The organism is Planctobacterium sp. R6 (genome assembly GCF_055755215.1).
Map to the genome: position 1 here is coordinate 1 of NZ_JBVTQY010000030.1, position 57,671 is coordinate 57,671.

Annotated in this window: 56 protein-coding genes; 15 read left to right on the plus strand and 41 right to left on the minus strand. The window is 45.0% G+C overall.

Features of this window, described 5'->3' with window-relative positions; translation table 11 throughout:
- Positions 1-193 precede the first annotated feature (193 nt).
- Positions 194-805: a hypothetical protein gene (locus AC0J20_RS16800; RefSeq protein ID WP_473022615.1), complete on the minus strand. Its 612-nt coding sequence runs from the start codon at positions 803-805 to the stop codon at positions 194-196.
- Positions 806-1,137: 332 nt separating this feature from the next.
- Between AC0J20_RS16800 and AC0J20_RS16805 the strand changes: the two genes are divergently transcribed.
- Genes AC0J20_RS16805 through AC0J20_RS16815 form a run of 3 tightly spaced genes read left to right on the plus strand, consistent with a single transcriptional unit; the run spans position 1,138 to position 3,395 of the window.
- A complete protein-coding gene (locus AC0J20_RS16805) occupies positions 1,138-1,947 on the plus strand; it encodes a DUF2189 domain-containing protein (RefSeq protein WP_473022616.1) in 810 nt (269 codons plus the stop codon).
- On the plus strand, positions 1,940-2,767 hold the full coding sequence (locus tag AC0J20_RS16810; RefSeq protein ID WP_229527230.1) for a glucosaminidase domain-containing protein: 828 nt from the start codon (positions 1,940-1,942) through the stop codon (positions 2,765-2,767). Before AC0J20_RS16805 ends, AC0J20_RS16810 begins: the two co-directional genes overlap by 8 nt.
- Positions 2,754-3,395, plus strand: a complete 642-nt coding sequence (locus AC0J20_RS16815) for a DUF2987 domain-containing protein (protein WP_473022617.1) — start codon at positions 2,754-2,756, stop codon at positions 3,393-3,395. Before AC0J20_RS16810 ends, AC0J20_RS16815 begins: the two co-directional genes overlap by 14 nt.
- A gap of 165 nt (positions 3,396-3,560) precedes the next feature.
- Here the strand turns inward: AC0J20_RS16815 and ttcA are convergent, their stop codons facing one another.
- The 13 genes from ttcA to bfr (AC0J20_RS16880) form a co-directional block, all read right to left on the minus strand.
- Positions 3,561-4,493 (minus strand): tRNA 2-thiocytidine(32) synthetase TtcA, encoded by a 933-nt coding sequence (gene ttcA / locus AC0J20_RS16820; RefSeq protein ID WP_473022618.1) that lies wholly within the window; start codon positions 4,491-4,493, stop codon positions 3,561-3,563.
- A 112-nt stretch (positions 4,494-4,605) separates the two neighbouring features.
- Entirely contained in the window at positions 4,606-5,538 is a 933-nt protein-coding gene (uspE, locus tag AC0J20_RS16825; protein WP_473022619.1) for a universal stress protein UspE, read from the minus strand.
- A gap of 110 nt (positions 5,539-5,648) precedes the next feature.
- Positions 5,649-6,377 (minus strand): fumarate/nitrate reduction transcriptional regulator Fnr, encoded by a 729-nt coding sequence (gene fnr / locus AC0J20_RS16830; RefSeq protein WP_229527244.1) that lies wholly within the window; start codon positions 6,375-6,377, stop codon positions 5,649-5,651.
- A gap of 35 nt (positions 6,378-6,412) precedes the next feature.
- The gene (locus AC0J20_RS16835; RefSeq protein WP_473022620.1) at positions 6,413-7,075 is read right to left on the minus strand and encodes a sulfite exporter TauE/SafE family protein; all 663 of its coding nucleotides are present in this window, start codon (positions 7,073-7,075) and stop codon (positions 6,413-6,415) included.
- A gap of 7 nt (positions 7,076-7,082) precedes the next feature.
- Positions 7,083-7,268 carry a cbb3-type cytochrome oxidase assembly protein CcoS gene (gene ccoS / locus AC0J20_RS16840; protein WP_473022621.1) on the minus strand — a complete coding sequence of 62 codons (186 nt, stop codon included), beginning with the start codon at positions 7,266-7,268 and terminating at the stop codon, positions 7,083-7,085.
- 1 nt (position 7,269) lies between these two features.
- Positions 7,270-9,672, minus strand: a complete 2,403-nt coding sequence (locus AC0J20_RS16845; protein ID WP_473022622.1) for a heavy metal translocating P-type ATPase — start codon at positions 9,670-9,672, stop codon at positions 7,270-7,272.
- On the minus strand, positions 9,672-10,151 hold the full coding sequence (locus AC0J20_RS16850; protein WP_473022623.1) for a FixH family protein: 480 nt from the start codon (positions 10,149-10,151) through the stop codon (positions 9,672-9,674). The genes AC0J20_RS16845 and AC0J20_RS16850 overlap by 1 nt, the downstream gene beginning before the upstream one ends.
- Before the next feature lie 84 nt (positions 10,152-10,235).
- Entirely contained in the window at positions 10,236-11,189 is a 954-nt protein-coding gene (gene ccoP, locus AC0J20_RS16855; RefSeq protein WP_229527249.1) for a cytochrome-c oxidase, cbb3-type subunit III, read from the minus strand.
- Positions 11,182-11,367, minus strand: coding sequence for a cbb3-type cytochrome oxidase subunit 3 (locus AC0J20_RS16860; RefSeq protein ID WP_229527250.1), 186 nt, complete (start codon positions 11,365-11,367; stop codon positions 11,182-11,184). The genes ccoP and AC0J20_RS16860 overlap by 8 nt, the downstream gene beginning before the upstream one ends.
- Before the next feature lie 8 nt (positions 11,368-11,375).
- Positions 11,376-11,981: a cytochrome-c oxidase, cbb3-type subunit II gene (ccoO, locus tag AC0J20_RS16865; RefSeq protein WP_229527251.1), complete on the minus strand. Its 606-nt coding sequence runs from the start codon at positions 11,979-11,981 to the stop codon at positions 11,376-11,378.
- 9 nt (positions 11,982-11,990) lie between these two features.
- Complete coding sequence (gene ccoN, locus AC0J20_RS16870; protein ID WP_229527252.1) at positions 11,991-13,433, minus strand: cytochrome-c oxidase, cbb3-type subunit I; 1,443 nt, start codon at positions 13,431-13,433, stop codon at positions 11,991-11,993.
- Between the two features lie 643 nt (positions 13,434-14,076).
- Positions 14,077-14,544, minus strand: a complete 468-nt coding sequence (gene bfr / locus AC0J20_RS16875; protein ID WP_229527253.1) for a bacterioferritin — start codon at positions 14,542-14,544, stop codon at positions 14,077-14,079.
- Positions 14,544-15,017, minus strand: coding sequence for a bacterioferritin (gene bfr, locus AC0J20_RS16880; protein WP_229527254.1), 474 nt, complete (start codon positions 15,015-15,017; stop codon positions 14,544-14,546). Before bfr (AC0J20_RS16880) ends, bfr (AC0J20_RS16875) begins: the two co-directional genes overlap by 1 nt.
- 251 nt (positions 15,018-15,268) lie before the next feature.
- On the opposite strand from bfr (AC0J20_RS16880), the gene AC0J20_RS16885 reads away from it, so the two are divergent.
- Entirely contained in the window at positions 15,269-15,850 is a 582-nt protein-coding gene (locus AC0J20_RS16885) for a hypothetical protein (protein WP_229527255.1), read from the plus strand.
- A 14-nt stretch (positions 15,851-15,864) separates the two neighbouring features.
- Here AC0J20_RS16885 and AC0J20_RS16890 read toward each other — a convergent pair whose 3' ends face one another.
- Positions 15,865-16,140 carry a 7(1) septoil knot domain-containing protein gene (locus tag AC0J20_RS16890; protein ID WP_229527256.1) on the minus strand — a complete coding sequence of 92 codons (276 nt, stop codon included), beginning with the start codon at positions 16,138-16,140 and terminating at the stop codon, positions 15,865-15,867.
- Between the two features lie 287 nt (positions 16,141-16,427).
- On the opposite strand from AC0J20_RS16890, the gene AC0J20_RS16895 reads away from it, so the two are divergent.
- Complete coding sequence (locus tag AC0J20_RS16895) at positions 16,428-16,862, plus strand: hypothetical protein (RefSeq protein WP_229527257.1); 435 nt, start codon at positions 16,428-16,430, stop codon at positions 16,860-16,862.
- Positions 16,863-16,891: 29 nt separating this feature from the next.
- Here the strand turns inward: AC0J20_RS16895 and AC0J20_RS16900 are convergent, their stop codons facing one another.
- The 22 genes from AC0J20_RS16900 to AC0J20_RS17005 all read right to left on the minus strand — a co-directional run bounded on the left by AC0J20_RS16900 (position 16,892) and on the right by AC0J20_RS17005 (position 44,397).
- Complete coding sequence (locus tag AC0J20_RS16900) at positions 16,892-17,395, minus strand: GNAT family N-acetyltransferase (RefSeq protein ID WP_229527258.1); 504 nt, start codon at positions 17,393-17,395, stop codon at positions 16,892-16,894.
- Positions 17,392-18,252 carry an esterase/lipase family protein gene (locus AC0J20_RS16905; RefSeq protein WP_229527259.1) on the minus strand — a complete coding sequence of 287 codons (861 nt, stop codon included), beginning with the start codon at positions 18,250-18,252 and terminating at the stop codon, positions 17,392-17,394. The genes AC0J20_RS16900 and AC0J20_RS16905 overlap by 4 nt, the downstream gene beginning before the upstream one ends.
- A gap of 15 nt (positions 18,253-18,267) precedes the next feature.
- The gene (gene tssA, locus AC0J20_RS16910; protein WP_229527260.1) at positions 18,268-19,383 is read right to left on the minus strand and encodes a type VI secretion system protein TssA; all 1,116 of its coding nucleotides are present in this window, start codon (positions 19,381-19,383) and stop codon (positions 18,268-18,270) included.
- Positions 19,383-23,357 carry a type VI secretion system protein gene (locus tag AC0J20_RS16915; RefSeq protein ID WP_473022625.1) on the minus strand — a complete coding sequence of 1,325 codons (3,975 nt, stop codon included), beginning with the start codon at positions 23,355-23,357 and terminating at the stop codon, positions 19,383-19,385. The genes tssA and AC0J20_RS16915 overlap by 1 nt, the downstream gene beginning before the upstream one ends.
- Before the next feature lies 1 nt (position 23,358).
- Entirely contained in the window at positions 23,359-24,147 is a 789-nt protein-coding gene (locus tag AC0J20_RS16920) for a DotU family type IV/VI secretion system protein (protein ID WP_473022626.1), read from the minus strand.
- 11 nt (positions 24,148-24,158) lie between these two features.
- Positions 24,159-25,547: a type VI secretion system baseplate subunit TssK gene (gene tssK, locus AC0J20_RS16925; protein ID WP_473022627.1), complete on the minus strand. Its 1,389-nt coding sequence runs from the start codon at positions 25,545-25,547 to the stop codon at positions 24,159-24,161.
- 2 nt (positions 25,548-25,549) lie between these two features.
- Complete coding sequence (locus AC0J20_RS16930; protein ID WP_473022628.1) at positions 25,550-26,044, minus strand: hypothetical protein; 495 nt, start codon at positions 26,042-26,044, stop codon at positions 25,550-25,552.
- Positions 26,041-26,442, minus strand: coding sequence for a DUF4150 domain-containing protein (locus AC0J20_RS16935; RefSeq protein ID WP_229527265.1), 402 nt, complete (start codon positions 26,440-26,442; stop codon positions 26,041-26,043). The genes AC0J20_RS16930 and AC0J20_RS16935 overlap by 4 nt, the downstream gene beginning before the upstream one ends.
- 3 nt (positions 26,443-26,445) lie before the next feature.
- Positions 26,446-27,003, minus strand: coding sequence for a DUF3540 domain-containing protein (locus tag AC0J20_RS16940; RefSeq protein ID WP_229527266.1), 558 nt, complete (start codon positions 27,001-27,003; stop codon positions 26,446-26,448).
- Between the two features lies 1 nt (position 27,004).
- On the minus strand, positions 27,005-28,051 hold the full coding sequence (locus AC0J20_RS16945) for a pentapeptide repeat-containing protein (RefSeq protein ID WP_473022629.1): 1,047 nt from the start codon (positions 28,049-28,051) through the stop codon (positions 27,005-27,007).
- Complete coding sequence (locus tag AC0J20_RS16950; RefSeq protein ID WP_473022630.1) at positions 28,029-30,647, minus strand: DUF2169 domain-containing protein; 2,619 nt, start codon at positions 30,645-30,647, stop codon at positions 28,029-28,031. Before AC0J20_RS16950 ends, AC0J20_RS16945 begins: the two co-directional genes overlap by 23 nt.
- Positions 30,648-30,652: 5 nt before the next feature.
- A complete protein-coding gene (locus tag AC0J20_RS16955; protein WP_229527269.1) occupies positions 30,653-33,451 on the minus strand; it encodes a contractile injection system protein, VgrG/Pvc8 family in 2,799 nt (932 codons plus the stop codon).
- Positions 33,448-34,464 carry a type VI secretion system baseplate subunit TssG gene (tssG, locus tag AC0J20_RS16960; RefSeq protein ID WP_473022631.1) on the minus strand — a complete coding sequence of 339 codons (1,017 nt, stop codon included), beginning with the start codon at positions 34,462-34,464 and terminating at the stop codon, positions 33,448-33,450. The genes AC0J20_RS16955 and tssG overlap by 4 nt, the downstream gene beginning before the upstream one ends.
- Positions 34,428-36,257 carry a type VI secretion system baseplate subunit TssF gene (gene tssF / locus AC0J20_RS16965; protein ID WP_229527271.1) on the minus strand — a complete coding sequence of 610 codons (1,830 nt, stop codon included), beginning with the start codon at positions 36,255-36,257 and terminating at the stop codon, positions 34,428-34,430. The genes tssG and tssF overlap by 37 nt, the downstream gene beginning before the upstream one ends.
- Positions 36,257-36,673: a GPW/gp25 family protein gene (locus AC0J20_RS16970; RefSeq protein ID WP_229527272.1), complete on the minus strand. Its 417-nt coding sequence runs from the start codon at positions 36,671-36,673 to the stop codon at positions 36,257-36,259. The genes tssF and AC0J20_RS16970 overlap by 1 nt, the downstream gene beginning before the upstream one ends.
- Positions 36,673-37,218: an Hcp family type VI secretion system effector gene (locus AC0J20_RS16975; RefSeq protein WP_229527273.1), complete on the minus strand. Its 546-nt coding sequence runs from the start codon at positions 37,216-37,218 to the stop codon at positions 36,673-36,675. Before AC0J20_RS16975 ends, AC0J20_RS16970 begins: the two co-directional genes overlap by 1 nt.
- Positions 37,219-37,241: 23 nt before the next feature.
- Positions 37,242-39,335, minus strand: a complete 2,094-nt coding sequence (gene tssC / locus AC0J20_RS16980) for a type VI secretion system contractile sheath large subunit (RefSeq protein ID WP_473022632.1) — start codon at positions 39,333-39,335, stop codon at positions 37,242-37,244.
- A gap of 46 nt (positions 39,336-39,381) precedes the next feature.
- Complete coding sequence (locus AC0J20_RS16985; RefSeq protein WP_229527275.1) at positions 39,382-39,621, minus strand: hypothetical protein; 240 nt, start codon at positions 39,619-39,621, stop codon at positions 39,382-39,384.
- Positions 39,622-40,297: 676 nt separating this feature from the next.
- Positions 40,298-41,620, minus strand: a complete 1,323-nt coding sequence (locus tag AC0J20_RS16990; protein WP_473022633.1) for a sigma 54-interacting transcriptional regulator — start codon at positions 41,618-41,620, stop codon at positions 40,298-40,300.
- Between the two features lie 255 nt (positions 41,621-41,875).
- Positions 41,876-42,538: a peroxiredoxin-like family protein gene (locus tag AC0J20_RS16995; protein WP_229527277.1), complete on the minus strand. Its 663-nt coding sequence runs from the start codon at positions 42,536-42,538 to the stop codon at positions 41,876-41,878.
- A gap of 77 nt (positions 42,539-42,615) precedes the next feature.
- On the minus strand, positions 42,616-43,026 hold the full coding sequence (locus AC0J20_RS17000) for a hypothetical protein (protein ID WP_229527278.1): 411 nt from the start codon (positions 43,024-43,026) through the stop codon (positions 42,616-42,618).
- Between the two features lie 237 nt (positions 43,027-43,263).
- On the minus strand, positions 43,264-44,397 hold the full coding sequence (locus tag AC0J20_RS17005) for an endonuclease/exonuclease/phosphatase family protein (RefSeq protein ID WP_473022634.1): 1,134 nt from the start codon (positions 44,395-44,397) through the stop codon (positions 43,264-43,266).
- A 166-nt stretch (positions 44,398-44,563) separates the two neighbouring features.
- Here AC0J20_RS17005 and AC0J20_RS17010 point away from each other — a divergent pair, with 166 nt between their 5' ends.
- The 5 genes from AC0J20_RS17010 (at position 44,564) to AC0J20_RS17030 (ending at position 48,550) form a co-directional block, all read left to right on the plus strand.
- Entirely contained in the window at positions 44,564-45,433 is an 870-nt protein-coding gene (locus AC0J20_RS17010) for a putative RNA methyltransferase (protein ID WP_473022635.1), read from the plus strand.
- A 140-nt stretch (positions 45,434-45,573) separates the two neighbouring features.
- Positions 45,574-46,224, plus strand: a complete 651-nt coding sequence (locus AC0J20_RS17015; RefSeq protein ID WP_229527282.1) for a YceH family protein — start codon at positions 45,574-45,576, stop codon at positions 46,222-46,224.
- 17 nt (positions 46,225-46,241) lie between these two features.
- Positions 46,242-46,658: a hypothetical protein gene (locus AC0J20_RS17020; RefSeq protein ID WP_473022636.1), complete on the plus strand. Its 417-nt coding sequence runs from the start codon at positions 46,242-46,244 to the stop codon at positions 46,656-46,658.
- A gap of 232 nt (positions 46,659-46,890) precedes the next feature.
- Complete coding sequence (locus AC0J20_RS17025; RefSeq protein ID WP_229527284.1) at positions 46,891-47,151, plus strand: helix-turn-helix domain-containing protein; 261 nt, start codon at positions 46,891-46,893, stop codon at positions 47,149-47,151.
- A gap of 502 nt (positions 47,152-47,653) precedes the next feature.
- Positions 47,654-48,550: an AraC family transcriptional regulator gene (locus tag AC0J20_RS17030; RefSeq protein ID WP_473022638.1), complete on the plus strand. Its 897-nt coding sequence runs from the start codon at positions 47,654-47,656 to the stop codon at positions 48,548-48,550.
- Here the strand turns inward: AC0J20_RS17030 and AC0J20_RS17035 are convergent.
- Positions 48,547-48,939, minus strand: a complete 393-nt coding sequence (locus AC0J20_RS17035; RefSeq protein WP_473022639.1) for a hypothetical protein — start codon at positions 48,937-48,939, stop codon at positions 48,547-48,549. The genes AC0J20_RS17030 and AC0J20_RS17035 overlap by 4 nt on opposite strands.
- A gap of 131 nt (positions 48,940-49,070) precedes the next feature.
- Here AC0J20_RS17035 and AC0J20_RS17040 point away from each other — a divergent pair, with 131 nt between their 5' ends.
- Both AC0J20_RS17040 and AC0J20_RS17045 read left to right on the plus strand, forming a co-directional pair.
- Complete coding sequence (locus tag AC0J20_RS17040; RefSeq protein WP_229527287.1) at positions 49,071-49,445, plus strand: hypothetical protein; 375 nt, start codon at positions 49,071-49,073, stop codon at positions 49,443-49,445.
- 129 nt (positions 49,446-49,574) lie between these two features.
- A complete protein-coding gene (locus tag AC0J20_RS17045; protein ID WP_229527288.1) occupies positions 49,575-50,546 on the plus strand; it encodes a hypothetical protein in 972 nt (323 codons plus the stop codon).
- Positions 50,547-50,634: 88 nt separating this feature from the next.
- Here the strand turns inward: AC0J20_RS17045 and AC0J20_RS17050 are convergent, their stop codons facing one another.
- Positions 50,635-51,567: an aldose epimerase family protein gene (locus tag AC0J20_RS17050; protein ID WP_473022640.1), complete on the minus strand. Its 933-nt coding sequence runs from the start codon at positions 51,565-51,567 to the stop codon at positions 50,635-50,637.
- Between the two features lie 168 nt (positions 51,568-51,735).
- Entirely contained in the window at positions 51,736-53,577 is a 1,842-nt protein-coding gene (locus AC0J20_RS17055; RefSeq protein ID WP_473022641.1) for an FAD-dependent oxidoreductase, read from the minus strand.
- Between the two features lie 107 nt (positions 53,578-53,684).
- Between AC0J20_RS17055 and AC0J20_RS17060 the strand changes: the two genes are divergently transcribed.
- Entirely contained in the window at positions 53,685-54,290 is a 606-nt protein-coding gene (locus tag AC0J20_RS17060; RefSeq protein WP_473022642.1) for a hypothetical protein, read from the plus strand.
- A gap of 2 nt (positions 54,291-54,292) precedes the next feature.
- On the opposite strand, the gene AC0J20_RS17065 is transcribed toward AC0J20_RS17060, so the two are convergent.
- Positions 54,293-54,901: a MarC family protein gene (locus tag AC0J20_RS17065; protein ID WP_229527292.1), complete on the minus strand. Its 609-nt coding sequence runs from the start codon at positions 54,899-54,901 to the stop codon at positions 54,293-54,295.
- A 232-nt stretch (positions 54,902-55,133) separates the two neighbouring features.
- On the opposite strand from AC0J20_RS17065, the gene AC0J20_RS17070 reads away from it, so the two are divergent.
- A complete protein-coding gene (locus tag AC0J20_RS17070; protein WP_473022643.1) occupies positions 55,134-55,511 on the plus strand; it encodes a hypothetical protein in 378 nt (125 codons plus the stop codon).
- A gap of 187 nt (positions 55,512-55,698) precedes the next feature.
- Positions 55,699-57,546: a methyl-accepting chemotaxis protein gene (locus AC0J20_RS17075; RefSeq protein ID WP_473022644.1), complete on the plus strand. Its 1,848-nt coding sequence runs from the start codon at positions 55,699-55,701 to the stop codon at positions 57,544-57,546.
- The last annotated feature ends 125 nt before the right edge of the window (positions 57,547-57,671 follow it).

The window sequence follows — 57,671 nt, forward strand, 5'->3', positions numbered from 1 at the left end:
ATTGCTGCTGCGCCCAAAAGAAATGTTCGTTCATTACCATCTACTCCAAATCGTGTTTGAAGTTCTGATCGAAGGCCTGGAATTTAGTTCAAAAAAATCCCCACTAATTACTTAGCAGGGATTTGTGTATAAGAGACAGCCTAAGAGGGGGCGAACTACGCTAAATCAGCGTATAACGGGAGAGAAATTACTATTATTCCTGAACGTTGATTTCACCCACACCCACTTCAATTTCAAGATCATATTCGCCTTTCCCGCGCCAGCGAATCGATTCGTTTACCAGATTCCGTTCCCGGTCAATATTGTTAAACCCCCGCAAATCAACGTCACCCACCCCGGTTTCCAAATCAATCAGGCGGTAGTTGTCATTTTCTAAATCAATATCAACTTCACCAACTCCAACATCGATGGTTGCAGTTCTTTCAAAATCGTCAATTTCAACTTCACCAACGCCGAGGTCGATATCAAGGTGTATATTTTTTGGGATGCGTACTGACCATTTTTGTACAACATCTTCCATGTCAATCTCTAACAAAACGGCGTTGTCCCGTTGATCAATGGTTAGTTCCACATCTTCCAAATCTGCAGAGCTAAACCAGTCGCTATCGGCTTCTTTTACTTCTATGTCTAATTCCAGGGTGTCACCATTGTAGGTTTCGATGTCCAGGCTACCTACCGGGACTTCAAAATGGACTGTGCTCTCCGCCGTGAGTTTTATGCTTTGTTGCAAATTCACTTTGTCTTTTGCAAAGCTTGTTTGTGTGACCAATGTTGCGGCGATAATCAGGGCGATTTTAGTTTTCATTTATTTCTCCGATGTGGCGGTTCTGCTAGTACATTTCCAATGGCATAGCAGATTTGTTATTGCTCTATGAGTAACAGCGTTATTTGCGATAATCATTTTTTTAATAATGGCAATTACAGTGCCACGTTAAAAATCCCGTAAAAACAATGGTTTATATTTATCTTTAGTTGGTAGCTAGTTTTCATGGCCTATAAAATGGCGAATTTGACTAATTCTCTGTAAAAATTACCAATGCAAAAACTTGCGTTAAACCTTGTTACTTCAAACCTTCAATGCATTCCAAATACATGCTGGTATACTAGTCGCGTTTTAATTACTCAAGGTTTAAATCGTTGTCTGAAAATCAGTTTAAAAAGCCACAGGGAAAGTTGCAGTCAGCTCTTAATGGGGATTATCACTTTGATCTAAAACAAGTTTTGCGCAGTGGTTGGGAGTTGACGCAAATTGATAAAGCCTCCATGGTGCAGGGAGTAATTATCATGATTGTGGTGGCCTTAATGGTTATGAGTGCCGGGCGGTATATTTCCGATTTAAAGGGCATCGATCCGAACGACCCTGGCTTCAGATTGGGATTGGATTTGCTTATGGTGATACTGATAACACCGTTAGCAGCAGGGTTAATGATGATGGGTATTAACGCCAGTGTTGGCGGAAAGAACAAACTATCAAATCTGTTTGAGTTTGTTAACCGCAGCCTGACTATTACGGTCACTGCTGTTATGACGGCAGCATTGGTTCAAATTGGTTTATTGCTGCTAATAGTGCCAGGATTGTATTTGATGGTGGCAACCGGATTTGCAATTCCGCTTGTACTGGAAAAAAAGCTGCTACCTGCAAGGGCCATTTTTACTTCCATCAAGGTCGTTAATCACCAATGGCTGACCTTTGTTAAATTGTATGGCATTTTTGCGCTATTGTTTGCATTAGTGATCCTGACTTTTGGGGTGGCGATAATATGGGTTTCACCTTTTTACTATAATGTGAAAGGGATACTGTACAGAGATATCTTTGGTGTGGAAAACCAGCAAGCGGGAGAAACAGTGAAAGAATTCGAGGTAACTTCTAGTCCGGCTAATATAGCAGCCCAGCGTGAAGTCAGATCGGACAGCCGCACCGGCCGGGACGAGCATTTCGATGCATAAATCGCTTCGAACCCGTTTGTGGACAGGTGGTGTGACCTTAATCGGCGTGGTGTCCTTTTTGTATCCTTTTTTTATCCCACCCAAAGTGCCGGTAGTAGAAACCAACCCTTTGCCGGTTGTCGCCGTTACCGTGCCAGATTTTAGCAAATTTAAAAATGTTACCGAAAAGAAAAGGGCATTTTTTGAATACCTGAGTCCGGAAGTTGACCGACAAAATGAAATCATCCTGTCACAACGCACATTAATCCTGGCCTTGTATAGCCAATGGCAAAGCCAGGGGCGCGTGACTCAGGCGCTCAGTGAAGCACAGCTTGACAGGTTAACTGCGCTGGCAAAAACCTACGGTGTGCAATTCAAAAAGTTAGATGACACTTTTTTTGAAAAATTATTGATTAAAGTGGATGTCATTCCCAAAGAACTGGTTCTGGTCCAGGCGGCGAATGAATCTGCCTGGGGAACATCGCGTTTTGCCCGCCAGGGCTTCAACTTTTTTGGTATGTGGTGCTACCGCAAAGGCTGCGGTTTTGTGCCGCGTCGCAGAGATGATGACATGAATCACGAAGTGGCCAAATATACTAACCTGGCGCAAGGGGTCGCTAAATATTTAAACACCCTGAACCGTCATTTTGCGTACCGTGATTTGCGCTACATTCGGGCGATATTACGGCAAACACAGCAACCTATTACCGCTGAGATGTTGGCCGAAGGACTTTTGCATTATTCCGAGCGAGGCCAGGCTTACGTCGAGGAACTACAGGCAATGATCAGAGTTAATCGCAAACATATTCATTCACAGGAAAGAAAAATTGAAAATAGTTAAATGGCTTACAGCAGTATGTGTGGCTTTTCCATTGTTAGCCGCACAGGCCGGAGAGTTGCATCTGGATTACAGTGATTTTTACAGCCATTTAAGAAAACTGGATGATGAAGAGTTACAACCGCTGCATTTTGCCTTTGGTTTTGTGAATGTGCAAAGTAAGGATCTGTGCCAGGTTCAGAGCGTTATGATCAATACTGACAAAATGGACATTCCGGTGGATGTGATGGCCAATAATCGTTTTGTGCTGCCCACTGAAAAAGCGTTAAAGTTGGCTAAAGCCAGGTTGTTTATCAAATTATCGGAACCCGAAAACCGCTGTGATTTATCGGTATTACTGGAAGCCAAACCAGCACTATTTCAGGACGGGGTGGATGCTGCGGAACTGGGCATGTTGATGGCCGCGTTTCAACGCTTTTTCGACAAAATGGGGAGTTTTTTGTCTTTTATGATGCCCTCAGCGACGGGGCTACAAATTACCGTTACTGACGATAGCCTTGTCCCCGAAGCCTTTAAAGCACTGAGTACCATTAATAGTGGCCACTGGCATGTGGAGGCCGCGAATCTGCCTAAGCTACCTAACGAATTTCGTTTAGAGGGTGTACAACGTATTACTGCATTGACTGATTAAATTCGGTTTATCTGTTATAGGGCACTCTTCAGGCCAATCACAGGCCTGAAAGCTGAGCCGAGATTTACTGCTTTACCAGACTTGCTCATTTCTGTAATGACTACCTGAAGCGCTATTTCACGCGAAAATATTTTATTGTTCTTTAGTCTGTATTTTTTTGAGTTGTCACTCAACCAGCTGAATATTAACCGCGTTGTCGCTGTCCTCAGTTTCGCTGAAGCTGTCTTTAAACTCAGGAGTGTCGAAGGCAATATCGCCTTCTTCCGGGGCCTGGTCTGAGGTGGTGATACTCTGAAAGTCGTACAGGTTTGGATCGGCAAGATGTGATGGCGTGACATTTTGTAATGCCCGAAACATATTTTCGATGCGGCCTGGATATTGTCTGGACCAGTCTTGTAACATACCTTTGATCATCTTGCGCTGTAGGTTTTCCTGAGAACCACAGAGGTTGCAGGGAATGATTGGGAATTCCATTTTTTCAGCGTATCTGGCAATGTCTTTTTCGCAGGCATAGGCCAGTGGTCTGATTACAATATTTTTGCCGTCATCACTGACCAGTTTGGGCGGCATGGACTTCATTCGACCGCCATGGAACATGTTTAGCAACAAGGTTTCCAGCATGTCGTCTCTGTGATGACCTAAGGCTATTTTGGTTGCGCCTAACTCTTGTGCCGTGCGATACAAAATACCGCGGCGTAAGCGGCTGCACAGCGAGCAGGTGGTTTTGCCTTCCGGAATTTTTTCCTTCACGATGGAGTAGGTGTCTTCATTGACTATTTTATAATCCACACCCAACTGGTCCAGATACGCAGGTAACACATGTTCGGGAAAGCCCGGTTGCTTTTGGTCCAGGTTAACTGCCACAATGTCAAAGTGGATTGGCGCAATATTTTTCAGAAAAAGCAGGATATCCAGTAAGGTATAGCTGTCTTTACCCCCTGACAGACACACCATCACCTTGTCACCGTCTTCAATCATATTGAAGTCGGCGATGGCTTTACCAACACATCGACGCAAGCGCTTTTGTAATTTGTTAAAGCTGTATTGTTGTTTACTTTTGGTTAAGTGATTAACCGCGGTTGCTGCTTCTGCTGACATCTGTATTACTCTGAACCCGTTTGACTCAATAAAGCATCCAATATCGGTTTGCCCGGATATTAAATGGCGGCAGAGTATACATTAATTTTCTGTTTGTCGCATATTATTGCTATCAGACTTTAACCGGTGATTCAAATCCCTCTGGCTTTAGAGCCAGTACATCACAATCCAGCATATCTATAACATGTTCTGCGGTATTGCCAATGAGTGCAGCAGATATTCCTTGTCGCCCTACAGTGCCAATGACAACCAGCTCCGCGTCCAGTTGTTTGGCAATGGCCGGGATCACATCTTCCGGTAATCCTTCCTTAACATGACAAAATTCAGCCCCAATTCCGGACTTTTCAGCGTGTTGCCGCATGTTGTCTTCATGGTGATTTTTAACCGATTGATTGTAGGTTTGCGGATCGAATTCAGGAATTTCGATGGCGATGTTTACCGGAGTGCCTGGATAGGAGTTGACCAGATGCACGTGTCCTTTGAGCAATCCTCCCATCTCAAGACAGGTGGCTGATATCCGATTGTTCAGGGAAATGTGTGCTTCGTCCTCGCTACCGACATTTACCGCGCCAATAATGGCCCCATTTTCAGGCCAGGCGTGATCCTTAACCAGTAATACCGATTTGGGTGATTTACGAAGCAGGTGCCAGTCAGTGGGGGTAAATATAACGGATTTTAGGGTATCGTGTTGTTGTGTGCCTTTGACAATCAGGTCGTAATTTTCTGCAATGGCTTCTACGATAATGCTTTCGTAGGGACGATTGTGCCAAACGACTTTGACATCCACGTGGATATCATGGGCATTGGGTTGTTGTTCAATTAATTGCACCAACCATTCAGTACGGTCATCTACCACTGCCTGGCGCATGATCTCGCGCTCTTCGACAGATAACATGGTGGTCATATCATAGGAAAAGTCGTAAATAGACAGAAAGGCAGTCACCTTACCATTACATTTATTGGCCAGTTCCAGTGCCCGGGCCAGTGATTTTTGCTGCTCTTCGGTTGGATCAACCACTGCTAAAATTTTATTAAAGCCACTCATAGCATTGTCCCAATTGGTGAAAAGAACATTATAAGTGTAAGAACAGCATCAAAGTTTTGCCAGTTTATCTATTGTTATAGATCAAAGAACCTGCAAAAAGAATTTGCCGGTTAGCGGCATTCGGGGGCAAAGGTTTTGCTCTTTTCTTCCAGAATTGCCGGGTTATTGATGTTGATTAGTTTGCCATCCACCGTTAAAACTCCTTCCTTGTTGAATTTTGACAATAGTCGCGAGATGGTTTCAACCGTTAACCCTAACAAATTGCCAATTTCACTGCGGGTCATGGTGAGCCGAAACTGATTGGCGGAAAACCCCCGTTGATTAAAGCGCAGCGACAGCGAATGTAAAAAGTAAGCTAAGCGCTCTTCAGCCGTGCGCTGATTGAGCAGCATAAACATCTGTTGATCTTGCTTAATTTCAGCGCTCATGAGCCGCATAAGTTGCTTTCTTAACGCGGGTAACTCATCAGACAGTTTATCCAGTGTGGCAAATGGGATCTCACAAACCATCGAGGTTTCCAACGCCTGAGTAACGGTTTGGTGGGCCTCTTCAGACATACTGTCGAAGCCAATAACTTCGCCGGGTAAATGAAATGCCGTAATCTGCTCTTCGCCGTTTTGGCTGATGGCATATGATTTAAAGGAGCCGGAACGAACCGCGTAAAGCGCCTTCAGTTTGTCACCAGTTTCAAAAAGTCTTTCACCTTTTTGGATGGGTTTCTTGCGCTGGATGATGTCGTCCAGTTTATCCATTTCGTTGTTGCTTAAATTAAAGGGCAGGCACAACTGACTGAAGCTACAGTTTTGACAGTGAAGAGGATAACGAGCTTGACTTACCATTGAATAATACAATCCCTTTTCGCGCTGAATCGTTACTATAAATGATGGGACAGGGCTTGTGCAATGGTAAACGCCCCATAGCAAAGTAATGCGATAGCGATGATTTGCCGTACTCTGGGGGATTTGGTGAAGTTAAGCAGTTCATTACTGGAAAAGGCCAGTAATAAGGTTGCCGGTAGCGTGCCTAAGCCGAAGGCTGCCATCTGTAGCGCACTGGCAGTGGCACTACCGCTGGCGATACTCCAGGCCAACGTTGAATAAACCAGGCCACACGGTAACCAACCCCAGATTAACCCATAGGGCAGGGCGGATATCGGGTGTTTAAACGGCACAAATCGCCTGGCGAATGGCGATATCCTGCGCCAGAACAGGGCTCCGAATGATTCCAACCGGGTCAGCAGGCGCCACCAGTTGCCGATATAAGCCCCCAGCAACAATAAAAATACACCACTGATTAACTTCAATACCACCACACCACTGGCTATCTGGTGACTGAATATCTGGCCCAGTGCCCCGGCAATAAACCCCGCCAGGCTGTAACTGAATATCCTGCCCAGATTGTAGCTTAACGCATAGGGTAACAGCGGTTTTTCAGGCGGAATGGCGTAACTCAAGCCAGCAATAACCCCACCACACATTGCTCCGCAATGCACGCTCCCGGCAATCCCGATTAAAAACGCGGCAAATAGATCGTTCACGAGCAGACTATTTTTCTTTGGGTGGCTTAGGTTTAGCTTTGGAAGCGTCTTTTACGTCATCATCAAACAAGATACTGTGTCCATGACGCTCAAGGTCTTTGAACTGTTCGCTGCGTACCGCCCAAAAAAAGATTGCGATTGCGACAAGTACCAGAATGATAGCTAAAGGAATCAATACGTAAATAATGCTCATGTTACTTGTCTTTTTGTGTATTAATACGAAGCGAGTTAAAGGTCACAATTAGCGAACTTAGCGACATGCCGATGACCGCACCCCAGGGGGGAAGTAATCCACTGACTGCAAAAGGCAGTACCAGCAAATTGTAACCCAAAGCCCAGGCAAAGTTTTGCTTAATAATGCGTTGTGTTTTTAACGATACTTCCAGCAAGGTGTTAATCGCTAAAAAATTGTCTTTCAGCATGATAATGTCAGCGGCATTTTGGGCGAAATCACTGGCGCCATTCACCGCTACTGAGATATCTGCACCGGCCAGAACCGGTGCGTCATTGACCCCGTCACCCACCATTAAAATGACTTCGCCTTTGGCTTGCAGGGTTTGCAGGTACGCCAGTTTCTGCACGGGCTTAACGCCATACTGATATTCCGGGATAGACAATTTATTCGCCAGAATAGCGACTTTTTGCTGGTTGTCTCCGCTTAGTAAAACAGATCTGCCGCGATTTAATTGTCTGAAAAAGGGCTCGACTTGTTCTCTTAACACGTCTTCCAGGTAAAACTCAGCTATCGGGATTTGTTCTCCGGTTAGTGTTACTTCGCACAGATAAACGTCGGCCTGCTGTACCTTAAAATTTGCTCCCGCAAAGTGACAATTACCGATGCGGTATCGCTTTTCGTGTAGCTCCCCTGCAATCCCTTCTCCCGGGAAAACCACGACCTCTTGACAGGGAAGGTTAGTGGCGCTGTCAAAGGCTTTAGCGATGGGGTGTTCTGAATAGGCTTCTATTGACGCGGCGACAGAGAGTACCTGTTCATCAGAGAGGTTACTGTGATTTTCCCAGCGCTGAACTTTGGGCTGGCCACGGGTTAACGTACCGGTTTTATCAAAGGCAAATACGGTTACCTTGTTTAAGGTCTCTAACAGGTCGGTACGCTTGATCACCAGGCCGCTTTCATTGAGTTTGCTCATGGCTGCGGTGAAGGCGGTTGGGGTAGCCAGTCCAAGCGCACAGGGGCAGGTAGCAACTAATACCGAAACCGTAATCCACAGTGCGTCGGCCGGTACTTTTTGATGCCAGTACAGGAAGGTAAGGGTGGCAATCAGGAGTACCAGGGAAACAAAACTTCCGGCGAGTTTGTCTGCCGCGATAGCAAATTTAGGTTTTTGTGAAAAAGCCAGTTCCTGTGCGCGACTGATCTGGTTAATGGCTGAATCTTTTAATGCTGTACTAACCGTGGCGATAATAGGCGCCGATAAATTTATCGTGCCGCCAAAAACGGGGGCATTAATGGTTTTACACACCGGTGCAGCTTCCCCTGTGAGAATCGCTTCGTCCAGTTCTGTGGTGCCCTGAGTAATGATGCCATCGACGGGCACAGTATCGCCAACTTTGATCTGAATTTGCTGTCCGGGCCTGATGGTTTTTGCCGGCACGTCCTGAATCTGGCCATCATCAGCGACGAGTCTGGCAAATTGAGGTAACTGACGACTGAGGTTATTGCCGGTAATTACCGCTTTTTGGCGGCCTTTGTGTTCGAAGTAGCGACCAATAAGCAATAAAAAGATAAACATGCAAATTGATTCGAAAAACACTTCTCCCTGGTTATTGAAGGTTGCCCAGGCGCTGCTGGCCCAGGTTACTACAATGGCGATACTCACCGGCATGTCCATATTTAAGGTTTTTGCGCTCAGTCCATTTAACGCGCTGATGATAAAAACTGAGCCGGAGTAAAAAACCACAGGGGTACTTAAGATCAGACTTACCCAATGCAAAAACTGACGCGTCTCTGCATCCAGGTTCCCAAATACCCCAAAATACAGTCCAAATGCCAACATCATTACCTGCATGGTAAGCAGGCCGGCTAGTCCAAGTTTTTTAAGGAAGTTTTTGTTTTCAGTCTGGAAAATCGTTTCATGCTGGTCGGGTTGAAAGGGCCTGGCCCGATAGCCGACTTCAAAAAACAGGTTGAGTAGCTGGGACAATGTCAGACTGTCTTTGTCCCAGCGCACTGAGGCGCGCCTGGCACTGACATCAACCCCTACCATTCGCACTGCCGGGTTGCTATTTAGGCGCTTTTCAATAAGCCAGGCGCATGCCGGGCAATTTAACCCTTCGACGGTAAGTTGAACTTCTGCAAATTGATTGTTTTGGCTGATGTATTCGTCAGTGAGTTCTGGCAGGTCGTAAATTTGAATATCTTTGCGCAAACTATCCGGGAGAGCATCGGCCCTGGCCGCAGGTTCCGTGCGAAATTTATAATAGTCTTCCAACCCGGTAGCGACAACGGAGCGTGCAACTTCGAGACAACCAGGACAACAAAATTGTCGCTGCTCATGCAAAACTTCAGTGCAAAACTGACTGTTGTCCGGGATTGTTTCGTTACAATGAAAACAATGGCCTGTTGCCACGTTGTACATTAAGGCTCCAGAATAATGTCAGAGGCAATCGGTAAAGACACGGTTTTTCTGATTTTCCACGACTCATCAAAAGGGGTCAGGGTAAGACGCCATTTGCCTTTTGTTTCATTGCGCAGTTCCCCTGAATAAACGCCTTCAGCGTTGCGGGTTAACATGACAAAAAAGTCCTTGTCTTGCAACGTGGCATGAAAAAAGTCCAGTTTTAATGCTGTAGCGTCCGGTGGCAATGCCTGTTGGAAAGTCACATAGATCCGGTTTTCTTGTAGTGTTAGCGCTGCAACGAGGTTGAGCTGTTTAGCCATACGCTTTTTACTGATGGATTGGTTTATCGCTTTCCCTTCTTTGTAGTAATCATCCGAGACCATGGAGTTTTCACTGGTGACAGCCAGATAGACGATGGTAAAACCAAGTACCATTGATATTGCCGGAATGGTGATTAAAAACCAGGGCCAGAATTGTTTGTACCACTTTTCAGCCATTTTTGTTTGCCTTGTAAATCGTCAATTGCGGTCATAAAAAAGCCCCGGGCTAAAAGCCGGGGCCTTGTTTATTATACCGTGCCTTTAAGGTTGATAAGACAGGCTGTAAACATAAGCTGCAACAACGTGAATCTTATCTTCACCTAAGCGTTCGTTGAACGCCGGCATAACGCCATTTCTGCCATAGGTTAAGGTTTCAGTTACTGCCCTATGACTACCGCCATACAACCATATGTTGTCCGTCAGGTTAGGGGCACCTAATGCCTGATTACCGGTGCCGTCCATGCCGTGACAGGCGGCACACACCGCAAAGCGAGCTTTACCTTTGTCTGCCAGGTCCTGATCGACACTTCTGCCACTCAGGCTTAGCGCATAAGCAACTACTTCTTCTATGCCTTTCTCGCCCATGGAATCAATCCAACCAGGCATGGCACCTTGACGTCCGTGGCGCAAGGTTTCTTTAATTTTTTCCGGAGTACCACCATACAACCAATCGTTGTCTGTCAGGTTAGGGAAGCCGGTTGATCCTCTGGCATCGGAACCGTGACACATGGCGCAATTCTGTAAAAACAGACGTTGTCCCACTTTTAACGCTTCCGGATCGTTAACCAGTTCTTCTATAGGACGGTCAGCAATCGCTTTAAAGACAGGATCAAATTTCTGAGCAGCGAATTCCAGTTCACGGTCGTACTGTACAATTTCACCCGCTTCTTTTGCGGCAATCACGGCGGCTCTGGATTCTTCTAAAGAGCGAATATCCTGGTGAGAGCTCTTCCAGCCAAGTAAACCCTGAAAGTTACCCAGACCCGGATAGAGTGCAAAATACACTAAAGCCCAGACGATAACTGCGTAGAACATGTAGGTCCACCAAACAGGTAACCCATTGTTGATTTCAAGGATGCCATCAAATTCATGATGCATATCATCGCCTTCTTCAACGCCGGTTTTGTTTTTTAAACACCAGCGTAATAACAGAAAACAACCCAGTATTGTGCCAAGTGAAATTACACTTACAAAAATACTCCAAAAGCTACTCATTGTCAGAAGACTCCCGATTTGTGCTTGATGATTTTTGTTTTGGCTCGTCGTCGAAAACTAAATTGGCCGCTTCATCAAACCCTGCTTTAGACTTTTTACTGTAAGCCCAAAGCACAATACCTATAAAAAATACAAATACCGCAACAGTGAATATACTGCCTATCGTACCGTAATCCATAATGTCACCTACTTAAGTGCTGTACCCAGTGACTGAAGATAAGCAATCAATGCTTGCATTTCAGTCTTGCCTTCGACCGCCTCCTGCGCACCGGCGATATCTTCGTCGGTATAAGGAACACCAAAGCCTTTGAAGATTTCCATCTTTCTGGCGGTGTGTTTACCATCAAGCAGGTTTTCATCTAACCACGGAAAAGCAGGCATATTGGATTCAGGTACGACGGCACGAGGGTCCATCAGGTGAGCATAGTGCCAGTCATCACTGTATCGTCCGCCAACGCGAGCGAGATCAGGCCCAGTACGTTTGGAACCCCACAGGAAAGGGTGTTCCCAGACAGATTCACCAGCAACTGAGTAGTGGCCGTAACGTTCTGTTTCAGAGCGAAACGGACGAATCATCTGACTATGACAGCCCACACAGCCTTCGCGAATATAGATGTCTCTGCCTTCCAGTTGCAATGCCGTGTAAGGCTTTAAACCATCTACGGGTTTCATAGTTTGTTGCTGAAACATCAAGGGAGTGATTTCAACCAGGGCACCAAAGGAAATGGCGACCAAAATAAATACGGCTAACAGCCCTGCATTTTTTTCTACGAGTTCATGTACGTTTTTCATCGGCACTCCTTACGCTGGCTGAGCTTCACTGGCAGCAGCATCTTGCGCTTCTGCTTTGTCTTCACTGGTGATGGTTTTATAGCAGTTGTATGCCATTAACAGCATACCTGTCACTACGAAACAGCCACCCAGGAAGCGAATGAAGTAGAAGGGCATTGAGGCTTCAAGACTTTCTACAAAACTATAGGTCAGAGTACCGTCAGCGTTAACTGCGCGCCACATCAGGCCTTGCATTACACCAGAAATCCACATGGCAACGATGTAAAGTACCACGCCTACCGTTGCTAACCAGAAATGTACGTTAACCAAACGGATGCTGTACATACCAGGTTTATTAAACAGGATAGGGATCAAGTGGTACAAAGAACCGATAGATACCATGGCAACCCAGCCAAGCGCACCCGAGTGCACGTGACCGATTGTCCAGTCTGTGTAGTGAGAAAGAGCGTTAACCGTTTTAATGGCCATCATAGGTCCTTCGAAGGTAGACATACCGTAGAAAGACAAGGAAACAATCAGGAAGCGCAATACCGGATCAGAGCGAAGTTTATGCCACGCGCCTGACAGGGTCATAATACCGTTGATCATGCCACCCCAGGATGGAACGAACAGTACAACCGACATAACCATGCCCACTGACTGAGTCCAGTCAGGCAGTGCCGTGTAGTGCAGGTGGTGAGGACCAGCCCAGATATAAAGTGAGACCAGTGCCCAAAAGTGAATGACGGATAAACGGTAAGAATAAACCGGGCGTCCGGCTTGCTTTGGAACAAAGTAGTACATCATGCCCAGGAATCCGGCCGTCAGGAAGAATCCGACCGCATTGTGGCCGTACCACCATTGCATCATAGCATCTACGGCACCGCCATAGATGGAATAAGACTTGGTTAATGAAACCGGAACCGCCAGGCTGTTGCCGATGTGCAGTACCGCAACCGTAATAATAAATGCACCGAAGAACCAGTTGGCAACATAAATATGAGACACTTTACGAATAATAACGGTGCCAAAAAAGTTAATAAGATAGGCAACCCATACCAGCGTAATGAGTATGTCGATGGGCCACTCCAGCTCGGCGTACTCTTTGGAAGACGTTAAACCCATCGGCAAGGTGATCACGGCTGACAAAATAATGGCTTGCCAACCCCAAAACGTAAAGTTAGCTAACTTATCGCTAAATAGTCTAACTTGAGAGGTGCGCTGTACCACGTAATAAGACGTTGCGAACAGAGCACAACCACCGAAAGCGAAAATTACTGCATTAGTATGCAGAGGTCTTAATCGCGAAAAGGTCAGCCAGGGCGTGTCAAAATTCAATGCTGGCCAGATGAGCTGCGCGGCAATTAAAACGCCAACGCCCATACCAACGATACCCCAAATAATCGCCATAACAGCGAATTTGCGGACTACGTCGTAGTTATATTCAGAATGATCTCGGGTCATTTCACTCATTATTTACCATCTTCCACATGTGTTGAGTGTTAATTTCTACGCCTGCAACACCGGTTAAAACCAGTGTCCTCGATAACCATAGATAACTAATGTCAATTGTACAAATTATGCACATATTTGCCGAGTTTAAATGGTAGAGGATTTTCAGGCGGCCAAATGATAAGGGTTTTGGGCCCAAAAAGATAGTTTCATGGCCACTAACTTGATCTTGATCAATGAATCACTAATCTTACCTAACCTATTGATTACCTTTGTTAACTTTCTATTTACATTTGGCTGAATTTAGCCTCATTTTGATCCCGGCGGGGTTAATATTGACAGCAATTGATATTACTACGATGGCTATTTCAAATATTGATGTATATCAAATTTTACTGCCGCAGTTGGCACTGCATTTTGTTCCGGGCACAGTTACGGCAATAGATGATAGGAATCATCTGTGAAGGAGTGAATAAAAGCTTTATTGGAAACTGGCCGGGGGGTTGTAACTGCACTCTGCCAGTTTGCGGATCGGTTTTCTGATGGCTGTTATTGGTCAGGTTGACTGATTTAGATTTAATGAAATAGTTTTTTAGAAGCTTTGTCGGCAGGAACCAGAGAAAAACTGCAATTCGACCTGCAGTTTTTCTCTCGCAAATTCGTATTAAAGCTGACTCTGTAAATAATTCTGCAACCCAACTTTGTCGATCAGGCCAATCTGCTGTTCAAGCCAACGGGCGTGATCCATTTCAGTATCATCAATCAGTGTCTGCAACATATTGCGTGTCACAAAGTCTTGTTCCTGTTCGCATAAGGCCATAGTTTCTTTCAGCAATGCGTCAACCTGATATTCGATTTTCAAGTCGTTTTTTAACATCGAAGGAACGTCGGTGCCTACCAAAATAGGATCGCGCTTGGACATATCCGGTACACCTTCGAGGAACAGAATACGTTCGATCAACAGAGACGCATGTTGCTTTTCATCGTCAAACTCGTGATCAATTCGCTCATACAATTTGTTGAACCCCCAATCCTGATACATGCGGGAATGTATAAAGTATTGATCCATAGCGGTAAGTTCATTGGCTAACAGCCTGTTCAGGGCGTCGATTACATTTTGTTTGCCTTGCATTACGCTTCTCCTATTTGCGCCTGAAGATAGTTTTCCAGACCCATTTGACTAATTTGATATTGCTGAGCTTCGATCCAATCAATGTGTTCTTCTTCATATTCAAGGATTTCAGAAAGCAAATCACGAGATACAAAATCTTTGGCGGTTTCACACTCGGCTATGGCTTTTTTCAATAGCGGAATTTGTTGTGACTGAAAGCTAAGGTCACAGGACAGCATTTCTTCGCAATGCTCACCTATGAACAATTTGCCTAAATTTTGCAGGTTCGGCAGCCCTTCCAGAAACAGGATCCGCTCCATGAGTTTGTCTGCCTGTTTCATGTCTTTGATAGACTTCTTGTAGCAAACACCGTTTAGTTGCTCGAATCCCCAGTTTTTGTACATTCTGGCGTGCAGAAAATACTGATTGATAGACGTCAATTCTGCGGTAAGCACTTCATTTAACAGTGCTAAAATGTGTTTATCACCTTGCATCGTGGAATCACCTAAGCTTAAGTTGTTATCTAGTATAGTAGATATTGACTCAAAAACAAGTAAAAAACCTTATAAAACAAAGAGATAGTAATGTTAATGGTTCTTGTTTAGGTCTTTTTTCCTATTTGAATTATGGTCGTAATATTTGCATAAATTGGGCAATTTTCGCTGGATACGGGATTTTGTTTGCGCCTGTTCACACCTCAGGAGTACACTGCGATTCGAGTAAATAAATTAGCCACGTCTCAATCATGATTAAAAACATTATAATTGCCGCTTTGTTAATTGGCTTCGGTTATACCTTATCGGTGTTTTGGCCAATGGACCCGTCGTGGCAAGAGGAAGTAAAAGCCCCTTTTAAAGCTGATGGTTTAATTGGCGGTTCAATCGTAGGTGAATGGGTAGGGGTCGTGGATGAACCTGTCTCAACAGAGGCAACTGCGGCTGAAGAAGATAAGACGCAATATGCTACTCAACGCGACTTGTTGGTGAGCCCGATGGATGTGGATGTTACGTACACAGTGTTGTTAGGCGAATATCCCAATGAAGATGATGGTAACCGCCACCTGGCGTTAATCGGTATTACCGATGTTGCACCAACCTATATCCCATACAAAACTCCGTTGGGTAATAAAGCGTTATTACTTTTGCTGGGTAATTACAAAGATGAACACACCGCCCAGATTCAGGAAAAACAATGGGAGGCCGTGTATGATGTCAATCTTCAGGTTGTCAAAATGCCTGTGTTACCTGATCCCGAAGCCGAGGCAAAACAAAAACAAGCCGAAGAAACCGCTGAGGCGTTATCAAAAATCTTAAACCCGGATGCCTGAGTTACCCGGTTGTTTTAAATTTTACCCTTCAGTTTGTGATTAGTTTGCCAGCCCGCATCTGCCGGATTTTTCACAAAGCACACTTTCAGGGCAGAGCGGCCACTTTGCCCAAAATAAATGGTACTAGACGCGTCCGCTTCGTTGTCGGTGAGATACCAGCGTTCGTCAGACCAGGCCATACCAGGTGAACTGACAATAAACACACACAAATCGGCCTTGCCTTTTTCCTGAGTGATAGTCGCGATGATATTTGCTTCGCTTATATTAAATGTTTGTAATACTTTCGCCATGCACTGCTCACTATTTTGTGGTGAACATTCTATGGATTTGAGAACAAAAATCTATCTTTGATATCTGGAAATTTATTGCGCTAAAAACGGAATAAGTGTTTGCAAAACCGGCTGTTTATGCCTATGGTGAAACCTGAAGTGCAAGGAAACGCGATGGAACAGGCGAATTGCATGACATTCAAACGAATACGGATGGATTATTTGCATAAAGGATTGTGTTGTTCCCTTTTTCAATCAAATGCACATTAAAAAACGTTGCCAGAAACAGTTAGCTGTCAGAAAAATATATGAGATTCGGTGAACAAAGACTCGGAAGAAACCCGGTAAGATTGATAGGTGTTAACGCACCATTTCAACCTGCACTGCAGTTCGGTCGCGAATACGCAGCAAACGATGATCCCAGATTGCGTGCCAGTCAGTCTTGGGGAGGATCTGACATGGAAGGACGGAATGCGGCTGGTAATAGTATTAAAGAGCCACTGCCTACCCGGCAGCAAACGGCGCTGGCTCATCAATTGACGCCTCAGATGCAAAGTATGTTGCGCGGCGGCATGAGACCCATTCAGAATCGTGGCAGAAGCGCGCAAATTAAGCCTTCTGAGCTTCAATCTGTGCACCTGGGTGAGGCAATAGGGCAAAGCGAAAAACGCGCTTCTACCGTTGCTGTTGCGGCTAACCCCAATGGACCGTCAGGGCTGAGAAGAGTCGTTGGCGAAGTATAAAAGAAACGCTGTAAGGTGATTCAACAACTTTACTCTTCAACTGGCTGAATTTCCTTATACATATGAAACCAGTTTTCTCCATCAATATAACCCGATAGTTCCGCTAACAGAGTAAATCCGTTTTTCAGATAAAACTCATAAGTGTGTAAGGTACTTGTTTCCAACACCAGTGCTTTGCCGCCCATTTGTTGAGCCAGGTGCTCAGCCAGAGTAAGAATGCGTTTGCCAAGTCCAATGCCGCGCAGAGATTCGATGATAAAAAAAGAATAAATAGAGACGGCATTCCAGCGCCTTTGTAAGATTAGCCCGCCCACCAACTCATTGTGCTCAGCAAATACATTGATATAGCCTTCATATTCAATCGCATAATATCCCAGTAGATTGGATTCGTGCTGTGCGATGAGGGCTTCCAGAGGGTGGTTGCGTGGCCTGAGGGCTTTAAATCCTATATCGATGAGCAGTTGCCCCGAAGGGGCTTCGAATACTTCCTGATATTCACCAAAATACTGTTCCGAATTCTCCGGCTCGCTCATTTTTTGTGAAATACGACGTTTGAGGCTCTGTTATTTAAATTGCCATGAAACTTAGCCGTGCTGTTGTTGGCTCGCGCAGTACTGGTTTTGATCCGTTCACTGGATTTTGCATCCTGACCTAAAAGGTGATTGGTCAGTTTGCCAATCTTGGCGTCGTGCATATCTGAGTGCGCCTGTACGCTGGGTAACCAGGCGCCGGTTTCAACCCGGATATTGTTTTGCGGAGTGATGCTGTTCTTCACACTAAATTTATTATCGACAGACACCATATTGCCCGTTATGTGTTCATTGGCTCTCGCTGTCGTTACCTGAACGGCGTCTTTGTTGTCATAAATATTATGGATTTGGCCTCTGACTTTGTCCGCAGCGTTGGCAGACCAGGAGGTGTTTTTCCCCCCGCTGGACATTTGCGGGGTTCCTAACATCACAGCATTGCGAATACTGGGGGTACTTTTAGCGCCCAGTGCTTTACCCAGAACGTTACCACCATGACTATGGGCAATGGCGTTGACGTCATTGCTGGTTGAGCGGTTTATGGTAGGGCGGTTAACATCTTTCAGAAAAGCATTTAACTGTTTACCAGCTTCAACTCGCGATGCCTCTGTTTGACCACCGCTCCACTGAAAATTGGTACTGGCGGTATTGCGGGCCCGGGTGTTTTCTTTGTCAAAAGCTGAGCCGGTTTTAGTCCAGGCTTCACCACGGGCAAAGGTGCCATGAATATTAATATCAACGCCCCGTTGCCCTTGCGACTGACCGCGAAGATTAATCAGGTTGTTGACATTCTCACGGGCCAGTTGTTGATTGGTGGTGAGATTGGCCTTTCTGGCTGCGACAATGTCTTTTGCTGATGGCATAGTTGATTATTCCGGTTAGCGTCTTTGTGCCTGCTTAGGATCCAGTTCTAATCCCATGACTTCAAAGATGTTGAGTTGTCCCTGATACTGAATAAATAATTCCTGGTACAGCTCTGCGGTGTTCATTTGTCCCCATTCAATGGCTTTGTAAACCAGGTATGGAACAGGGCTGTGGGGATCGTCATGAGACAAATATTCTGCAGCTTCTGCCAGTTTGGCATAAGCTTCCTGACGATTGCGGATCGGTCCTCGACCAGACCCAGCGCTCATCATATCCGGAGACATATTGTTATCTTCGGATTCATCTTCATCAGAGGCCTGAGCGGCTTCCAGCCCGCGGTGTTTTACATGGCTATAAAGTGTGTCGTGAATATCTTCCAGCAAAGAGGTTAAGCCGGACAACGAAGGAGCATGTCGACCACACAAATCATCCAACGAGGCAGAAAACTGCTCCAGTGCCAGAATACCCAGTTTTAAATTGGTAAATACTTCTTTGTAAAACTCAATGGGGGTGGCGATGATAGAACTAACAATGGTCTGAGTTTGCAGTAAATCGTTTTGTAACTTTTTGCGCGTTTCTGCAGGCAGTTGTTCATGTTGAGCCGATAATTCCCAGTCAGACCAACTGTAATAGGCATCACCACGCGTCGCCGTAATGGACAACTGTTTAACAGTTGGCAATAACTTTTGATTGATCCAAATAATGAGGTTTGTTCGGTACTCCAGATCGTCGTCTTCGATTTCCGGGTACAAGGAGTCCCAGAAGGTTTCGCATAACTGCTGAATAAAGTAGATAATCGGACCGATGGCGGAAAAACCCCATTTATTGATTTGCGCCTCTAACAACCAAATGGCAATTTGCAAATCTTTACTTCGGGTTTCCAGTGTTTCTAATGCCAGGCGGCTCACCTCATCCCAATCGGCGGCTTTTAAATCATGTTCCCATTGCCCCATCGGCACCGAGGCATCGTCTGCGGTACGTGCGGATTTCAGCGACGCGTAAATACTGTGATGTTTTAGATATTCACCTGAAGGGTTGTCACCTGCAATAGGTTGCAACAGGGCATCTACAGGTACACCACACATTTGTCCGAATCTTTCTTGTAAAATACTATTGTGATCGGTACTCATCAGTTGCTTCCTTTTAACACTTGCGGTGCAAATTCTGGGAAATGCTCAGGAATGCTAAGCGCTATTTTTTGTTTGGATTCTGGATCTACACCATAAACGGTGAACCTGGCAAAAGCGCGCATGACATTAGGCTGAGGTGCCGGGTGTTGGCCCGATTTGGCTGACACACTGGCTTCAAATTTTAACAGTCTGGATTCTGCCACTAATGATTCGCTGTCGATTTCATTGGCTTTATAGGTATTAATAAAGCTCAATAAGCCCCAGATATCGTCAATCCGGTAATTGAGTTCGCCCTGACCACTGTTGCGTCCATCTATGGCAAAGCCGCGATAAGGGGACTGAGTCGCCCACTTTAATGACATCATGACCGGATCGTTGGGAGTCCAGAAAACCATAGTGCTGGTGCCAGGGAAACTGCTTTGATATGCCCCGGAAGCAAATGTCCAGGAAGACAGGTGTTCGGTGAACTGGGCATATTCATCCATCACGTTAAATTCAACTTCAATCTCGATACCAGATGAATCTTTGCCGGAAGCCAAAAGGATATTCTCGAACAGCAGCGCGGTGGCATCAAGTTCTTTGATAAAGTCTTGTGCGGCTTTATAGGCTTTGTCTTTCCAGGCCAATACTGCCATACGCTGTACCAGTCCATTGGCCAACGGCGAATATTGCTCCAGAAATTCCCGCATCACTTTTGGCGATACATTGCGCGCTTTGGCTTTGCGGGTAAAGGGGGCTTTATCCGCTAACAGCTCTGTAAACAACGCTGATATCTGGGCATATTCTTTTTTAATTTGGTCAGCCTTAAAGCTGTTGCAATGTTGAATGGCCCGGTTGATGATGTTTTTGTGGCCTAATGAGAAGGCATCGCTACCTTCCGGTACGACCATTTCAGCCGTTGTCGCAAAGCAATTGGACTGATCCACAACTGCTAATTGATTGCTCATGAACTGGTTTAATTGTTCCAGGCTATTTGAAGGATCTTTATTTTGTTGTTTATTTAGTTCAATCAGGGTGTTCTGCCATTTGCCAAACAATTCGTAATTAACATATTTACCTTTGGTGTTTAGCAGAAATACCACCAGCGGCTCTGCATATTCAAAGGCTATATTGTTGGCTCGCTCGGCCTGAGCCGAAAGATAATCTTGCAATTGACCATCGCCATTAATGCCAAACAAAACGGCGTTGTATTGGTGGGCGCTCCATTTGGGTTTCTGCAAGGGAGTAAATATTCGATTGTCGCGATAAAGCTTATCAACCCGCTCTAACAGCTTAAAAGCGTGATCCTGACTGAGTTTTAACAACCAGGCGTGACTTTCTTCAAATTCCAGTTTTTGGTAGGCCAGTAACAACGCCAAAATCGAATCCATGGATTTCCTGAAGTTGCCAACAGCGGCAGACAAATAGGCCTCCTGCTGGCTCACCGGTCGCAAAGACTCAGGACGGAACTCGGCGACTTCTTCTATCTGGGCCTGCAATACATGCCGGTTCATGGCAAACTGCAGCTGTTTCAGTGCAATACCTTGCGCAAAATAGGCCTGATTGTCTCGTACTTTTTTATTGGGAAGCCAAACACTTTGGTATTCGGTATTGGCAAACTGAACGTATTCGTCGTACAACTCAAGTGCGCGATTGAGCTGTTCGGTGGACCAGAAAAAGTCCTCGCCGCGATCTACATAATCGCTGCCAGCGACGACATCCATATAGCTCAACGCGTTGGTTTTTTCTACGGAAGCAAACAGTGCTTCGGCATTTTGGTTTAGGGTCATTGGATAGTCTGTATTGGCATAAATTTTCATATACAAACTTTGATTGTCGTTGTCCATGACTTGCGAAACTGCACTCTGACAGCTTTCTAAAAATTGTTTCGCTGCGCTTCGGTCCTGTCCGAAGTTATCACTGAGTGACAGCAAGGAATCATGGACTAACATGCATTCATTAGGGGAGGCATGAGAGGTAAGCCAATAGTTTTTAAGATGCGACAACCACTGATTGTACTGCTTTAAACTCTGGGCAAATTCAGGGATCTTGTTATACCAGCTAATGACTGTCGGCAAACTTTGCAACTGGGCGCTTAACTCAAAAAAGTCTTTTGGCGCCACGACTTCACGGGCAATTATGGCGATTTCCTGGTTCGCCAGCGCCATGATTTTGCTCCATTGCTCGGGGGTTTCTAAGGGTTTAATATCGCAAAAGGTATTAAATCCTATGTCATTGTTTTTGTTTGATATAGCCCGTATGTAGAGGGATGAGTGCTCGTAAAAACTATCGGGAAGTTTAGTGTCATACAGGTAGCCAACAATGTCAGTAATTTTTCGTTCGGTGTCCAGTGACGATTGATGATCATTGGTAATTAAATCACTGAGTTCGTCATATCGCGCATAGCCGACAGACAATTCATTCAGCCAGTTGGAAAAGTCCACAGACGAGCCAAGGTTTTGGATATTGTTGAGTTTGTCCTGAATTTTAGATTGCATTTTGCACTGAAAAGCAGGAAATACCACTTCGCCAAAAACATGCGACGAAAAGTAATCCATAATGCGGTCGTTAAAGGAGTTGTGCCAGGACAAAGGCATACTCAGGTAATTAATTTCACTGGCGTCCATGGAACCTATATGGTCCAGAACCCGGTTGACGTGGGTAAGGCCAGTTACTTCTTCAATTTTGGGCTCATTTTCGATTGCCCGCACTAATCCGGTGGTTTGTGCGTTTAACGCCATGGTGTCCATGACTAATAAGGTGGTCAGCGCGCCAAACGTGATAATGGATGTATATTGATAGGCGCGCAATCGACTATTACTGGACAGCAGCTTGTTTTGAGGAGGGAAGGCCAGTCGGTTTTCTGCAAAGATCTTTTGTTCAAAAAGCTCCTGCAGGCAAATAAACTGTTTTTCAGTATCACCGGTATCGGCATTTCGCTGGGTATTTTGCCCGGTAAAATAGACACCGCGAAACATCAGCGGCATTTGTAATGCAGTACTGCCAAAAAGTTCATTACAGACAATCGTTAATGGCGCTTCAGTTGAATCCAGACTGTTGGCTAACAACAAAGCTTCAGTGGGTTTGTTTTTATCTAAAGCCTTATCGTGACTGATAATCGACATCTGTGCGCTGCGTATCTGATGCGATACTGCGGATATGGCTTCGGTGATCCAACTACTTTGGTAAGGTTGTGAATCATTGTACGGGTTAGCCCAACCAAACTGTTGATTGATATAGCGCTTAACCCGATCCTGAGACCAAAACGCATCAAACCCCTGCAGTTTTTCAGCCCCGGTGACGACCAGGTAAACGGGCAGAATAAAACCGACTTTTTGCTGGGTCTGCCAGACAGATTGATAAATCTCTGTTGCCCAGTTCTCCAACTCCAGCTTATCTAATTCAACAAACTTGCTGATGGGCAGTGTAATGATCACACCATCCAATGGGCGTTCCGGGCGGAACTGCTTTAATTCCGAGACAATTTGTGCGGTATTTTCATGGTGTACCACACACCCTTGCTGGAACAAGTACCAACTGTCGCTATCGTCTTTTTTCTGCAATAAGCGCTGCTCTTTCTTACCTAAAACGGACTCCAGTTCGCTCAACATGGCGCGATCCGGCGTGGTATCACCACCGCTAATCATCAGGTAGGTAGGGAGTTTATAGCGTTTTTCGTGACCGCCACTGAGTAGTTGTACAGCATTTACCAGGCCCCCAACAACGTTTACCTTGGGCTTTGCGACCTGGCCTTCTTTGCGCTCTTCAACGGCATCGTCCGCTTTTTTCTTTAGGCGAAATAAATCGTCTCTTGAAAAGCTGATACGATTGAACCCACGAGGCAAAAAGGGAATGACAATCTTAATCTGTTTACCACTGGCAAGTATGATTAGGAACACAACAACAATAAGTAATATCAGTAACCAGATGAGGTTGTAGTCACCAAAGAACCCATCCAGTTTATTGAACATGCGCTTTAATTCATTTAAGTTCATGTTATTGATTACTCATCGTAATTACTGAGCTAAGTTCCTGACTTAAATCCATTGTCAGCACTCCCCAGATACCGGCGCCCAATGCCAGATAAATTATAAAGGCGAACAACGTAACCCGATGCCATTTCGACAAGGGTGCCAGTCGCGCGGCTTTGTCGTTGTTTCTGTTGTGTAAATAGGGCTGGTGAAACAGGTGTTTATGGGAAAGATCGACGCTGTTAAAGTCGGATATTTCTACCAGGGCATTCATCAGGTGTTCCAGCCGGGCCGTGTTATTGATCAGTTTGCCGCGAAATCCCTGCCAAAATACAGAGAGATAGATGTAGGCTAATTGTTTTAACTGCGGTGACAGGGTTTTGCCGGTGGCATCCGATTCAATCAGCTCCTCGACACGTTGCACCAGTTTGTGGCCCGCATTGCGACTTGAATACAAGGTTTTCTCTAATAACAGGCCCAACCAGTCAGTTTGGTGTGGCCAGGCAACCATTCTCAGCAATTGGTCATCAATCAAGGCTACCAGCGCATATTGCGCCTGAACATAAATGATATATTGCCCTGATGAGGCGATAGTTTTTATCCGTTGCTCTTGCTCCGACAGGTACTCGGTGATTTCCCGGTGAACATAGCGCGGAACGTCTTTGATTTCTTTGCCTTCGCGATCTGACAGGCTGGTAGCTTCTTTAAAGTGTGCTTCAACATCAACACGCAACTGATTCCAGTACGCAAGGCTTTCCTCAAAGGCCCTGAGTATCAGTTGGTTTTGTTTAATTGATGCCGGTGACATGCTCATCTAGTTTTCCATTAACCCGATTTTCGCGGGATGAACCAGTTAATTACCGTAGGCTGGTGATCCGCAAGGGATTGGTCCGAGCCGCTGATCATCAATCTATGTTTAGGCGCGATAAATTCGCGATCCACTTTAATTTCAATAAAGAGTTCTTCATCTCCGGCTAACAGTTTAAGGTTTTTAAACTCTTTCACTGGTGTGCGGTCTGCGCCCAGGGTGCGCGATAACAACAGTAATTCCCAGTTGTTGTCGGTAGCAATCATGGCGTTGTCTAACCACTGTTTTAACTTGTCAGGGCTTGAGCCTGTGGCCTGTTTCAGTGACAGGTAAAAAATACCGTCCTCAGGTAATTGATCAATAGACACGGAGTATTCGTGGTCTTCATTGATTTCAAATGGAATACAGGTGAAGTCCAGCCTGATACTTTCGGTAATGTCTTTGATAAAGCTAAACAAGGCTTTAAAAGTACCGTCAATGTCATTGTGACGATATTCAGAGAATGACGGGGGCAGCAAATCAGGGTGAATGATGGCCATGTTGCCCGCTAAATTAACCAGGGCTAAATAAAGCTGTTGCGGATGTGTCATTTGACTATTTAGCAAAACTTCAACACCCGGCAGACAAGAGGTCAGGTAATGAATACGCTGTTTTTGTACCGCACTGACAATACTGTTCTGACCTTGTGTGTCAGTAAAGAAGTTGCGTAGCCCGGTAGCCTTTGTTCTGAGGTCACCTAACAGTGCTTCAATATCTTTGCCAATCTTCACCTGGTAGGGCGCATCGACTTTGGGAACATAAAGAACCGGCGGAGTGTAGTTTAAAATCTGAAAACTACCGTCGTAGGTTTTTTCCATCTTAAGAATCGGAAATGACCTAAAATTAGGGGATAACTGTGAATCCACTAAAAGTATTAAGCGGGTTCTCAAACGCACCAGATCGATTTTGTTCTGGATATCGTTCTGGTCAATCACTTTGCCTTCATTAACGCTGTCGTAGCGTTTTAACTCGCTATCCACATCACTGGCGCAACCGTCGCTCAATGCCGGGATTGCAAGGTGCACAAAAAACGGTTTTTGCGGTTCAATTTCCGGGATCTCTGATAACTGAATAGACAGTTGTTTTAACCCTTCGGATTCCATGGCTTGCTGTTGCGAAAGAGCGTGTTTCACCACAGTACCATCAGGCATAACGGCGTGAACTTTATTGACGATCAACTGATCGAACGTCACCGCGTCCTGGTCAATTTCTAATTCACATACCCCCCAATAAAAAGGGTTAGTGCGTTGCAACTGATGGAACATGGCCTGTTCCAGATAGATATTGTTCTGCTGAAAGTGTTGTGGGGAAAGTAACATTCCCTCAAACCACTGCACAGGATCCGGCATTACAGATATGTTTTTCATTATTATTTATCCCCTGTAGAGCCGCCAGGTGCTGATGAAACCATGGTCATTTGCGCTTCGTCAAAAACTAACCACGGGGTCGCCACTTCTGTGAGGACTGCTTTGGCATTGGGATTATTTGGGTAAAAAGCGAATGCGAAAACGCCTTTTGCTAAATCGCTTCGCTCGGAAAACTGGTTCAGCAACTCGCTGTAACCTGGCACTATTTGCCTTTGGATAACATCCATATTAACGCCGTAACTGGCTATATAGCCTTGTTTCTCTTTAAACCATTGGTCAGAAGACGTGCTGGTGAGCAGGGTGACCAGGTTTTCATCATAAGCAAAAATGATATCTACAGACACCGCATACTTCATTGCAGAGCCTGTATTCACTTTGAGTCCAACACTTTCTACCTGATTGCCACTGTACCAGGGCATATACTCATTAACCACCTGAACTGTAGAGCAGGCGGTGACAAACTGAATAAGTACAGTAGCAAAGATTAGTTGTTTCAAGTTAGCACCATGACCTTCACCTGGCTTGGTGATAAATTTAACCCCGGAATGTTGGACAGTAACCCGTTTTGACCGCTTAAGTCCAGCATTCTGGTACAGGGCATACATTGAAAAAACGTCTTGAAACTACCCAGTAAATTGCGCTTCGAACCAATAAACTGGTTGGAAACTACACCGCCCATCGGCGCTGACACTTCATTACCACTACTGATTGCAGTTGTGGTGGCCAAATTATGTACCGGCATTGCGGTAATAAAATGATTATAAATGGTCGGGATCGCCAACGTCGAAAAAGCAAAATTTGGCAAAGGAATAGGCACAGGCCCAACCGGTGTGACTATTTTGCACACGTCGGGAAATCCAAGGCTCAGAGCAAACATTTGAGTTTTACAAAACATTATTTACCCCATATTAATCCTGTCAGCATCCATCTTGATGTCTTTTTCAGCCGTGATAAGTTGTTGTGCAGCATGACTTTTTAACAATTTTTCGGCATGGAAATCAAGGTATTCCGACCTATTTATTAGCTGTTTTGTGCATTGCACCAGGGTACCCTGTACCATTTGGTAGATAGAACGTGCACATTCGTTCAATTTCCCTAAGGCAACATTGAGGTTGATTTCCTTGATAGCATTCATTTTTATGGAATCAGATGCATTTACTGTGAGACTGGTGGTGTTGACCTTAATACTGGCATTGTTTGGCAAAGATAATTCTCTTTCTTGATGCTTTTCACCACTTAAAACGCTGATAATCCATCCGTGATTCTGGCTGTCTTTCCAGTATAAAACGGTGTCGCCAACACAAGGGCTAATCAGGCAGCTCAGTGCTTGCTGGGTTTCAATGTGACCATTTATCAAAAAATGACCGGATTCAGAAATTGAACTCACCTGGCCTGCAAACATCGGCCGTTCGAATGTGCTTTCCAATGTAATATCGTTTTTAATTTGTGTACCCATATCAGGCTGCTGCCTCCGAGTTGGCCTGTAATTTGTCCGTCATTCTTAGCATTTTTTTAATATTTTTCTTCCAAAGCGTATTATCTTCTTGCAATTTATGCCAGTTCGCAGCGGTAAAATCACAATTCTTCACAGTACTGTCGACCAAATTGGCATGGGACCAGTCACTCATACTAAGTTTTAGGTCGATAAATTCGCAACTGTTCCACTGCGAGGCCATCCACAGGCTTTTGTCTGCGGTACATTGAGAGTATTGGCTGTGCTTTGCGAACACTTCACTAAAATTACTTTCGCTGATCTCACATTGACCAAAATGTACCTGATTAAATTGCGCTTTGATAAACAGGGTTTGCTGTAAATTACATTGCGAAAACTGGCAATGGTTAAAGTGGCAGTCAATAAAATTATTTGTTTGCCATTGTGCTTCGGTGATTGTGCAGTGGTTGAATACACTTTCATTAAATGAGCAGGCCTGCCAAACCAGCTTATGCCATTGCTTATTGTTAAACTGACACTTCAAAAACAAGCCCCTTTGAACCTGGCATTGCTCTATGGCAATGGTGTCAAAGTTGCTCTCATTTAACACAAAATTATTCATCTCTGAATCAGCAAACGTCACGGCGGTGCAGTCTACCTGCATAAAGGCGCTGTCCAGCCATTGTCCGTGGCTAAAAGTACATTCTTCCAGTTGTCCCTGAGTCATGGCACAGCGCTGTACGACACATTCACTAAAGGCAATAGCGCGACTTTCACAGGCGGCCCAGGAAGACTCGAGTAAATGGCAGTGCTTAAATTCCACCTGTTGCAATGTCGACGCGTGCCAGGTGCAGGTGGTAAAGCGAGCTTTTTCAAAGGTGCAATTTATGAATTGGCAGTTTAAAAAGGTGCATTGCTCGAATTGCGTTGCGTTAAAAACCTGGTCCTCAAATATCACTTCCTGAAAGGTTGCCATAGGCAGTGTTAATCCGTTGAAATTAACGCCTGCAATTTCGTCCTGAGTAATAAGGCGGTTTAAGCGCGCCAGTTTAAGCAGCTTTTCTGTCGGCATTGCGCCACCTCCTGATAGTCAGAGGATCGAGGTTTTCAGCCGCTTTGAAGTTGCTGTCGAATACCAGAGCCGTAAGGGCATCAGCCCGGTAAAAGTTAGCGCCTTTTAGCTGACATGATTCTAACAGCGTTGTTCTTAACAAGGCGGTATAGAAATTAGCGGCTGTCAGGTTGCAATCAACAAAGCGTGATTCGGACAAAATGGATTGAATAAACTGAGCTTTTACAAAGTTTCCCCGATGAAAATCCGAATCCCCCAAATCGCATTGATTAAATGCGGCTTGCGGAGCGTGCCAGTCGCGAGCATCGACGCGTCTGAATCCCGACTGCTTTGCTTTGGCACCCGCAAAACAGGCTCCGGATAACTTTCCGTCGCCACTAAACTGACATTTTTCCAGTTCAGCTTCGGCAAAGTTAGTTACGCTAAAATCAGAATCCAAAAAGGCACAACGAAGCAATTTCACCTGACAAAATTGATTTAACTGAAAATCAGTATTCATGGCCACAAACATTTCCGCCGTAATATGCGAGAAATCGGAATCACGGCAGTTGCTGTTTACAATGCTTACTTTGGTAAATTGAGCAGCGTTGAAACTGCTGCGTTTCAGGTGGGATTCAAAGATCACGCTGAGGCGCATATCGGCAGCGTCGAACCGGGCATTTTCCAGGTTCATCTTCATTAACAGGGCATTGCTCAGATTGGCCTGGGTAAACGACGGGTTTATGCCTACGGTGCTGCTGAGGTTAGCCTCATGCAGGTTGGCCTTGGTGAACCGGGTATGGCTAATCTTACACCCTAACAGGGCGGTTTTGTGCAGATTTGCGGCCGATAAATTACTGCTCTCCAGATTGCAATTTTCCAGGTTTGCCTGGCTTAAATCAAATCCTTGTAAATTTAAATGAGACAGATCGGCACCTGACCAGTTTCTTGCCGCAAGGGATTCGCCATTATTCATTGCCTGGATAAATATGGCGCGTTTTTCCTGTGCGTATTCATCTTCTGGCCAGTCAGAGATGGGCGTCATACTGTATTGCTGCGCTTTAAATTGTTGCTCCTGCAGCATTTTCAGTTGCTCTTCATCCAGGTCCAGGCTTTTATCTTTTGACAATGATTGCATTTCCTCAATTTTGTCAGAAAGGTTTCCTTTTTCATTTATGGCTTTTACCTGGGCCGGATCCAATTGTTTGAGTTGCTTTTCGCGCAGTTTTTCAGCGTCGGCCAGTTGCGCTTCCATCTCATTTTGCTGCTTTTCGGCAGCCTTTTTTTGCGCCTCGAATTCTTTAAACAGTGGTGCCGAACTAAAAGAACCACGTTTAATGGCGGCTTTGGGAATAAGCACTTTGGGTTTTTCCAGTTCCGGGGCTTCAAATCCGGGCGGTAACATACCGCCATTGGCTTCTTTTGCTTCTTCGATAAATTGTGCTTGTTGTTCCTGTTGCAGCGCTTCAGCCTCGGCTAGTTCCTCGTCGTATTCATTTTGTTCTGCCGCTAATTGCTCAGGTGTTTTAAGTGGCGACAGCGGAGCTTCATCGGAAATGGCTTCAAGCGCAGTTTCAGGGTTGACTCTCAGGGCGAGGGCTTGTTGATAGTGTTCAATTGTTCTGGGTTCGTCTTTCAGCGCTTCAAAGGCCAGCAAATTTGCCTCAATATCCCTGGCATCTAATTGTTGTACTTCAAGCTGGCCGTGCCATATCAGGGCGCCAACATTGATATCAGGGAATAACCACACGGTATCCAGGTTGAGTGGTACTTCCTTAAAGTTGTTTTCGGTGTCGTTAGTTTGAATGAAGCTTCTGGGGTATACACCCGGTAGTTTTCCTTCAAAAACAGGCTGATTTTGCACCAGATTCGACAGAGTATAGGCTTCATCACCACGCAGGTAAGTATTCAGTTGTTGATCTTTACGCGCCGCCTGGAATAACCGGAAGTCAGTATCCGGTGCCAGATTCGGAAAATGATTTTCCAGCCAGTCTTTGGTTTTATAATTGCCATTGTATTGACTGCGCTGGGAGTGATTGATTGTCAGGCTGCCAAATCCCGCCGGTGGGTACTTCTTGCCGATACGCGTAACGCTGATATCGTCGTCTTCAATGCCGGGCGCGGCGGTGATTTTATCCTGACAGACGTAGCCTGTGCCTAAGGGGTTGTCCTGATAACCTTCACCCCCGTAGGCATTTTGTTCGTTAATACACACTGATTCCCAGGGGGCAGACTTACTTAATTTGTAGCCCAGTAGCCCTTTGTGCCAATAACGTTCACCGTGAATTTTCAGGCGCTTTTCTTTGTTGGCGAATTTTATTCCCGCTGCTATGGGCTTCGCGCTTTCTGGGTCAGTATTCCATGCGCTGCCAGCCAGCATGAATTCGGCTGTGGGTTTAGGCATTACCATGTCTAATATCTGCGTGCCCAATTGCTCCTGAACCAAAGGCCATTGCAGGTTTTCAGTGCATATTTTATACGGGTTGTGCGGATCGGCTTCGCCAGGTTGGGTGCCCAATTCAAAAAAGATTACCGGCGCGGAGACAAAATAGTGCCGAAACTTAAAACTATAAGCTTTGTGCAGTAGTCCGACTTTTTGGGGTTTAATCACTCTCATCGTCGTTATAACACCAGTTTCGCTGCGCTAAGAATCTCCAGAATGGCACCTTCAATAGATAACGTTGAACGGTTATCTATGGTAAGTGTTGCCCCTCCACCGGTGATATTGAGATCAGTTGAGCTGCCGGTGAGATTTAACGAAGAGCTTTCTCCGGTAAGATTCAATGAAGCACTGCTACCTGTTAAGTTCAGGCTGCTGCTGGACCCGGTTAAATTCAAACTGCTGCTTGAGCCGGTGAGCCCAAGACTACTTGATGAGCCCGTTAATGATAAGTTACTGCTGCTTCCGGTCAGTGAAAGTTGCGAACTGGCGCCGGTCAGTGAAAGGTTGTCAGACACACCTGTTAGCGATAAACCACTTTGCATACTCGTAAGATTCAGGCTGGAGGAGATACTTGTCAAATTCATCGAAGTGGACATGCTCACGATACCGACGCTATTGGACATATCCGTGACAGAAACATTATTTGACATTGTGGTAATGCCGACACCATTCGCCATATCAGTACTGGAAATACTGTTGCTCATGGTGGTTGTACTCATACTGTTGCTGGTACCAACCGTACTGGTACTATTTGAGGTGCCGACTGAGCTGACGCTATTTGAGGTACCCACTGTGCTGACGCTGGTAGAAGTGCCAACGGTACTGGTACTGTCAGTTGTGTCGATAGTGGAAACGCTTACGGAGCCCCCGGTTTGGGTGGATTCACTGTAACTCCCCCCTGTTTGGGTGGAGTAACTCTCTTGTTTACCAATGTGCAAGTTTTTACTGTAGGTATTGCCATAAATTGATGAATCACTGTAATTGACATAACTCATCATATCGCCAGGATTATCACCGGCATCCGGACCGTTACCCATACGGGAAATGGAATGACTGCGTTCAGTTACCGAAAAACCGTAAGAGCTGCTTTCTGAATAGTTAACACTGTTGTAATTGCCACTCTTGCGGTGTTTTTCCACAATGGTTCTGGCTTTGCTGAGTGGGGTGGTAATATTGGCGCCAAAGCTGATGCTGGTGTTGTCGCCGTAACTGGTGCTGTAGTTATTGCCAACATTGGTGGAGCAGGTAAAATCCTCGGGCATAATAACTTTATTGCCCTTGTTCTGCATGATTTGCGTTACTTCCGGGATTTCATTGTTGTCCTGGGAGCGTGACACGGTAACCCAGGCACCGGTTTCCGGTATGGTTTGCATGTGCTCTGCCAGTTTAACCCAGTGAACCGAATCAGGATCATCGACAAAGGTGACATAAATGCCACGACAGTTAAATTTTTGCTGCCCGTTGTCGTCAAACTGAAAGTCTTTTTTATCGTAGGCAAAACCGTCTTTTTCCAGGTATTTTGCCGAGCTTCCTTCGTAATCAGTTTGTCCGCTATTGTCTACCACCAGCGCTAAGATACTGCCCTGGTTCTCATGCGGTGCGGAAAACGGCGAAGCTAAGCCATTGGCATCCATGGCCTGAAAAGAATTGGAGTAATCACCGGCGGCGCTGCCCTGGTGTTGCACCTGGGTGACGACAAATTCCAGGCCATCCAGAGTAGGGCAGATAGGCATGGAGCCATCATCATCGTACTTTTCTTTAACCACAAACTTGTGGCCCGCTTTTAGTTCCGGGCAGGTAGATGAACCGGAAAAGTCAAACCGCGAAGCCACCAGACGGTTCATATGGTTATCGGTTACCGTATTGATTTCTTTTTCAGAAGCGCCGTATTGAACCATGTTGAGAAACTCCATATTCAGTTTCTCTTTTTTATTGGTTTTATTAATGAACACCGGTGTGGCCATCGCGGTATTTTGTGACTCCCAGGTCGCTTCTTTTTGTGCTAAAACCGTTGTAATACCGGATGTCGTCAGATTCTGTTTATAATTAAATTGCGTAATATAGTCGTCTCTTTCCCGAGTTTGCTGATGGGTATAGCTCAGGTACAACTCTTTTAAATCATGGGTTTCTTCAACATTACCATCACTGTTGACCTTTCGGGCGTAGATCCCGGTGTAGTAGGGTTGATCGGTGATAATCATCTTATGATTCTTATCACTGTGCTCGAAATAGTAGAATAAACTGACTTTTTGCATTAGTCGGTTCAGAAAATCTAAATCTGTTTCGCCTGCCTGTAACCAGTCCTGTTTTCTGTAACCCGCTAATCCGCGAACCACTCTTGAGGGTTTCTTTTCCAGTTCATCTTTATTGAAGTCGATGCTGTTCTCGCTCAATATCTCAATGATCACTTCCAGAATGGTTTTTTGAGAAAAAAGCCGGTAGTTGTTTTGCAATGACAATTTGAAGACGGCCGGTTTCAGACTGGCGGAATAAACTCCGCGTTCAGCCATGGAAAAATTAGTGATAATACCGTTGAAATAAACCACCGGACGCGCTTCAGGGTACTCGCCTTCGAACACATCTTTTTCTGTTTCCGGCGCTCCCAGACGTATGCAGGCTTTGGCACCAAGAATTTTTTGGAAATCCAGGGTTTGGGAGGTGGCGCCACCTTCGCTTAGTAAGGTGCCATATTTGCCGGCCAGTTCTTTACCCCAGGGCTTATTGATACCGGAAGAAAAGAAGGTATTTGCTCGTAAGTTGAGATTGAAATCGAACATTTGCGATAACGATTCCTGACCGGAAAAGTTCTGTAAGCGCAAAGTCTGGTCATCAATGATGGTGCCGTCATCCAGCTCCAGGTAAAAATCCAGGCTACAGCGGGGGGATGGAGGCGTGTCTGAGCGACTGGTGCCGGGATAGTCAGTGTAACCGACTTTTTCAGCGATTTGCGTTGTATTGGTGCCGGTATTATACCTCATGCTACAGCACCCCAAAATTGATTTTTGAGTGTTGGCGTTACGGTAAATTTAGGTAAATTAAGGGTTTTTCCGGTGACATGATCGGATTTTAACCAACTGGATTGCCCCAGGAACATCGACGACTGGCCGCTCAGTTGTGATTTGGGTAAATATTCCCAGTCTAACTTCAGACGGACATCGATTTCGTAGCGCCCGTCGGTCAGGTAGGCCAACATGGATTTAAGTACTTCATGTAAATTTCCACGTGGCATCAGTTGTCGGCACTGGTCGATATTTTTAAGTTCCAGCAATAATCCGATTTTTGCCTGATTATCCCAGTGTTTCTTACCCAGTCCGACACCGGAGCCCAATACCGCTTTTTCACTTCCCAATCGGGTCTGCCACTCTTCGGGCAGCTTGCGCCAACCGCCTTTGCAGGGATCGATCTCAACGTTGCAGTCAAACATGCACTCGATAATTTGTTTTAACGAAGAATAGTTTTGTCTGTTACCGATTAACAGGGCGGAAAATGTCAGCAGTTTTTCCTGGGTGATCGGCAGGCGTTGAAACAAGTCAAAAGTCGCCAGTCCAGTCAGTGATTCCAGGATATTAAACAATTCACTGTTAATGCTGATGTCGTTAAACAGCATCGGATCAAGGCGTTTTTTAGTATCGTAAAGCAGGTGCAGTAGACGATTGTTAAACAGATCCAAGAAGGCTTCCGGACCGCGATTGCCTTTGGATTTTTGCTCTAACAGTAAATCATTGTAAACGTCTGGAAGAGGGCCTTGCTGTCCAGTCAATGCGTAGCCATTGACTTTTACTTCGGTTACTTTGTGATCGGAATACAAATTGGCGATGAAATTCGGCATAAATGCCTGTTCATTGACGGCTTTGAAGCGAATTTGTGGGATACCTTCTTCTTCGCGCACGACACACTCAAGCACGCGAATGGCTTGATAAAAGTTAAACTCTTCAGCCTGACCCTGTAACAGATCTAAGCTAGATATTTGTGACCGCTCAGGGGTTTCCACTGATACACCTTCTTGTTACCGACCATCAGTTCCAGCCGGACAAATGAGTTGATATGGGCGAACAGCGCCAGGAATTGGTTCAGAACAGAGCCAAACAAAATCATGCTGCTGCCCTCAAATTTTCTGCCGTACAAAGTGAGTTTAAAATTGACGCCGTGGTAATAGCCGCGCCAACCGCTTTTTTGCACCGGAAACATATCGTTTTCTGCGGTGAAGTTTTCGATACTCTCAATCTGACGCTGTGCGACGTTATTATCTTTGCCGGCATACATGGTCAAAATCGACGTTAATGAATCTTGTGCCAGCTTAGGATCGGTCAATGATACATAATACAACGACAGATGGGATAGCACTTTCCACATATGCTCCGAATTGGCTTTTTGCGAGCGATACCGGGTAGGGCGTGTCAGCAAGCGAGCGGTTTTAATTGGCGAAGAGCCAATAACGGTGAACTCCTGACCGATATTAAACAATTCGCTCCAGGTACGGTTGCAACACAGGGTTTCTGCATACAGGGTTTCGCCAATGGGGATGTCCCGCACAAACGCTTCGCTAAACACCGAAAGCCAGGTTTCGGTTCCCGGTGTTTTAGTTTTGTGACTGGCTTCGGTTTGCGCCATCCAGCGAAAGTCCGAATCTTTGTGATCGCTTTTCACAATAGAGAAGTACGGCTGAAGCTCTTTTGACTCACCGCGCCGGTTCATCGAGAAGACTTTGTCTACGCGATAAATCTCCTGGCAATCGTAGTTTTCCCGGCTGGGGAACAACTTGTAACGATAGTCTTTGTGAGTCAGCGGCAAAGGCTCAGTGGTTTTTTTGAACAGGTTGACGACCGGAATACAATTCAGTTTCAGACTGTTTCTGGTGAGTGTAATATTCTTTGGAATGGGTTCATCAAACACTAACATCAGACGCAACGACTGATTAAACTGCACCCGTTCCATGCCGTTGATTTCGAAAAACAGGAACTTTTCCGGGAAGTGAAAATAGTCAAATAACAGCGAATAACCCAGGTCCTGTTGATTGGTGCAGGGCATGGTGCGCTCGTCATCTTCGTAACCACAGAATTTAAGGTTCTCCTTGCTCAGGGTTGCCACCCGTTCACCATTAGCGTCGTAAACAACGGCTCCAACAAACCCTTTCGCAAGGAGATTATAAAACTGATATTTGGCGGTATCGTCCAGATTGATAAAAAAGCGAAGTGGACATTTCATTAACAGTCCATCAGCTGCGGCTTCTGGTGACGACAGCAGATTAATGTCGATAATTGATTGTCCGGTTTTAAAGTGGTTCCGCACATAATCTTCCTGATTGATGGGGAACTTAGTGATTGAATTGACTTTCAGGGGCCAAAGATCAACCGGATGACAGGAAGAAAAGCGACACTGATTTAAGCGTGCTGTGGCCTCCGTCTTGCCAGTCACATTAATTGGTTCGAATTGACGTTGACCTTTAAATTGATAGCCATTGTCAAAATCTGCTGAAAACCCGTCAACGTCACACTCCATGATGGCCATTGAAGGGATAGAAGAAACTAATTGCGGATAAAGCTGCTGCAGCAGAATAGCCGGAAGCTGTTTGGTTTCTGCTTCCATATTCTGGCGCAGACGACTGGTCATCCAGGCAAATGACTGCAACAGTAATTCAATATGGGGGTCGCGAGATTTGCCTTGATTCAGAGCCAGCTCGTCGGCGATCGCTGGATAGTCACGTGCAAATTCCAGTGCGTCACTGCGCAATTCAGCGAGTTCAGATTTAAAGTAATCTGTTAACTGGTCCCTTGAGTGACTCATTACTTAACTCCGGCGACGCTCAGGGTATGACTAAAGTCTTCTCTTACATCCGCTACTTTAATTTGACCTGATACCGCTATTCTTTTTGGACTTAACGGATTTCTGTTGCCTGTAAGGCTAACTTTGGGATTGATAATACGTGGTTCGTAATTTTTAACCATTTCAAGCACTTGCTCCATTAACAGGGTACTGTCTTGATTGTTGGCTGCATAGTCTACCGGATTATCAATGCCAAAGTTAAGTATCGATTTTTCCCCTTTGTGGCCTTTTTGGATGCCATCAAACCAGGAGCGACCCGATACTAAACGTTGGAGCTCCTCTCTGATCGACTCCCGCAAGATTCTCATTTTGCCAAAGGTATCCTCTGGCATTTTGAGATCTGGCTGACAAAGCCGATCAAAGAGAAAGCGACGCATTACATTGGTCCTCTGTTACGCGCCACGCTCCAGCTGTATACGAAGCTACCGGTGATCTGAGCCTGACTATCCTGATGCGAAGTCGTCCACTCGATATCGGTAAAGTTAAGCGTAATTTGCTCAGTAGCCATGTCATTGGGATGTGACTGGGCTTCTACAGAGCTAATCATGCAGTTGTACAGCTTCACGGTCATGATGTTACCGATGATTGAGTTGCCGTCTCCATCCATATTTGCGTTGCGGCAAAGAAAGATTTGAGTTGGCTCCGAACCATCATCAATCGGTGCTGCAGATAGACAGTATTTGTATAAAAGCGGCGACGTTTTATCCAGATACTTCACTGCAGTAATATCATTTAAGTTAGGACGACCTGAGGTACGCGCTGCGTTACTCACATCGGTGGTCATCTGCTGTTTCATGCCAAAGTGCATGGATACCAGCTCGATACAACCCGACAGATCATCACCTGCGTCTACCAGCTCACCATCAATTAAGCTGGCGCCAGCAAGGTCTTCCAAACCCGGTTTCAATAATACTAAATCCATAACGATTTCCTCTTAACTAGTTATCAGGAAGGAAGATCTGCCACTAGTCGAATCGACGTGGATAGTTCTTCTAACTGAAAATGGGGTTTCAGGAATACTGTAGCTCTGTAGGCGCCTGGTTTTCCTGGTACATCAGTAACATCAATACGTGCTTCACGCAGTGGATACTTAGCCTTGATGTGTTGAGGCGGCGTATCATCCAGAAGTACATATTGCGCGATCCAGGTATTCAGATAGTTCTCAACGTTTTGACGCGTCATGAAGCTACCAATCTTTTCACGCATGATGACTTTGATGTAGTGAGCAAATCGAGATGCAGACATTACGTATGGCAGCATGGATGAGATGCGCGCATTCGCAGTTGCTGAATCTGTCAGGTACATTTTCGGCTTGTTGGTACTTTGACCACCGAAGAATGCAGCCTTGTTAGTGCCTTTACAGTGGCATATAGCCATGAAACCAAGGTCGTTTAGCTCTTTTTCACGACGGTCTGTAATAGCGACCTGAGTCGGGCAGTTAAGCTCAATATCACCGCTTTCAGTTTCGAATGTGTAAGCCGGCAAACCTTCTACCAGACCACCACCTTCAACACCGCGGATAGCTGCTGTCCAACCGTGCAACGAGAACGCGTTAGTAATACGTTGACCTAAGATATATGCAGGGTTACTCCATAAGATCTTACGCGCGTCTACTTGTTTAAGCGTTTTCTCCGTCGCGTTGCCTTCTTCATCAGTGTCAACCAGTGTGACGGCGACATCTTCATCGAAGTAGATACCTTCAACCGGGTTGTTTTCGTGATGGTAAGGTAAACGCATCATTACTTTCGGTAATGTCAGCGTTACATAGCGCGAATCTTCACTTTCGCGGAATGAACGCCACTGGATTAACTCTGCACTTTCAAACAGCTTGCTTAAGTCGCGAGGTTTGTAAAGGTTAGAGAAATCATCCATGTCGAACAATTTCGCGTAGGCTGACGCTATGAAGGGTGCGTGAGCTGCGGCAGCAACACCTGAAATCATTTCCAGGAATTTGATATCGCGTGCTGTACGACCGAATTCGAAATCACCTAACAGAACACTGTAGGGTTCGCCACCGAAAGTACCGTATTCTTCTTCATAAATGATTTTGAATAGTGCACTTTGGTCAAACTCAACCGCTTTATCCAGGTCTTTGAACAGATCCTCATAAGATACGTTCAATAAACGGATTTTCAGCTTATTGTTGGTTTCTGTATTCATTACCAGGAAGTGTAAACCTCTCCAGCTGCCTTCCAGCGTCTGGAAGTCATCGTGGTGAATAATCAGGTTTAATTGCTTGCTGATAGTGACGTCTTTTTCCGCAATACGATGAGTTAACATACCACCATGGTTGTAGTCCGGATTGTCACCTTTGGGGATCAAATCGTCTTTTACCATGATTTGCTCAACGTATTCAGCAATCAGCTCTATCGCATAGGGCTTTTGCGAATCTTCCAGAATCATCTGGCCTTCGCTAAGCATTCTGGCGATGGCTTTGCCGTCTTCCAGTTCTGCAGCGTACGCTTCAAGGATTGCGGCCTCATAAGCAGCCTGGTCCAGTTTACGTGCAGCGCGTTCAGTTCGAGCCGTTTCTACCGCCTCTTTTGCGCCTGCTACTGCAGCTTTAATGGCGTCACCTTGCTCTGCGTCTGATAACAGCTCAGACAGGATGCTGTTTAAGCCATCGTTGCCATCCAGCTTGGCGGTAAAGTCACGAAGGCGACTGCGCTCAAGGTAGATTGCATTTAATTTAGGGACTCGCTGAACAACCACAACAGGATCAAAGTCATCGATGTGCATAAAGGGCACATTGACAGACAGTTCGCCTGATTCGTCAGGAAGTGTGTTTGGTACGCTGAATTTGACACGAGGTTCAATTGAATCAAGTACCTTGTTGAAGTTATCGCGATCAATCTGAACCATTTTACGATCCCGTAATGGGGGTAAAACTTTATCAGATTTAGCAGAAAGAGGAGCAATAACACCCACGATGAATGGGATCTCCTTTTTCTCCAACGCGCCGCCCGTTTCTACGTCATAGGTAATTTGTACCCGAGGTGGGCGAACCCTGCTTAGTTTATGTTGTATGCTATTCGACATTCGACTAGCCTCCGTTGATAAAAATTAAGCGTTAATTCGTAGCTACTTAATGTAGTGCCTCTCGAACATAGATAACGCGCCCTCCATAAACTCTCTTATGTAGTTCTCCTTCGACAACTAACATTTCAAGAGCTTCCATAACCAGATCCCTGGCGTTGTTCATGCTTTGTTTGGTTATCCACCAACTCGCAATGCCTTCAACAGTATCTCCAGCATGCGGATTGCCTCGGAAGTATTCCCTGATGTCCTTGGCAATGCTTTCTACTTTGACCGGTTGTGATGCCATTTTGTAATCCACTTGTTTCGTTAAAATAGGACTTGTCCGCAGAAACTAAGCGCATTATCCGTGCCAACTTAAAAAACTTTTTAAGTTGTTGATATATATGGATATTTGAAATGTGCAGTTTTTCTCTGTAGGGGTTATTTGCCCTGGCAAAAATTAACCAATTCAGCGCCAGGTAAAGGAGGGTATGTGCTGGAAGGTTTTTAGGGCGAAACAGACCTACGTGGCACAATGGCCCTATACAAAAAAACAGGGGTATGTTTAATAAATGACCGGTTATGCGTAATCGTTGCACAAAGAGCGTAACTCTGGTGACGGTACAACCGGGCGGATTCTGATATTTCCGCACGGATTAGCTGGGCATGGCTTAGCCAGGCAGAATTGTTTGAGTGAACTTTAGGATGATTGGGCAATGTATGGTTTGCTGTGGCGATTGGACCCCAATGAGCACTGAATGGTTTATCCGTTCGGCCTTTAATCAGGTGCGGCCATTCAGGCGTTGGTGATAAAGATCATTTCGCATTGTTAGGCAACAGCATTAAGGGGTAGTTAAGCTGCCTCAGAGGCCACTGTCAGGGCAAGAAGTCAGGGTAAGAACAGTGAGTGTATGGTAGAGAGAGCAAACAACAAAAAAGGCGCAAACAGGATGTTATGCGCCTTCATATAAGCTTGTTTTAGTTCAGGTAGAGAATTGGGTTCTTTCCAGGCCGTGTTTTTCCATCAGCCGACAAAAGGAGCGTCGTTCCTTTTTAGCTATTCTTGCTGCTTTGGAAATATTGCCTTCTGTTTTGACTAAAATACGGGTGAGGTAGTCCCGTTCAAACTGCACGATCAGTTCTTCCTTTGCTGCCTGAAACCCGTCAAAAGCCTCCAAATCACCGTTGATGCGATTAATTACATCGTTATCCGTTGTATTCGATCCGGTTAACAAGCTGGTGTCGGAAATAATAAAGCCTTCGGTTAAGTACCAGGCTCGTTTTATGAAGTTTTCCAGCTCCCGAACGTTACCATCCCAGTTCCATGCCTGCATTGCTGTAATCATATTGGCAGACAGTACTTTAATTTGATTGTTGCATTGCAGGCTCTGGGTTGAAAGAAAATGTTGAGCCAGTATCTGAATGTCTTCGCCACGTTTTTTCAATGGCGGAAGCGGGATTTGCAATACATCCAGGCGATACATCAAATCTTCCCGGAAGTCTTTTGCCTTAATCAGCTCCTTCATTTCTTTGTTAGAAGCAGCAATGATGCGCACATCAACGATTTTTACATCGCTTCCACCTACCGGGCGTACTTCGCTGTCCTGCAGGAAGCGAAGTAATGCCACCTGAGCTTTTGGGGAAAGACTATCCACTTCATCGAGGAATACCGTTCCCCGATTGGCCACTTCTAAAAGACCGGTTTTGCTTTTCTGGGCGCCGGTAAACGCGCCTTTTTCGTGACCAAATAGTTCACTTAAAATCAGATCATCAGTAAAGGCACCGCAGTTGATTGGCACAAAGGCTTCATTAGCACGATCACTCATATAGTGTACTGCTCTGGCGGTAAGCTCTTTACCGGTACCGGTTTGCCCTTTAATAAAAACATTGGTATTTGCGCAGGACACTTTTTTAATCAGTTTGACAGCCTTTAAAAAACTTGGCGAACGGCCATAGAAGTTCAGGCGTAAAAAGGTATCGTCCAGTTCTTTAGGGTAAAAATGCTGTCGTTGCAAAATACGCTGTTCAGCGTACTTAAGGTTATCAATGAGTTGACCACCGCCGGCCTGCCAAAACAATGTATTGTCACTGAGATATGGCGGCAATATTTGAGGTTTTTGCTCGGTAATAAGGTACAGGATTTGCTCATTAGTGCCATGATATTTGCGAATATCAAGGGACTTAATCGCTTCCCATTGATTAACTAACACCAACCAGATTATGGGGTAGGTGGTATCGACTTCTTCATGACTGATGGTTTCATAGGGGCGGGTGACTATTTGCCCCGAGCCTAAAAGTTCTGCCACTGCGTAACTGGTGTATTCGTCTGTAAACGAAACTAATCTTATTTGTGTGTCCCTGATTATCATAACGACGCTAATAGTTATGTTTAGAACATTATAAGTAGATGATTATGTTATTGTTTGCAACATAGATGAGGCAAAAATTCACCAAAATTCATAATTTCCTTAAAATCGGATTAAATGTGATGGGAATAAATCTACATTGATTAAAAAACACTCACCAATATAATTTTGTTTTAAAAACATTAAGTTAATGGTTCAGTCAGTCGGGTTATTAAGCAATTTTTGATAAATTTCCAGAACTTTGGTGGGTTCAGCACGCAATGTATAGTCTTCTTCTATGAATCGAAAATGAATTTTGTAATTTTGGTCAATTACGAAGGTGGCAGGTACCGGAAGTCTGAAATTTTGTTCTTTATTGCGTTGTTCAAGATCGATTTCCCAGCGTTTTAGCAACTCAATCATTTCTGCATCCAGTTCCCATATCAACCCCAGATCTTGTGCAAACGCCAAACCCTCATCATATAAAATGGGAAACGTGATATTATTGTCTTGTTTGGCCTGCAACGTATACTCAGGTAATTCAGGCGTGATAGCTACCAGGTTAATTGTGTCATTGGCGTTGTCGCAATAGTTTTGCCAGGCCTGCATTTCAAGCATGCAATAGGGACACCAACCACCGCGGATAAAAGTAATTATCAATGGCCTGTCGTTAACTAAATGGTCGCTACTTAAAGGGATATCATATAAGGTCTTTAACTGGAACTTTGGCATAATACTGCCCACAGGAAGACAGGTAGCGCACACCGAGTGGGACTGAAATAAAGACAAGCTGCGGTTGATGGTTTCCAGTATTTCCGCAGGTGTAGAGGCATCAAACGTGCTTTTAAATTGTCTCAGTGTATCCGTTAAATCTGCCATGGTTTAAAACTCTGGTGGGCTTTATTAAAGTTATAGCTCACAAGAAAGTTTTGTGCCTGGAAAAGCGCTTTTAGAGTTTAATTACTGGTTTTCTTTTTGATTTCGCTGAGCTCTGTCAGCAATTCGTTCTCGCGAATACGCAATGCACCCAATTCAAAGGTGATTTCTTCAGAGCGGCTGGCAAAACGACCATAGTCGCTTTTAGTCACCTGATCAGATAATTCGATGGTGGGCTCTTTAGTGATTTCAATCGCAGAAGCCGTCGGAGAGTGGGATTCAACTTCGTCGAAAAGCAATTTTGATTTGCTTTTTGCCTGAGAGTCTAACATCTGTAGTTTTTCGCCAAAGCGATCTAAGGCGGGTCTGTTTACGTTCAAACCTAGTTCAACACATTCTTTATGAGTCGCTTCATAGTTACCATAATCATACTTGCGAATGATTTTCTTAACCATTTCCACTTTTTCAACTTGAAGCTTTTTATTAAACATCGGTATTTACTTCATCTTACTAACATACAGAACAATGCCAGACCTAATAACATTTAGATAGTTAATAGTTTATTAACATCTTAATCCGAAATAATAAGTTAAAAAAACAGCAGTTGAAAGTGAAAATGTACAAAAATTGACTTTATTTGCTGATTTTTTGTTGTATTTTCTGTACAAAATCCGCGATTCAGCAACGTAATAGGTCGCATTTGCAACGCCAATTTACGGAGCAGCCTGTCACCGTACAGTGACATCCAGCCAAACCAATCGGTGATCGGAACTACTCGCGCCACGTTCATCTTCACTTACCAGTGTTGCTAATTCGCTGTCTGCGGCAGGCCAAAATACACCAGCATTATGTATATTCAGGCCAAACGCGGAGGGTATGACATAATCGGCGCGCATTTTCCACGCCGCTGTATGATAAGGACACCATTGAGATTGCGCATTTTGAGGCACATCGCATGTTCGCTGAGGAATGTGTTGCGCTGCCTGGCGTTCTGAAAATCCCCGCGCCACTTTGGGATTATGCAGTAACTCAGTGATCGCTCGCTTGCCATTGATTTCGGTCGCATCTCCTTCAACCGTGGAAGCGTTCAGGTCGCCAAGAATAACAAACCTGTCATTGCCCTTTAATCCCGAGCTTGCTACCCCATTGTCGTTATACAACCAGTTCAGGTCTCCATTTACATAGTGTTGCCAGAATTTGATTTCATCAAAATTTCTGCGCCCATTCCGATCTTCCTCACCATCAAAAACGGGGGGAGTTGGGTGCGAAATAAGCGCATGAACTACCTTGCCGTGGATCTTCACTGGAATATCTGCATGGGTTTTAGAAGATAAGCGAAACTGCTTTATGCCTTCGTCAGAGTACCAGGCTTTGCCATCTAATTGCGGTAGCAGCGCGCCGGGGAAATCTTTCCACAGAAAGCGTTGGAAGGTCTGAATCTGAGATTCCAGAATCGGGAATTTGGACAACAATGCCATACAATACTGACCATCATAATGACCAAATCCAAATTTATCAGGACGTTGCTCACTGCCTCGGAAGTTGATACCGGCACTGACTCCGGTATTGCATTCTGGTTGATAAATATAGGGATATTCCAAGCCTTGCAGGTTTGCGTGACCTCGTTTCAGATACAAGTCGAGATAAATTTGTAAGGTCTTGCCTTGGTCATTGCCGTCTATTTCATTTAGTAAAAGGATATCCGGAGCCACACGTTGAATGATTTCAGCGGATTTTAATGCCGCCGGGTAATCACCCTTTGAAAGCAGTTGGGCTAATTCTCCCCGCTGTTTAGCCTGGTCAAGACCGATATTAAATGTGGCGACTCTTATTGCGTCTGGAGATCGGTTACTGTCTTGCATAGTTGCATTAACATAAAGGTTAAATGAGAGATAAATCAATAAGCTGTATATGAATCTAACGGTATTTTTAACCGCAACGCCAGTTTGTTTCCGTAGCATCAGGAACTAATTTTTGCGAAAATAGACGGCCACAATAACTGAAGACCCCGGAGAGGAGAAGTCAAACTTGAATAAAACAACCTCTCCAGATGACAAAATGCATCCGAAATCCTCACTTTATCTCTGTCCGATATGTAAGCAGCACCTTGAACCCGTCCAGCGGTCTTTTAAGTGCGTTAACAATCACCTGTTTGATATCGCTAAAGAAGGCTATATTAATCTTTTACCGGTAAACAAAAAACGCAGTAAAGCGCCTGGCGACAGTAAAGCGATGTTACTTGCCCGGCGGGACTTTCTCACGGCAGGGTATTACCAATGTTTAGTTAAAGCACTGGAAGAGACCCTCAAAACGCAGTGTAAGCATGATCTGACGACTGTTTTAGACCTGGGCTGTGGCGAAGGATTTTATGGTCGTGAATTGCAGCAATTGTTAGCCGACCGTTTTAATCATGTTGGATTTTGGGGAGCGGACATTTCTAAGTTTGCCGTCCAGTTGGCGGCTAAACAGTTTAAAGCCGCCAGTTATTCTGTGGCCAGTGCTGTGAATCTGCCTTATCGCGACGGCAGCTTTGACGTAGTACTTGATATTTTTGCGCCTTACAGTTTGCCAGAGGTTCATCGATGTCTGAAATCCGAGGGAATTTTCCTATTGGTTGGGCCCGGCAGGGAACACCTTTCTGAGTTGGCCGGTCTGGTATATGACTCAGTCAACTCGCACAAGGGAAATCCGGTCAAACAGGATGACAGCATTTTACTGAAACCCATTTTCCAGCGACGGGTCACGGAGCAACAAACCATAGCCGGTGAACAAATATTAAACTTATTGATGATGACCCCGTATTATTGGTCAATATCCGAGGATAAAAAACAACAAATTAACGGTTTGACGAGTCTGAATGTGACACTTGATTTTGAATTGCAAGTGTTTAAGAAATAGCGGTTGAATCGAACACAGGGTAATCCGCGCAGTAGATAATGGATGAAGATAATCCAACCTGCGAGCACCTTGTCACTATAACGACGAAATAAGCGAGGCAACACTCGCAAAGAAGAATTCTTACAGGAGATAGTTGGGTAATGATCAAACTAAACGACATTGAAGCACGTATTATAGGTGTCTTATTAGAGAAGGAAATTACCACGCCGGAGCAGTACCCGCTGTCCCTCAATGGCCTGACCGTGGGCTGCAATCAGAAAAGTAACCGGGAACCTGTCATGACATTGAGTGAAACCGATGTTCAGAGTGGCCTGGATTCGTTAGCCTCGAAACGACAAATTATGGAAGACACCTGGGGCAGCCGGGTTACCAAATACAAGCACAAATTTTGTAATACGGAATTTGGCAGTTACAAATTTACCGCTCAACAAACTGCCATTGTGTGTCTGTTATTATTAAGAGGGCCACAAACACCAGGTGAACTGCGTACCCGTAGTAATCGACTGGCAGAGTTTAGTAATGTCGACGAGGTTGAATCTGCGTTGCAATCGTTAATGGATTTTAACCAGGATCAGTTGGTGCAACGGTTGCCACGAGAACCTGGTAAGCGGGAAAGCCGCTATGCACATTGTTTCGCTGAGCAAGAACAAACTCCACAGCTCATTGATGCCTGCGAAGACGTCATAGCCGATGAGGACGATTTGCTAAGTCGGGTGATAAAACTTGAAGAGCAAGTCAGAGATCTTACAGACCAACTTGCAAAATTAAACCGCGTCAATGACACGATTTAACAGGCGGAACTAACGTTATGCAAGATTCAACAAACAGTGAAACTCCGACTGGCAAATTAGAACTCTCTCTGGATGTGTCGTTACGCATTTTGTTTATCAACGCCACCGGCCCGTTTGGCGCTGACTTTGCTGAGCGTTATCACGCCCAAATTGCGCCTTTGCGCAGCGCTTTACAGCCCATAGCCTGGGGCAGTCTGGCAACGGTGGTTGCTGGTGAAAGCCTGGCTAATGATGAGGTCAGAAATTTCTTGATCAGCTCCATCAAAGACGCCAAAAGTCTTGGGTTGAAGGTAACCGCTCTGGTGTTAGAACAAGATGCGCCGCAGGGATATGTTCAGTGGTGGGATTCTGTTTATCAACAGACAGGTCTTAGGTACCGACTCTTTTATAAAAGACAGGAGGCGATTTCCTTTCTGATTCAGTCACTTTCATAGACAGTACAGCCTCCTCCGATTAATTTTTGGTCAATAATATTCTCCTTGGTTTTCAAATTTATCTGCCTGATTTCACTAATAATCCATTTGCAACTATATTTAAGTTAAATGGGTTACATATTATGTAAACTGTTTCACGGAATTGTTAAAAATTTGAATTTGGTGGCTCACACATTTTAAATTTAAATGATACTATTCTGACCGTTTCCATCGTGACAGAGGAATTAAACCATTGGATAAAGAAGAAAAATTTAACCCGGAACGATTGCGCAACATGCGTAAAGAGGCCGGAATTACACAAAAACAATTAGGGGATATTTTAGGACTCAGTAGAGAGACTGTGCTGCACATTGAAAATGGCGCGCCCGGTTCTATTGATACTCTTGAAATTCATGTGATCAGAAACTGGTATATCGCTTGTGAGGATAAGATTTGTCAGCCCACTAAAGATGAATGGGCGATCTATATTAAATCGTTTTTCGATATTAAATAGGTAACTATTTTACCTTAATACAGGCATTTAAAAATGCTCAGTAGCTTAGTAACTTTGACAATTATTAACTACTGGGCATTTTTGTTTTTAAACGCTGCTGTTTTTCTGATGTAACTGAATTTAAAACGTTTTTCATTTTATAATCATCAGTAAAAAACGCCTGCTGAAGAGGGCTTTTGCCAGGACGCTGAGTGAGTGTCTAATGGTATTTGACGAGCCAACAGGGTTTCTCACAGTTGTTTGTCGGTGAAGCTTCATTCTGCTATAAAAACCAGACAATATTGATCCAGGTGAACAGCTATGTTCATAACAGACATGGCAGTGAAAGAATACATTGATACGGTGAAAGTCCTGGCAACTGGTCGTTCCGATACACAATTTAACTAATTACATGCCTAATCGTACATAATAATAAAGCAACAACTGCTCTGGCAGGAATTTTCCGGTAGAGTATTGCGCTCAAAAACTAATACCTCAGAACTCTATAGGTGTCAGGACTGTTATGGCCGGAAAGCGTGAAAAGTTAGACTTGCTCAGTGAGCAGCTAAGACAAATCGGATTGCAGGATGGGGTTAATCAAACCAAAGTTTCAGGCGTTGCCTGTTTTAAATCTTCGGTTACGCAATCCAAATGCCCCAATCTGTATGAGCCACTGATATGCCTGATAGCACAAGGTGAAAAGGTCTGTCATGTAGGATCGGAAGTATACAGGTACAGGTCCGGAAACTTTTTCATTAATTTTTTACCCCTGCCGGTGCAAACAGAAGTGGTGGATGCTTCAGAACAGACCCCCTTTTTGTCCGCAGCATTAGGTATAAATTTGGTGCGTTTGGCCGAAATCATTTTACAAATTGAAAGACTGCAAAGTGACGTTGATGTTGTCGAGCACAAACCTTTGGATGCCTCATGTGTTGTTGTCGGAGAAGCTGATGCTGACTTGATTGATGCCTTTAACAGACTGTTAAAGGTCAGCAGTTCCGCGACTGAAGCGGCGATACTGGGGGATGCCATTGTGGATGAAATCTACTTCAGAATCTTAACGGGTGAACATGGCTTTGCATTGCGCGAACTATTGAACCAATACGGACACATTCAACCAGTGTCGAAAGCGGTAAATTACATCCACGCCAACCTGAATAAAAGCATTCAGGTTGAACAATTGGCGAGCTTATCGAATATGAGTAAGACGGCTTTTTACAATGCCTTCAAGCGCCTGATGCATTTACCACCTAATCAGTACATCAAAGGCATAAAGTTACAAAGAGCACAAGCGCTGCTTAAACAGGGAATGCAGGCCAATGAAGCCAGCTTTCATGTTGGATACAGCAGCTTTTCCCAGTTCAGTCGCGAGTACAAGCGTTTTTTCGGTTTTTCGCCTTCACAAACTGCGGCAGCTTAAACCTGAATGAGCTTCTTGTTGAACCGATGCCGAATTAGCAGCAACAGCAACACATCTACGAGCAGGTGAACTAAAGTTGCCCCCATGGCACCTAAACCTCCTGATTGCGCAAGCGCCGGCACAAACTTTCCTGAAACTGAGGCGTTGTTACTCAGGTCAGATAATGCCAGTGCCAGCAGGCCGTATTCTTTGTTTACCGCTAATACATTGATCAGCGCGAACACGAAAAACAATCCGGAAATCGCCAGGTATTTATCTTTATTCCAGGACATGTTGTCAGAATAAATCCAGCCAATGAGCACGGCACAGGCGGTGACGTAGAAGTTCCAGAGAAAATTAATCTGGTCTCTGATTTGAAAAACGACACTGACAAGTTCTGATTCGGTCATTTATTTGCTCTTTTTATGTTTCGCTTAGTGTAAACAAAAATCCCGCCATGTGTAATTCATAAATCATTTTGCACTTACACATATCACAGAGAACTGGTAGGTGTTGCCTATAATTTGTAAGATGTCGGATTATGGCTGGATCATTTTTAAGTCCCCCTGATCATACTTCCACAGAAGAGTCCTTGTTTCGACAACTGGTTGCTCCCGCGTTGTTGCGGGCTAAGCAATTGCAACGTCAATTTGAAAGACTGGCCAGCCACGATGTCAGTGAACACCATAGATTATTGAAAGAAATTGAGCAGGCTGAGCACAATGTCTGGCAGGCCATCGCATTAGCTACTGCGGATATCAACCCTTCGTTGATTTCCGAAGTGTCTGCAGCTTCCCCTATGTCTTTGAAGCCAAAAGATAAAGAGTGGATGGAAAAATGTCTTGTGGAGTCCAGCTTGCCGTTACTGGAAGAGGGCGATTTTACGCCTATTCGCTTTTTACAGGATCGCCGTTAGCGCAGCGCGTTTCGATGTTCAGAATAATCGGGGTAAAAACGGTGTTGCTCTGGATAAGGCTTAATTTTTGCTTAAAATCTGTTATTCATGTCTTCTTTGACGAACAGACACATTTTTGACGGGTGCATTATGAGCAAATATCTGCCGCTGTTGCTAATTACATTATCACTATCCACATCCACCTGCCTGGCACAACAATCTGCTGCCCTGAAACTGTACAATCTTGAACTGGGCGGTGATAAAACCCTTCAGCAACAGTTGGGAGTCAGCCCGCAAAGCTTTTTCTTATCCGATGGAAATAACCAGGAACCGGGCAAGTCCCTGTCCGTGAAAGAGCGGGCAGAAAATCAGATAGCCTGTAAACAGAGTGGCTTTGGTGTTGGTAAAGTGCTTAGCCAAATCTACCATGATCTTGCAGCACAAGACGAATATCTGGAAGCACGCAAAGAGTCTCTTAATCAACGAATCAAAGAGGACCTTAGCAACACAGAAAAAACCGTGATACACAGTGTTAGTAAACGTTTTGCTCAGCCTGTCTGCCATTGGGCATTTAACTCAGCAGAATATGTTAATAAAGAAGTGCCAACCGTCGTGACCAAATTTATCAATAAGTCTGGCGTGAAAAAACTGGCCACGCTGACTTTTAGTGTCAATCATTCAGGCAAATTACTGTCACTAAAAGCGGAACAACTGGTGGAGCGGCTGGACTCCGAACGCCTGGACACTATTCTGGCGGCTATCGCAAAACGCTATAACATTGAAATTGACGCGATTGCCATGCTTAGCAAAACCAAACAAAAACAGATCCTGGACGGTAAGCAAGCTATCAGCTTTCAGGTTGATAATGCACAATGTGATATTCAGGTCAGCAATACTTATTACCGAAGTGATGCAGCAGCGCGTTTTTTCGGTGTTGAAGAGGCGCATGGCTATATCGAGTTTGGTTGTCAGTTACCAGCATTACGCGATTTTGACGATGCGAAATTGGCGGCCTATGTGACGCAGCGTGTCACCGAATCGGTCAGTCAGCTATTGGCAAAACACAAAGCCCAAATGAAAGCCGAAGGACAAAAAGAACAACATTCGGGATTTGTGTTTTAATGCCGGTTTAAAGAAACAGCTTAACTCAAGCACAAGCTGAGTTGCTCTGAAAAACCTTTAAATGACTCTTTTAAAATTAATCAAATAATCATTCGTTCACCAGCATTCGATAGCGAATTTTTTTCCTGAATGGTTTCTCTGGTGTCGTAAATTCAAAGGGAAAGTCGGGTTTATTGGGAGCATCGGGATAGTATTGGGGTTCAATGCAGATACCGTTACGCGGCACAAATGGCGACCCCATATGATCTGCAGTGTAAACCTGTACGCCGGGGTAATCAGAATATACTTCCAGTGCAACACCGCTTTCTTTACTGCTCAAACGCGCCACAGGCACATTGTCATCGGTACGGGATACCACAAAATTATGATCAAGACTGGTGGTAATCTGTTTAGGGCTGGTGAAATCAAAGTCCGCCGGTACAGTCGCTATGTCGCCGGTGGGAATATTGTCTGCCGCAACCGGCGTGTATGTGGCGGCATTGAGTGTTAACCAGTGACTATTGATGTTCTTGTTGTGTTCAGCCAGATTAAAATAGGCGTGACCAGTTGGCCCAACCGGGACTTTACTGGCAGAAGTGGCTGAAAACTCGATGCGTAATTCATTGTTTTCTGTTACCTCATAACTCACCTCAAAATGAATAGGGCCGGGGTAACCTTCTGCTGCGCGTTTTTGATGCAGGTAAGTGAGAGTGAGTTTGTCTTTGGTTTGTTCCTTAAGTTGCCAGTAGACGTTTTGTAAGCCATCTTTACCACCGTGCAGGTGATTTTCCCCTTCATTTGCGCCTAGATAAATTGTCTGACCATCGATAATGACCTGAGATTGAGCAATCCGGTTGGCGTAGGGGCCAGCAATAGCCCCCATACAGGCGCCGTCCTGCAAATAATCTTCAATGTGGTCATAACCAACAATGACATTCTGCCCGCGAGAAATTTGCGTACACCAGTCAATAAGGCGGGCCCCGAAGTTAAGAATGGTAGCCTGATTGCCGTTAGCGGAAGAAATTTGCCAGGTTTGTAACATATGAAAAGCTATAGCGTTAATCTTATCTGTAGCGGATTAAAACCATATTAACCGCGGGAATCAACTGTAAAAGTGCAATAAACAATTTAAATAAATGAACTGGTGAATAAAGCAAACGCCGGATTGCGCGACAGACACTGATTTTGCACCCCGCAATCCGGCTGAAGATTAAATGATGGTTTTTCGGGTTCTCAGATGATTAAATCTGTCCTCCACGTAGGTCTTTTTGATACTGACCAATTCATCATAATTGTCCTGAAAGTACACTTTTGTGGCAATACCCGGATCTTTAAAGCTGATAAACGCGCCATAAGCGCCTTCTATCTGGGCTCTTTGTGACACATCAATCCAGTCCATAGCCCGGTTGGTATCGACAAAGACCTTGTTGGTTTGAAGCTCCAGTTTGTTTTTGATGCTTTCATTCCACCAGGTCTGATACTGAATAGTGTATTGGCAAGGGCGATACGGAAAAGCCACGCCCAGTTCCTTTGGGTTTTGCCAGGGTTTCTGACATGCAGTCTCTTGAGAAACGCCCATATCCTGATAAAAATCCCCCACAATTGCCCCCAGGGTTACATAACTAAACAAGCCCAGGTGCTCGCTTTCAGGGCTTAGTAAATTGGAGGAAAGTGTCCTGATCAACTGTTTGCGGCTGGTGTCATTCCATAGTCCTGAACTTTTGGCCGGAACCAGTTTTGAACTGATTTTATGGGGAGCAGGGGCATCATAATCTGGCGTAAACGGCGTCCCCTGCAACAAGGCGGTATTGCCCGGGCCCTGGCCAGAATAGCGACTGACATCGGCGATTGAGTTTCTTCCCCAGTCACCCATTAAATCTACTGGGTATTTGGCATCATCATCGCTTTGACCGGCGCCATTGGCCGGGTAAATCACCACTGTAGCCTTCGTGCCGCCGACACTGGCAAAAGCGCGATCAATAAAGTTCTGCAACTGGTTTTCGTTACCCTGCCAATACCCATACATCAAACAATGGTGGTATATGCCGTTTTTGTAAGCCTTGTCAAAATCACCGTCGAAGTGTTTCGCATTGATTTTCAGGTTTGTACCCAGCAATTCAGTGTTGCTTTCGTTAATGGCGTCTTCCCAGGCTGTCAGTATTTTGTCTGTTGCGTAATCCTCAGAGGGTAGCGGGCAGCTGGAATCTGCGCTCAATTGCGTGGGAGAGTTCCATTCAATGGTAAACCGGTGTATCTCATGTGGTAGCTCGAAAGTCTGGACTTTCCATTCGGTGACAATCCCATAACTCATACCGCCACCACCGCGTAACGCCCACAAAATATCGGAGTGCTGTTTTTCAGTGGCGGTGATCCGGGTGCCATCACCTAAAATGATTGTGGCTTCTTTCAGGTGCTCACAGCACATACCGTGCTTTCTGGTCCAGGGGCCCCAGCCTCCGCCCTGAATAAACCCCGATAGGGCAACGGTAGCACAGGTTCCATGCGGTATCATTCGGTCCTGTTTTGCCAAAAGTGGTGTTAGCTCATAAAAGCGGTATCCGGCGCCGATGGTCGCTATGCCATCGTCATCAATTTCAATTTTGGGTTTTAACCCGGTAATATCTATTAAAACCGTGTTGTCTCCACTGGATTCACCAGCATGGTCGTGCCCTCCGGTGCGAACTCTCACCGGTAAATTATATTTAACTGCCATCTGATACGTGGTTTGTACCTCTTCGGTTGAGGTACACATAACAATTGCGAAGGGATGGTACTGATAGCGGGTATTAAACACCATGGCTTCTGTTTGATAGGTGTTTAAGCCAGGGACCTGACTGGGAAAGTGGTTTGAAGGGGTTAACAGCCGCTTTTGATCAAAACCCTGTGCAAGCATGGCATCAAAAAACAGTTTAGCATTGTAAACCATCACGGAAAAAACGCCCAACACCTGCCTTCTTTGCTGCATCGGATCATTTATTTTAGGATCCTCATGTTCCACTGAGCCTAACATTGCTGTTGGCGCGCTAATATCAAACCTTTCTTGCTGTGACATAGTTATATTCCTTATAGTGTTCCTTTGCCTGGGAGTAAGATTGTAGTGGTAAATAAAATAATTACCATTATGTCGAAATAATTAAACATAAAATATCAGAGAGTGAAATGAATAACCCCGTTACCGAAAAGCCAATTAACTGTATCGTGTCCGTCGATGGACAGCCATTAAGTGCGACTCATCAAATCAGTGCGGTGCAGGTGGTTTTGCATGCTGATCAGGAAAGTGTTGCGAGCATCACCATCAATGAATCTTCGCAAACCACTGATCAGATTCATTTTCCAAAGCAAATTAATCCGCTGGCAAATGTAGAGGTGGCATTAGGGGATGCAGACCATTGCACCCGGGTATTTAGTGGTGAACTGATGGCGTTAGAGGCTCAGGTATCGTCAGGGGTAGGTACTCTGGTGGTTTTAAATGCGCTTACAGACATCGACTTTCCATTTGAGAACAACCCAGCGCAGTGTTTTACTTATGGCGAATCCTTACTGGACTTTAACGGTGTAGTGCATTTTGAGGACGCACCAGTCGAAAACGATGACTATCCCACAGAAGTGGAGCTTACGGTTATCGGAAATGCCTCTTTAACACCGAATCAGCGAGTAAATTTGAAAAATTGCAGCCAATGGTTTGACGGTACGTATCAGGTATTGACGGTTAGCCATCGACTGGAAAACGCTAGCTGGCTAACGCAACTGGTGGTTAGCCGCTGATTTTAAAGGGGGGCTTTTTTAAGTAATCCGAAAAGCCCGTTGATAAACATTTGTACTGACATGATCAGCAACAACATCCCCATCAAGCGTTCCAAAGCTAACAGACCTTTGTCTTTTAGTATGCGCAGCATAAAAGGTGCGGATAACAAAACAACCATAGTAATTGCCCATGCAATCAATACCGAAAGGGTGAGCATAGGTAAACTCAGCTGAGAGGTCTTTGACATGACCATCAGGGTTGCCAGCGCTGAGGGGCCGGCAATCATGGGCATGGCAATTGGTACTACGAATGGTTCACCTTCACCACCAAATATGCTGTGTCCTTTCGGGGGCGGGAATATCATTTTGATGCCAATCACGAACAGAATAACCCCACCTGCAATGGTTACCGCTTCAGTTTGCAATCCAAATAACTTTAAAAAATGCTCACCAAAGAACAAAAAGATCAATAACAGCGCCAGACCTATCAGAGTTTCTCTGAAGATAATTTTGCGTTTTCTTTCTTTTGGAACCTCTTTGAGTACCGATAAAATGATGGGTACATTACCAAATGGATCGATAACGAATAACAGCACCAGGGTCAGTGAGATAATTGAATCCAGAATTTCCACAATAAAGTTCCCAGAAAAAACAACTAATAATTTTTAGACTCTATTCTAGCTGATGATGTTGTTGAATTTCCAACTTCCTGAATTAGTTCATATTTTAATGGTGCGAAAGGCGTTGAGTTCAGTTATGGTCGAAGAATGACAGGGCGGTAACCAGGTTAACATAATTTATCTATGACAGGCTTGTAACGTTACCTGTCACATGCAATCATTTGTGACAGGTAACAATTGCTATGTGAGTACCGTGATGAATGACGCTGACTTTTTCGTTGTTAAACAATATTTAATGCGCAGCATTGCGCGCCCAGGCTTTTGGCAGGGGATTAGCCTTGAGCAAAAAAATAAATCTGTAACCAGTCTCCACCAGTTACCTGATGATAAGGCGCAGTGGCTAGACTGGATAGCAGATAATTTACAGCCTGAGCAACAGCAGAAGCTAAATGCATCTGTACGAAAATCGCGGATGCGGCAAAAAGGCAAAGACATTACAGTATCTGATGAAGCGCATCGCATACTGGTGGCCTTATCGGATAATGGCAGGTTGAGTTTTTCACAGGTTATAGAGCAAAAACTGAATCGGGCCTATTTAAACGCCATTCGCAAAGATAAGTAACGCCACATTTACAGGGAAATTCTTGTTCTGATTTAACTTTTTTGCATATAACGTCTTTTAATATGATGTTCCTTTAAGTAATCTGCAACTAATGGGTTTGGCTGCTGACGACCTCACAGTCGCTGAACTATCGAATATTTGGGATAACTGTTCAGGTTTCCTATCGTATCTAAGCTGGAATTAGTAAATGACATCTATCAGTATTCGCGCAAGATTAATGCTAAGTGTTGGCGCAGTCGTGTTTGTCCTGGTCACCATTAATGGCATGGTAAATTATCTGCAGGCACGCTCCGGGCTCAAAAGTGGTGTAACCGAAATCATCAACCGCACCGGCGAAAATACCACCCGTTTTGTCGCCAATTGGTTCAGTGTAAAAAGCCAGATGGTTTCTGGTGCGGCGGAAGCGCTGCGATTAGGAAACAGCATTCAGGATACCGTTCAACAAGGTCAACTCGCGGGTAAATTCGAAGTAATGTACGTTGGAGCCGGTGACGGACGTATGTTGACCTATCCGGCAATAAACCTGCCAGCGGACTACGATCCCAGAACACGTCCCTGGTACAGGCAGGCACAGCAAGCCGCGAAACAGATAGTTACTCCACCGTATCAGGATGCCAGCTCAGGCAACATCGTTATGACGTTTGCGCAACCGGTGGCCAATGATGTTATCGCCGCGGATGTCGAACTGGGGGACGTGGTTGAAGAAGTATTAGGGGTAAAAATTGGTGAATCCGGTTATGCCGCGCTGATCGACGGTGAAGGGAAGTTCTTAGTACATCCTGACAAATCGAAGGTCGGTAAGTCATTGTCCAGTTTTGGAGGCGGAACCCGTTTAGGCAATAAAGCCAGCGAAATTGAAATAGACGGCGAAACCTGGATGGCAGCAACCTTTGCCATTGATGGTGTTGACTGGAAATTACTGTTGGCCATGGAAGAGTCAGATGCCATGTCTGGTCTGGGGATGATTGCGGTAACTAACCTGCTGATATCTGCAGCTACAATTGGTCTGGTGGTATTGGTGTCCGGATTTATGATCTCCTTATTATTACAGCCGCTTGTGTCGCTCAATAAAGCCATGTCAGATATCTGCAAAGGCGATGCGGATCTCACCAAGCGTCTGGAAGTAAAAAGTGAAGATGAGATAGGCCGTTTAAGTCAATCTTTTAACCATTTTATTAAGATTATTCACGATTTAGTGTCAGATACTATGACCTCCGCCAGTCGCCTGACAAACTTGTCTAACTCGGCTCGCGACAACGCCCAAAATAACAATCATGCGATTCAGGTACAGCAATCAGAGATAAGCCAGGTGGCCGCCGCAATTAATCAAATGTCGACAACCTCTTCTCATGTGGCAGACAACGCCACAGATACGGCAACCGCAGCACAAAAGGCGGCTGAAGAAGGCAATAATGGCATGAAGAACGCCGGCGAAAACAAAAAACGGATGGAAAACCTGACGCGTCAAATCGATGAGACAACCGTAACGATCAATCGTCTCGATGAGCAGGCTCAGCAAATCAACAGTATACTGTCTACCATTCAGGGAATTGCAGAGCAAACTAACCTGTTAGCCTTAAATGCTGCCATCGAAGCCGCACGTGCCGGTGAACAGGGAAGAGGATTTGCGGTGGTTGCCGATGAGGTGAGGGCGCTTTCCGGTCGCACACATGAAGCAACGGGTGAAATTCAGAATGTTATTAAGGAACTACAGGAACAAACCCAAAATGCGGTGAATATCATGGAGCAAAGTAAAGCTCTGACCGCTGAAACAGGCGCCAGTGCCCAGGAAGTGACCAGCAGTTTAATGCGTATCGCAGAAGCCATTGAAGATATCTCCGGCAGGGCCAATACCATTGCAAATGCCTCCAGAGAGCAATACACCTCGACAGAAGAGATTAACCGAATTGCGACAGCGATACACGATGCTTCAAATCAGTTGGCGGAAAACGTGCACCAGGCCACAACGCAATCGGATGAATTGCATGCGCTGAGTGAGCAAATTGATGGTAATTTGGCCCGGTTTAAGGTTTAGATTTAAGCTTTACTAAAGGACAACAAAAAAGCCGCTCAACAGCTGTCTCTTATACACAAATCCCTGCTAAGTAATTAGTGGGGATTTTTTTGAACTAAATTCCTGGCCTTCGATCAGAACTTCAA

What these genes read in the sequence shown, in the direction of transcription:
- AC0J20_RS16800 (WP_473022615.1), bottom strand. Translation starts at nt 805, where the DNA reads ATGAAAACTAAAATCGCCCTGATTATCGCCGCAACATTGGTCACACAA.
- AC0J20_RS16810 (WP_229527230.1), top strand. Translation starts at nt 1,940, where the DNA reads ATGCATAAATCGCTTCGAACCCGTTTGTGGACAGGTGGTGTGACCTTA.
- ttcA (WP_473022618.1), bottom strand. Translation starts at nt 4,493, where the DNA reads ATGTCAGCAGAAGCAGCAACCGCGGTTAATCACTTAACCAAAAGTAAA.
- uspE (WP_473022619.1), bottom strand. Translation starts at nt 5,538, where the DNA reads ATGAGTGGCTTTAATAAAATTTTAGCAGTGGTTGATCCAACCGAAGAG.
- fnr (WP_229527244.1), bottom strand. Translation starts at nt 6,377, where the DNA reads ATGGTAAGTCAAGCTCGTTATCCTCTTCACTGTCAAAACTGTAGCTTC.
- ccoS (WP_473022621.1), bottom strand. Translation starts at nt 7,268, where the DNA reads ATGAGCATTATTTACGTATTGATTCCTTTAGCTATCATTCTGGTACTT.
- AC0J20_RS16845 (WP_473022622.1), bottom strand. Translation starts at nt 9,672, where the DNA reads ATGTACAACGTGGCAACAGGCCATTGTTTTCATTGTAACGAAACAATC.
- AC0J20_RS16850 (WP_473022623.1), bottom strand. Translation starts at nt 10,151, where the DNA reads ATGGCTGAAAAGTGGTACAAACAATTCTGGCCCTGGTTTTTAATCACC.
- ccoP (WP_229527249.1), bottom strand. Translation starts at nt 11,189, where the DNA reads ATGAGTAGCTTTTGGAGTATTTTTGTAAGTGTAATTTCACTTGGCACA.
- AC0J20_RS16860 (WP_229527250.1), bottom strand. Translation starts at nt 11,367, where the DNA reads ATGGATTACGGTACGATAGGCAGTATATTCACTGTTGCGGTATTTGTA.
- ccoO (WP_229527251.1), bottom strand. Translation starts at nt 11,981, where the DNA reads ATGAAAAACGTACATGAACTCGTAGAAAAAAATGCAGGGCTGTTAGCC.
- ccoN (WP_229527252.1), bottom strand. Translation starts at nt 13,433, where the DNA reads ATGAGTGAAATGACCCGAGATCATTCTGAATATAACTACGACGTAGTC.
- bfr (WP_229527253.1), bottom strand. Translation starts at nt 14,544, where the DNA reads ATGCAAGGCAAACAAAATGTAATCGACGCCCTGAACAGGCTGTTAGCC.
- bfr (WP_229527254.1), bottom strand. Translation starts at nt 15,017, where the DNA reads ATGCAAGGTGATAAACACATTTTAGCACTGTTAAATGAAGTGCTTACC.
- AC0J20_RS16885 (WP_229527255.1), top strand. Translation starts at nt 15,269, where the DNA reads ATGATTAAAAACATTATAATTGCCGCTTTGTTAATTGGCTTCGGTTAT.
- AC0J20_RS16890 (WP_229527256.1), bottom strand. Translation starts at nt 16,140, where the DNA reads ATGGCGAAAGTATTACAAACATTTAATATAAGCGAAGCAAATATCATC.
- AC0J20_RS16895 (WP_229527257.1), top strand. Translation starts at nt 16,428, where the DNA reads ATGAGATTCGGTGAACAAAGACTCGGAAGAAACCCGGTAAGATTGATA.
- AC0J20_RS16900 (WP_229527258.1), bottom strand. Translation starts at nt 17,395, where the DNA reads ATGAGCGAGCCGGAGAATTCGGAACAGTATTTTGGTGAATATCAGGAA.
- AC0J20_RS16905 (WP_229527259.1), bottom strand. Translation starts at nt 18,252, where the DNA reads ATGCCATCAGCAAAAGACATTGTCGCAGCCAGAAAGGCCAATCTCACC.
- tssA (WP_229527260.1), bottom strand. Translation starts at nt 19,383, where the DNA reads ATGAGTACCGATCACAATAGTATTTTACAAGAAAGATTCGGACAAATG.
- AC0J20_RS16915 (WP_473022625.1), bottom strand. Translation starts at nt 23,357, where the DNA reads ATGAACTTAAATGAATTAAAGCGCATGTTCAATAAACTGGATGGGTTC.
- AC0J20_RS16920 (WP_473022626.1), bottom strand. Translation starts at nt 24,147, where the DNA reads ATGAGCATGTCACCGGCATCAATTAAACAAAACCAACTGATACTCAGG.
- tssK (WP_473022627.1), bottom strand. Translation starts at nt 25,547, where the DNA reads ATGAAAAACATATCTGTAATGCCGGATCCTGTGCAGTGGTTTGAGGGA.
- AC0J20_RS16935 (WP_229527265.1), bottom strand. Translation starts at nt 26,442, where the DNA reads ATGTTTTGTAAAACTCAAATGTTTGCTCTGAGCCTTGGATTTCCCGAC.
- AC0J20_RS16940 (WP_229527266.1), bottom strand. Translation starts at nt 27,003, where the DNA reads ATGGGTACACAAATTAAAAACGATATTACATTGGAAAGCACATTCGAA.
- AC0J20_RS16945 (WP_473022629.1), bottom strand. Translation starts at nt 28,051, where the DNA reads ATGCCGACAGAAAAGCTGCTTAAACTGGCGCGCTTAAACCGCCTTATT.
- AC0J20_RS16950 (WP_473022630.1), bottom strand. Translation starts at nt 30,647, where the DNA reads ATGAGAGTGATTAAACCCCAAAAAGTCGGACTACTGCACAAAGCTTAT.
- AC0J20_RS16955 (WP_229527269.1), bottom strand. Translation starts at nt 33,451, where the DNA reads ATGAGGTATAATACCGGCACCAATACAACGCAAATCGCTGAAAAAGTC.
- tssF (WP_229527271.1), bottom strand. Translation starts at nt 36,257, where the DNA reads ATGAGTCACTCAAGGGACCAGTTAACAGATTACTTTAAATCTGAACTC.
- AC0J20_RS16970 (WP_229527272.1), bottom strand. Translation starts at nt 36,673, where the DNA reads ATGCGTCGCTTTCTCTTTGATCGGCTTTGTCAGCCAGATCTCAAAATG.
- AC0J20_RS16975 (WP_229527273.1), bottom strand. Translation starts at nt 37,218, where the DNA reads ATGGATTTAGTATTATTGAAACCGGGTTTGGAAGACCTTGCTGGCGCC.
- tssC (WP_473022632.1), bottom strand. Translation starts at nt 39,335, where the DNA reads ATGTCGAATAGCATACAACATAAACTAAGCAGGGTTCGCCCACCTCGG.
- AC0J20_RS16985 (WP_229527275.1), bottom strand. Translation starts at nt 39,621, where the DNA reads ATGGCATCACAACCGGTCAAAGTAGAAAGCATTGCCAAGGACATCAGG.
- AC0J20_RS16995 (WP_229527277.1), bottom strand. Translation starts at nt 42,538, where the DNA reads ATGGCAGATTTAACGGATACACTGAGACAATTTAAAAGCACGTTTGAT.
- AC0J20_RS17000 (WP_229527278.1), bottom strand. Translation starts at nt 43,026, where the DNA reads ATGTTTAATAAAAAGCTTCAAGTTGAAAAAGTGGAAATGGTTAAGAAA.
- AC0J20_RS17005 (WP_473022634.1), bottom strand. Translation starts at nt 44,397, where the DNA reads ATGCAAGACAGTAACCGATCTCCAGACGCAATAAGAGTCGCCACATTT.
- AC0J20_RS17015 (WP_229527282.1), top strand. Translation starts at nt 45,574, where the DNA reads ATGATCAAACTAAACGACATTGAAGCACGTATTATAGGTGTCTTATTA.
- AC0J20_RS17020 (WP_473022636.1), top strand. Translation starts at nt 46,242, where the DNA reads ATGCAAGATTCAACAAACAGTGAAACTCCGACTGGCAAATTAGAACTC.
- AC0J20_RS17030 (WP_473022638.1), top strand. Translation starts at nt 47,654, where the DNA reads ATGGCCGGAAAGCGTGAAAAGTTAGACTTGCTCAGTGAGCAGCTAAGA.
- AC0J20_RS17035 (WP_473022639.1), bottom strand. Translation starts at nt 48,939, where the DNA reads ATGACCGAATCAGAACTTGTCAGTGTCGTTTTTCAAATCAGAGACCAG.
- AC0J20_RS17040 (WP_229527287.1), top strand. Translation starts at nt 49,071, where the DNA reads ATGGCTGGATCATTTTTAAGTCCCCCTGATCATACTTCCACAGAAGAG.
- AC0J20_RS17045 (WP_229527288.1), top strand. Translation starts at nt 49,575, where the DNA reads ATGAGCAAATATCTGCCGCTGTTGCTAATTACATTATCACTATCCACA.
- AC0J20_RS17050 (WP_473022640.1), bottom strand. Translation starts at nt 51,567, where the DNA reads ATGTTACAAACCTGGCAAATTTCTTCCGCTAACGGCAATCAGGCTACC.
- AC0J20_RS17055 (WP_473022641.1), bottom strand. Translation starts at nt 53,577, where the DNA reads ATGTCACAGCAAGAAAGGTTTGATATTAGCGCGCCAACAGCAATGTTA.
- AC0J20_RS17060 (WP_473022642.1), top strand. Translation starts at nt 53,685, where the DNA reads ATGAATAACCCCGTTACCGAAAAGCCAATTAACTGTATCGTGTCCGTC.
- AC0J20_RS17075 (WP_473022644.1), top strand. Translation starts at nt 55,699, where the DNA reads ATGACATCTATCAGTATTCGCGCAAGATTAATGCTAAGTGTTGGCGCA.